Source organism: Microbacterium sp. ZW T5_56 (assembly GCF_044987425.1).
Classification (GTDB): Bacteria; Actinomycetota; Actinomycetes; order Actinomycetales; family Microbacteriaceae; genus Microbacterium.
Genome location: NZ_JBJDRI010000021.1, coordinates 1 through 56,592 on the forward strand (window position 1 = coordinate 1; position 56,592 = coordinate 56,592).

53 protein-coding genes and 1 pseudogene (1 of these 54 only partly in view) are annotated in these 56,592 nt (G+C 68.0%); 30 read left to right on the forward strand and 24 right to left on the reverse strand.

The window, feature by feature from the left end; all coding sequences use genetic code 11:
* The 5 genes and pseudogenes from ACI3KU_RS11270 to ACI3KU_RS11290 all read right to left on the reverse strand — a co-directional run.
* A pseudogene (locus ACI3KU_RS11270) lies at positions 1-2,540 on the reverse strand (hypothetical protein); the annotation flags it as partial.
* 135 nt (positions 2,541-2,675) lie between these two features.
* Positions 2,676-3,440 carry a heme ABC transporter ATP-binding protein gene (locus ACI3KU_RS11275; RefSeq protein ID WP_404922408.1) on the reverse strand — a complete coding sequence of 255 codons (765 nt, stop codon included), beginning with the start codon at positions 3,438-3,440 and terminating at the stop codon, positions 2,676-2,678.
* Positions 3,437-4,453 (reverse strand): FecCD family ABC transporter permease, encoded by a 1,017-nt coding sequence (locus ACI3KU_RS11280; protein WP_404922470.1) that lies wholly within the window; start codon positions 4,451-4,453, stop codon positions 3,437-3,439. The genes ACI3KU_RS11275 and ACI3KU_RS11280 overlap by 4 nt, the downstream gene beginning before the upstream one ends.
* A gap of 41 nt (positions 4,454-4,494) precedes the next feature.
* The gene (locus ACI3KU_RS11285) at positions 4,495-5,601 is read right to left on the reverse strand and encodes a hemin ABC transporter substrate-binding protein (protein ID WP_404922409.1); all 1,107 of its coding nucleotides are present in this window, start codon (positions 5,599-5,601) and stop codon (positions 4,495-4,497) included.
* Positions 5,601-6,521, reverse strand: coding sequence for an HtaA domain-containing protein (locus tag ACI3KU_RS11290; RefSeq protein ID WP_404922410.1), 921 nt, complete (start codon positions 6,519-6,521; stop codon positions 5,601-5,603). Before ACI3KU_RS11290 ends, ACI3KU_RS11285 begins: the two co-directional genes overlap by 1 nt.
* 97 nt (positions 6,522-6,618) lie before the next feature.
* Here ACI3KU_RS11290 and ACI3KU_RS11295 point away from each other — a divergent pair, with 97 nt between their 5' ends.
* Both ACI3KU_RS11295 and purD read left to right on the forward strand, forming a co-directional pair.
* On the forward strand, positions 6,619-6,975 hold the full coding sequence (locus ACI3KU_RS11295) for a sterol carrier family protein (protein ID WP_404922411.1): 357 nt from the start codon (positions 6,619-6,621) through the stop codon (positions 6,973-6,975).
* A gap of 66 nt (positions 6,976-7,041) precedes the next feature.
* Positions 7,042-8,313 carry a phosphoribosylamine--glycine ligase gene (purD, locus tag ACI3KU_RS11300; RefSeq protein WP_404922412.1) on the forward strand — a complete coding sequence of 424 codons (1,272 nt, stop codon included), beginning with the start codon at positions 7,042-7,044 and terminating at the stop codon, positions 8,311-8,313.
* 87 nt (positions 8,314-8,400) lie between these two features.
* Here purD and ACI3KU_RS11305 read toward each other — a convergent pair whose 3' ends face one another.
* On the reverse strand, positions 8,401-9,882 hold the full coding sequence (locus ACI3KU_RS11305) for a DHA2 family efflux MFS transporter permease subunit (protein ID WP_404922413.1): 1,482 nt from the start codon (positions 9,880-9,882) through the stop codon (positions 8,401-8,403).
* Positions 9,879-10,463: a PadR family transcriptional regulator gene (locus tag ACI3KU_RS11310; RefSeq protein WP_404922414.1), complete on the reverse strand. Its 585-nt coding sequence runs from the start codon at positions 10,461-10,463 to the stop codon at positions 9,879-9,881. The genes ACI3KU_RS11305 and ACI3KU_RS11310 overlap by 4 nt, the downstream gene beginning before the upstream one ends.
* Positions 10,464-10,592: 129 nt before the next feature.
* Here ACI3KU_RS11310 and ACI3KU_RS11315 point away from each other — a divergent pair, with 129 nt between their 5' ends.
* The 4 genes from ACI3KU_RS11315 to ACI3KU_RS11330 all read left to right on the forward strand — a co-directional run bounded on the left by ACI3KU_RS11315 (position 10,593) and on the right by ACI3KU_RS11330 (position 14,462).
* Complete coding sequence (locus tag ACI3KU_RS11315) at positions 10,593-11,390, forward strand: siderophore-interacting protein (RefSeq protein ID WP_404922415.1); 798 nt, start codon at positions 10,593-10,595, stop codon at positions 11,388-11,390.
* Positions 11,391-11,645: 255 nt separating this feature from the next.
* Positions 11,646-12,779 carry a LacI family DNA-binding transcriptional regulator gene (locus ACI3KU_RS11320; protein WP_404922416.1) on the forward strand — a complete coding sequence of 378 codons (1,134 nt, stop codon included), beginning with the start codon at positions 11,646-11,648 and terminating at the stop codon, positions 12,777-12,779.
* 145 nt (positions 12,780-12,924) lie between these two features.
* Entirely contained in the window at positions 12,925-14,082 is a 1,158-nt protein-coding gene (locus ACI3KU_RS11325) for a glycoside hydrolase family 1 protein (protein WP_404922417.1), read from the forward strand.
* A 50-nt stretch (positions 14,083-14,132) separates the two neighbouring features.
* The gene (locus ACI3KU_RS11330) at positions 14,133-14,462 is read left to right on the forward strand and encodes a TfoX/Sxy family protein (protein ID WP_404922418.1); all 330 of its coding nucleotides are present in this window, start codon (positions 14,133-14,135) and stop codon (positions 14,460-14,462) included.
* A gap of 34 nt (positions 14,463-14,496) precedes the next feature.
* Here ACI3KU_RS11330 and ACI3KU_RS11335 read toward each other — a convergent pair whose 3' ends face one another.
* Positions 14,497-14,937, reverse strand: coding sequence for a pyridoxamine 5'-phosphate oxidase family protein (locus tag ACI3KU_RS11335; protein ID WP_404922419.1), 441 nt, complete (start codon positions 14,935-14,937; stop codon positions 14,497-14,499).
* Between the two features lie 73 nt (positions 14,938-15,010).
* On the opposite strand from ACI3KU_RS11335, the gene ACI3KU_RS11340 reads away from it, so the two are divergent.
* On the forward strand, positions 15,011-15,892 hold the full coding sequence (locus ACI3KU_RS11340) for a phosphoribosylaminoimidazolesuccinocarboxamide synthase (protein WP_404922420.1): 882 nt from the start codon (positions 15,011-15,013) through the stop codon (positions 15,890-15,892).
* A 19-nt stretch (positions 15,893-15,911) separates the two neighbouring features.
* Here ACI3KU_RS11340 and ACI3KU_RS11345 read toward each other — a convergent pair whose 3' ends face one another.
* Positions 15,912-16,481, reverse strand: coding sequence for a TetR/AcrR family transcriptional regulator (locus tag ACI3KU_RS11345; RefSeq protein WP_404922421.1), 570 nt, complete (start codon positions 16,479-16,481; stop codon positions 15,912-15,914).
* Between the two features lie 78 nt (positions 16,482-16,559).
* On the opposite strand from ACI3KU_RS11345, the gene ACI3KU_RS11350 reads away from it, so the two are divergent.
* Both ACI3KU_RS11350 and ACI3KU_RS11355 read left to right on the forward strand, forming a co-directional pair.
* Positions 16,560-16,946, forward strand: a complete 387-nt coding sequence (locus ACI3KU_RS11350; RefSeq protein WP_404922422.1) for a DUF1304 domain-containing protein — start codon at positions 16,560-16,562, stop codon at positions 16,944-16,946.
* Positions 16,947-16,981: 35 nt separating this feature from the next.
* On the forward strand, positions 16,982-18,010 hold the full coding sequence (locus ACI3KU_RS11355) for an NADP-dependent oxidoreductase (RefSeq protein ID WP_404922423.1): 1,029 nt from the start codon (positions 16,982-16,984) through the stop codon (positions 18,008-18,010).
* Between the two features lie 53 nt (positions 18,011-18,063).
* Here ACI3KU_RS11355 and ACI3KU_RS11360 read toward each other — a convergent pair whose 3' ends face one another.
* Positions 18,064-18,783: a hypothetical protein gene (locus ACI3KU_RS11360; RefSeq protein ID WP_404922424.1), complete on the reverse strand. Its 720-nt coding sequence runs from the start codon at positions 18,781-18,783 to the stop codon at positions 18,064-18,066.
* A gap of 139 nt (positions 18,784-18,922) precedes the next feature.
* Between ACI3KU_RS11360 and ACI3KU_RS11365 the strand changes: the two genes are divergently transcribed.
* The 3 genes from ACI3KU_RS11365 to ACI3KU_RS11375 all read left to right on the forward strand — a co-directional run bounded on the left by ACI3KU_RS11365 (position 18,923) and on the right by ACI3KU_RS11375 (position 22,216).
* Positions 18,923-20,266, forward strand: coding sequence for a uracil-xanthine permease family protein (locus tag ACI3KU_RS11365; protein WP_404922425.1), 1,344 nt, complete (start codon positions 18,923-18,925; stop codon positions 20,264-20,266).
* Positions 20,267-20,395: 129 nt separating this feature from the next.
* The gene (locus ACI3KU_RS11370; RefSeq protein ID WP_404922426.1) at positions 20,396-21,172 is read left to right on the forward strand and encodes a GNAT family N-acetyltransferase; all 777 of its coding nucleotides are present in this window, start codon (positions 20,396-20,398) and stop codon (positions 21,170-21,172) included.
* 216 nt (positions 21,173-21,388) lie between these two features.
* Positions 21,389-22,216: an endonuclease domain-containing protein gene (locus ACI3KU_RS11375; RefSeq protein WP_404922427.1), complete on the forward strand. Its 828-nt coding sequence runs from the start codon at positions 21,389-21,391 to the stop codon at positions 22,214-22,216.
* A 141-nt stretch (positions 22,217-22,357) separates the two neighbouring features.
* On the opposite strand, the gene ACI3KU_RS11380 is transcribed toward ACI3KU_RS11375, so the two are convergent.
* Positions 22,358-23,362, reverse strand: coding sequence for a LacI family DNA-binding transcriptional regulator (locus tag ACI3KU_RS11380; RefSeq protein WP_404922428.1), 1,005 nt, complete (start codon positions 23,360-23,362; stop codon positions 22,358-22,360).
* A gap of 11 nt (positions 23,363-23,373) precedes the next feature.
* Positions 23,374-24,894: a GH1 family beta-glucosidase gene (locus ACI3KU_RS11385; RefSeq protein ID WP_404922429.1), complete on the reverse strand. Its 1,521-nt coding sequence runs from the start codon at positions 24,892-24,894 to the stop codon at positions 23,374-23,376.
* Between the two features lie 135 nt (positions 24,895-25,029).
* Here ACI3KU_RS11385 and ACI3KU_RS11390 point away from each other — a divergent pair, with 135 nt between their 5' ends.
* Both ACI3KU_RS11390 and purQ read left to right on the forward strand, forming a co-directional pair.
* Complete coding sequence (locus ACI3KU_RS11390) at positions 25,030-25,278, forward strand: phosphoribosylformylglycinamidine synthase subunit PurS (protein WP_404922430.1); 249 nt, start codon at positions 25,030-25,032, stop codon at positions 25,276-25,278.
* Complete coding sequence (gene purQ, locus ACI3KU_RS11395) at positions 25,275-25,982, forward strand: phosphoribosylformylglycinamidine synthase subunit PurQ (RefSeq protein ID WP_404922431.1); 708 nt, start codon at positions 25,275-25,277, stop codon at positions 25,980-25,982. The genes ACI3KU_RS11390 and purQ overlap by 4 nt, the downstream gene beginning before the upstream one ends.
* A gap of 96 nt (positions 25,983-26,078) precedes the next feature.
* Here the strand turns inward: purQ and ACI3KU_RS11400 are convergent, their stop codons facing one another.
* Complete coding sequence (locus ACI3KU_RS11400) at positions 26,079-26,510, reverse strand: DUF1761 domain-containing protein (protein ID WP_404922432.1); 432 nt, start codon at positions 26,508-26,510, stop codon at positions 26,079-26,081.
* Between the two features lie 82 nt (positions 26,511-26,592).
* Here ACI3KU_RS11400 and ACI3KU_RS11405 point away from each other — a divergent pair, with 82 nt between their 5' ends.
* Together ACI3KU_RS11405 and ACI3KU_RS11410 are read left to right on the forward strand one after the other, a co-directional pair.
* Positions 26,593-27,528: a 2-hydroxyacid dehydrogenase gene (locus ACI3KU_RS11405; RefSeq protein WP_404922433.1), complete on the forward strand. Its 936-nt coding sequence runs from the start codon at positions 26,593-26,595 to the stop codon at positions 27,526-27,528.
* A gap of 1 nt (position 27,529) precedes the next feature.
* Positions 27,530-27,724: a hypothetical protein gene (locus ACI3KU_RS11410; protein WP_404922434.1), complete on the forward strand. Its 195-nt coding sequence runs from the start codon at positions 27,530-27,532 to the stop codon at positions 27,722-27,724.
* Positions 27,725-27,831: 107 nt separating this feature from the next.
* Here the strand turns inward: ACI3KU_RS11410 and hemQ are convergent, their stop codons facing one another.
* On the reverse strand, positions 27,832-28,539 hold the full coding sequence (gene hemQ / locus ACI3KU_RS11415; RefSeq protein WP_404922435.1) for a hydrogen peroxide-dependent heme synthase: 708 nt from the start codon (positions 28,537-28,539) through the stop codon (positions 27,832-27,834).
* Positions 28,540-28,674: 135 nt separating this feature from the next.
* Between hemQ and ACI3KU_RS11420 the strand changes: the two genes are divergently transcribed.
* Positions 28,675-29,385 (forward strand): FadR/GntR family transcriptional regulator, encoded by a 711-nt coding sequence (locus tag ACI3KU_RS11420; RefSeq protein WP_404922436.1) that lies wholly within the window; start codon positions 28,675-28,677, stop codon positions 29,383-29,385.
* Between the two features lie 82 nt (positions 29,386-29,467).
* On the opposite strand, the gene ACI3KU_RS11425 is transcribed toward ACI3KU_RS11420, so the two are convergent.
* Positions 29,468-29,812 (reverse strand): TM2 domain-containing protein, encoded by a 345-nt coding sequence (locus tag ACI3KU_RS11425; protein ID WP_404922437.1) that lies wholly within the window; start codon positions 29,810-29,812, stop codon positions 29,468-29,470.
* A gap of 146 nt (positions 29,813-29,958) precedes the next feature.
* Entirely contained in the window at positions 29,959-30,480 is a 522-nt protein-coding gene (locus tag ACI3KU_RS11430) for an adenine phosphoribosyltransferase (RefSeq protein WP_404922438.1), read from the reverse strand.
* Between the two features lie 145 nt (positions 30,481-30,625).
* On the opposite strand from ACI3KU_RS11430, the gene ACI3KU_RS11435 reads away from it, so the two are divergent.
* The 3 genes from ACI3KU_RS11435 (at position 30,626) to ACI3KU_RS11445 (ending at position 33,667) form a co-directional block, all read left to right on the forward strand.
* Complete coding sequence (locus ACI3KU_RS11435; protein ID WP_404922439.1) at positions 30,626-32,299, forward strand: glycoside hydrolase family 13 protein; 1,674 nt, start codon at positions 30,626-30,628, stop codon at positions 32,297-32,299.
* Between the two features lie 366 nt (positions 32,300-32,665).
* Positions 32,666-33,241 (forward strand): TetR/AcrR family transcriptional regulator, encoded by a 576-nt coding sequence (locus tag ACI3KU_RS11440; RefSeq protein WP_404922440.1) that lies wholly within the window; start codon positions 32,666-32,668, stop codon positions 33,239-33,241.
* A gap of 69 nt (positions 33,242-33,310) precedes the next feature.
* Positions 33,311-33,667 carry a nuclear transport factor 2 family protein gene (locus tag ACI3KU_RS11445; protein ID WP_404922441.1) on the forward strand — a complete coding sequence of 119 codons (357 nt, stop codon included), beginning with the start codon at positions 33,311-33,313 and terminating at the stop codon, positions 33,665-33,667.
* Between the two features lie 55 nt (positions 33,668-33,722).
* Here ACI3KU_RS11445 and proS read toward each other — a convergent pair whose 3' ends face one another.
* On the reverse strand, positions 33,723-35,141 hold the full coding sequence (gene proS / locus ACI3KU_RS11450) for a proline--tRNA ligase (RefSeq protein ID WP_404922442.1): 1,419 nt from the start codon (positions 35,139-35,141) through the stop codon (positions 33,723-33,725).
* A 104-nt stretch (positions 35,142-35,245) separates the two neighbouring features.
* Complete coding sequence (locus ACI3KU_RS11455; RefSeq protein WP_404922443.1) at positions 35,246-36,010, reverse strand: aspartate dehydrogenase domain-containing protein; 765 nt, start codon at positions 36,008-36,010, stop codon at positions 35,246-35,248.
* A gap of 80 nt (positions 36,011-36,090) precedes the next feature.
* Here ACI3KU_RS11455 and ACI3KU_RS11460 point away from each other — a divergent pair, with 80 nt between their 5' ends.
* Entirely contained in the window at positions 36,091-36,579 is a 489-nt protein-coding gene (locus ACI3KU_RS11460) for a hypothetical protein (protein WP_404922444.1), read from the forward strand.
* Positions 36,580-36,581: 2 nt separating this feature from the next.
* Here ACI3KU_RS11460 and ACI3KU_RS11465 read toward each other — a convergent pair whose 3' ends face one another.
* From ACI3KU_RS11465 to ACI3KU_RS11480, 4 genes are read right to left on the reverse strand one after another with little or no spacing between them, the layout of a single operon-like run.
* Positions 36,582-37,103, reverse strand: coding sequence for a hypothetical protein (locus ACI3KU_RS11465; RefSeq protein WP_404922445.1), 522 nt, complete (start codon positions 37,101-37,103; stop codon positions 36,582-36,584).
* On the reverse strand, positions 37,093-37,680 hold the full coding sequence (locus tag ACI3KU_RS11470) for an RNA polymerase sigma factor (RefSeq protein WP_404922446.1): 588 nt from the start codon (positions 37,678-37,680) through the stop codon (positions 37,093-37,095). Before ACI3KU_RS11470 ends, ACI3KU_RS11465 begins: the two co-directional genes overlap by 11 nt.
* Positions 37,681-37,701: 21 nt before the next feature.
* On the reverse strand, positions 37,702-40,704 hold the full coding sequence (locus tag ACI3KU_RS11475; protein WP_404922447.1) for a hypothetical protein: 3,003 nt from the start codon (positions 40,702-40,704) through the stop codon (positions 37,702-37,704).
* A gap of 39 nt (positions 40,705-40,743) precedes the next feature.
* Complete coding sequence (locus ACI3KU_RS11480; RefSeq protein ID WP_404922448.1) at positions 40,744-43,743, reverse strand: alpha-mannosidase; 3,000 nt, start codon at positions 43,741-43,743, stop codon at positions 40,744-40,746.
* Positions 43,744-43,800: 57 nt separating this feature from the next.
* Between ACI3KU_RS11480 and ACI3KU_RS11485 the strand changes: the two genes are divergently transcribed.
* The gene (locus ACI3KU_RS11485) at positions 43,801-44,802 is read left to right on the forward strand and encodes a LacI family DNA-binding transcriptional regulator (protein WP_404922449.1); all 1,002 of its coding nucleotides are present in this window, start codon (positions 43,801-43,803) and stop codon (positions 44,800-44,802) included.
* A 307-nt stretch (positions 44,803-45,109) separates the two neighbouring features.
* On the opposite strand, the gene ACI3KU_RS11490 is transcribed toward ACI3KU_RS11485, so the two are convergent.
* The gene (locus tag ACI3KU_RS11490; protein ID WP_404922450.1) at positions 45,110-45,460 is read right to left on the reverse strand and encodes a VOC family protein; all 351 of its coding nucleotides are present in this window, start codon (positions 45,458-45,460) and stop codon (positions 45,110-45,112) included.
* A gap of 116 nt (positions 45,461-45,576) precedes the next feature.
* Between ACI3KU_RS11490 and ACI3KU_RS11495 the strand changes: the two genes are divergently transcribed.
* On the forward strand, positions 45,577-47,100 hold the full coding sequence (locus ACI3KU_RS11495) for a DUF222 domain-containing protein (protein ID WP_404922451.1): 1,524 nt from the start codon (positions 45,577-45,579) through the stop codon (positions 47,098-47,100).
* 95 nt (positions 47,101-47,195) lie between these two features.
* Here ACI3KU_RS11495 and ACI3KU_RS11500 read toward each other — a convergent pair whose 3' ends face one another.
* Positions 47,196-48,302, reverse strand: coding sequence for a VanZ family protein (locus ACI3KU_RS11500; RefSeq protein WP_404922452.1), 1,107 nt, complete (start codon positions 48,300-48,302; stop codon positions 47,196-47,198).
* Between the two features lie 189 nt (positions 48,303-48,491).
* Between ACI3KU_RS11500 and ACI3KU_RS11505 the strand changes: the two genes are divergently transcribed.
* From ACI3KU_RS11505 to kdpB, 7 genes are all read left to right on the forward strand, one after another.
* Complete coding sequence (locus tag ACI3KU_RS11505) at positions 48,492-50,576, forward strand: APC family permease (protein WP_404922453.1); 2,085 nt, start codon at positions 48,492-48,494, stop codon at positions 50,574-50,576.
* Positions 50,577-50,879: 303 nt separating this feature from the next.
* The gene (locus ACI3KU_RS11510) at positions 50,880-51,167 is read left to right on the forward strand and encodes a hypothetical protein (protein ID WP_404922454.1); all 288 of its coding nucleotides are present in this window, start codon (positions 50,880-50,882) and stop codon (positions 51,165-51,167) included.
* A gap of 31 nt (positions 51,168-51,198) precedes the next feature.
* Positions 51,199-52,215 (forward strand): hypothetical protein, encoded by a 1,017-nt coding sequence (locus ACI3KU_RS11515; protein WP_404922455.1) that lies wholly within the window; start codon positions 51,199-51,201, stop codon positions 52,213-52,215.
* Entirely contained in the window at positions 52,212-53,489 is a 1,278-nt protein-coding gene (locus tag ACI3KU_RS11520) for a hypothetical protein (protein WP_404922456.1), read from the forward strand. The genes ACI3KU_RS11515 and ACI3KU_RS11520 overlap by 4 nt, the downstream gene beginning before the upstream one ends.
* Positions 53,490-53,870: 381 nt before the next feature.
* Positions 53,871-53,960, forward strand: coding sequence for a potassium-transporting ATPase subunit F (locus ACI3KU_RS11525; protein WP_404922457.1), 90 nt, complete (start codon positions 53,871-53,873; stop codon positions 53,958-53,960).
* Positions 53,961-54,006: 46 nt separating this feature from the next.
* Entirely contained in the window at positions 54,007-55,683 is a 1,677-nt protein-coding gene (kdpA, locus tag ACI3KU_RS11530) for a potassium-transporting ATPase subunit KdpA (RefSeq protein WP_404922458.1), read from the forward strand.
* A gap of 77 nt (positions 55,684-55,760) precedes the next feature.
* A protein-coding gene (kdpB, locus tag ACI3KU_RS11535) for a potassium-transporting ATPase subunit KdpB (protein ID WP_404922459.1) crosses the window boundary here: on the forward strand, positions 55,761-56,592 show its beginning. The gene runs 1,289 nt beyond the window's last position; the window shows 832 of its 2,121 coding nt (coding positions 1-832); it begins with the start codon at positions 55,761-55,763; its stop codon lies beyond the right edge, outside the window.

Below are 56,592 nucleotides of genomic sequence, written 5' to 3' on the forward strand. Positions count from 1 at the left end.
GGGGTGGGCTGCGGGGTGGAACCGGACTTCACCGACACCTCGGTGCGGGTGTCGAGCGTGCGGTTCGTGACCGACAGCGCGTGCGCCGCAGAGGTGCCCACGATGTAGGACTTTCCGGACTCGAGAGCCCCGGCCGGAACCGTCAGCGTGGTGGTGAACGAACCGTCCTTCAGTTGGGACGGCATGACCCAGGCGAGGGCCAGCCAGCCGTCAGCCGGGAAGGCACCCGACGTCCAGTTGGATGCCTCGCCGAGACCGAGGTACACGCCGTTGGCCGCGCCCGCGCCGGTGAAGCCGGTTCCGGAGACGGTGACGACGTTCTCGACGGTGGGGTCGAGGTCGGTGGACGGCGACAGGGTGACCTGGGGGCCGTCGGTCGGCGTCGTCGGGGTTGGTGTGGGGGTGGGCGTCGGAGTGGTCGGGGTCGGCGTGGGCTCCGGGGTGGAGCCGGTCTTCACCGACACCGCGGTACGCGTGTCCAGGCTGCGGTCGGTGACGGACAGACCGTGCGCGGCGGACGTGCCGACGATGTACGACGTACCCGCTGTCAGCGCACCAGCCGGAACCGTGAGCGTCGTGGTGAACGCGCCGTTCTTCAGCTGCGCGGGCATCACCCAGCCGAGAGCCACCCAGCCATCTGCCGGGAAGGCACCCGACGTCCAGTTCGATGCCTCACCGAGCGCGAGGTACACGCCGTTCGCGGCGCCCGCACCGGTGAAGCCGGTACCCGAGACCGTGACGACGTTCTCGACCGCGGGGTCGAGGGGGGCCACTGGAGTGATGACCACGGAGGGCTTGGTACCCGGCAGGGTCGGCTTGGTGGGGGTCGGCGTCGGCGTCGTGGGTGTCGTGGGAGTCGGCGTGGGGTTCGGCTCCGGGGTGGAACCGGCCTTCACAGACACCGCAGTACGGGTATCGAGTGTGCGGTCAGTGACCGACAGGCCGTGCGCCGCGGACGTGCCCACGATGTAGGACGTCCCCGCCGTGAGAGCACCGGCCGGAACCTTCAGCGTCGTCGTGAACGCGCCGTTCTTCAGCTGCGTGGGCATCACCCAGCCCAGCGAGACCCAACCGTCGGCCGGGAAAGCACCCGACGTCCAGTTCGACGCCTCGCCCAGCGCCAGGTACACACCGTTCGCGGCGCCCGCACCGGTGAATCCGGTACCGGAGACCGTCACGACGTTCTCGACCGACGGGTCGAGGTTCGACGACGGCGAGACCGTCACGCGAGGCGTCGCGGTCGGCTGCGTCGGAGTCGGAGTCGGCGTCGCCGTCGGCGTCGGCGTTGCCGTCGGAGTCGGGGTAGCCGTGGGCTCCGGCGCCTTCGCACCGCGGTAGTCCACGGCGACGGACAGTTCCTGCGCCGCGTTCACCACACCACCGGCGGCGTACGCGTACACGCCCCAGTTACCGCCCGCGAGCGCGGTGTCGAACTTCTGCGCGGTCAGCGTCAGCGAGAACTCACCGGTGGCGGAGACGATCGCCGCCTGGGCCTCGACGGTGGACCGGTACTGGGCAGGGACCGTGTCCAGCACGGCCTGCGACATCGCCCAGCGCTGATCGGCGACCTTGCGGGTGCTCGACGGCGCGGATGCGGACGGCTTCCAGTCAGCGAGGAAGGAACCGAGCACCACATAGGTGCCCTGCGGACCGACGGGCAGCGGCGCGCCGCGTCCGCCGACGTTGCCGTTCGGGTCAAAGCCGCTGCCGCGGACGACAAGCGCGTCGCCGTCGTACAGGGGCTGGCCGGTGTACGGCGTGGTGCCGTCGGCGAGGAACACCGAGATCTTCGGTTCGTAGACCGGCGTGACCGGCGTGGCCGTGACCTCGACGGTAGCGACAGTGGAGTCGGACGGCAGGAATGCCGCGACATCCTCCGGAGCGAAGGACGCCGTGAACGAGTGGGTTCCGACAGCCGGCGAGACGGTGAAGACGGCGACGCCGTTGCTGACCGCGGTGCTCTGTCCGTCGCTGAGCGTCACGGTGCCGGCCGCAGCCGGAGTGACGGTGGCGCTCAGGGTGACGCTGGATCCCTCGACGATCGACGCGGCGCTCGCGACGAGCGTGGTCTGCGTGGCCTCGGCGGGCTTCGGGAACAGTGCGTCCCAGTTGATCGCCACGTCGGTGCGCGCGTACAGGGTCGCCGCGGTCGGCAGCGAACGCGACGGCCAGGTGATGACCTCGTACGCCTGCGCGCGATCCAGCGACGCCGCGTCCTGCGAGAGCGTGCCCGAGATGGACCCGTCGGGAGCGATGTCGGCGGAGATGTTCGGCACGGAGCCGCCCATGTCGATGCTCGCCAGATCGGAGCCCTTCACGATGAGCGCGGCATACAGGTGCGGCGAGGACTGACCCGGCAGAGCCTTGATGTCCTCGTAGCCCGTGCCGGACACCGTGACGTCGATGCGCGTGTCGGGAACCTCGGTCGCCACGGCGGTGAGCGTGCGGTTGTCCGCCGCGGCCGCCGCTGGGGTAGCGAGACCGATGATGGCGGCCGCAGCCACCATCGCGCCGGTCAGCGCTGTCGCGAGCGCCCGCATGATCGGCGCCCTTCTCCTGGTCTTCACGTCAGGACCTTCCTCTTCTGGTGCACCTGCGTGCTGCGCGCAGGGTCGGGGGTATTCATCAGACTTTTGTTAGCCTAACCTAACTAATTGCTCAGGCGAACCTCAGAATCAGGCGCGACGACGCGGCAGGATGATCGGTCGGCCCGTATCGGGATCCGCCATCACGCGCACCGGAGCGCCGTAGACCTCGGCCACGCGCTGCTCGGTGAAGACCTCGCCGGGACTGCCCTGAGCAACGATCGCGCCGCCCGCGAGCATCGCCACCTCGTCCGCGTAGGCGGCCGCCACCGAGAGGTCGTGGAGCACCACGACAACTGCCCGGCCGGTCGCGGCCAGGTCGCGCGCGATGCGGAGCACGTCCTCCTGGTGACGCAGATCCAGCGCCGCGGTGGGCTCATCGAGCAGGACGATCCCGGTGTTCTGCGCCAGCACCCGCGCCAGCGAGACCCGAGCCTTCTCACCGCCGGAGAGCGCGGGGAACGGTCGATCCACGAGATGCGAGGCATCGACCCGAGACACGGCGTCGTCGATGATCGCCGTGTCGTTGTCAGATGCGGGCCACGGCGCTCGACCCATCTCGACCACGTCGCGGGCGGTGAAGGAGAACGTCACCTGGTTGGACTGCATGAGGACGGCGCGCATGCGGGCCAGCTCCTTCGCCGTCCAGGTATCGAGCGGGCGGTCATCGAGGAGAACCTCTCCCGACTGCGGGCGAACATCCCCGGTGAGCACGCTCAGCAGGGTCGATTTGCCGGCTCCGTTCGGGCCCACGAGCGCGAGCACGCGGCCGTACGGCACGTCGAGGTCGACGCCGTCCAACACGGCCGAGCCGCCGAGCAGCACACGGATACCGCGCGCGGTGATCGCACTCATGCCCAGCCACCCGCCCGGCGCCGGTTGCGGCGGATCAGCCAGTAGAAGAAGGGGCCACCCACGAGAGAGGTGAGCACGCCGATCGGCAGATCTGTGGCCGGCACCAGCGTGCGCGCCAGCAGGTCGGCGAGCACCAGGAGCGCCGCGCCGAGCAGCGCGGAGGCGCCGATCAGCAGACGGTTGGACGGGCCGAGGATCATCCGCACGATGTGCGGGACGACGAGGCCGACGAAGGAGATGATGCCGACAAAAGCCACCGCGGCTCCGGTGAGGAGGGCCACCAGCACGATCGACAGAATGCGCAGCCGCTCGACGCGGACGCCGAGGTGCGCCGCGGTGCGATCGCCCAGTGCGAGCAGATCGTACTGGCGTGCCAGCAGGAGCGCCGCGATCACGGCGGCACCGCCGACCAGCGCGGAGACACCCACCTCGCCCCAGCGCGACCCGTTCATCGAGCCGAGCTGCCAGAACACGATCTGCTCGCGCGATCCGGAATCCCCCACCGTCATCAGCAGCGCGAGTCCGGCGCCGGCGAAGGCGTTGACGGCGATGCCGGTGAGCACCAGGGTCACCGACTCGGTGCGCCCCTGAGCGCGGGCGGTCGAATACACCACGAAGGTGGCGACGAGTCCTCCCGCGAACGCGAACACCGCGGTGGTCCACCCGCCGAGGAACGTGAGGCCGAAGGCGATCGAGGCCGCAGCTCCGAGCGCAGCTCCCGAGGAGACGCCGACGACGCCGGGTTCAGCCAGCGGATTCGCGAACACCGCCTGCATCACCGCACCGGCGACGGCGAGCAGCGCTCCCACGAGGAGCGACATCACCACGCGTGGCAGGCGGATCTGCCACAGCGTCTGCTCGATGAGGGCGTCATCCGGCGCCCATCCGTTCGGGATTCCGACGCTTCGCAGCAGGGAGCCGACCACTTCGGCGGGTCCGATCACGAGCTGTCCGAGACCGGCCGAGAGCACGATGCCGGCGAGGAGCAGTGCGGCGGACGCCGTGAACAGCATGACGATCCGCGACCGACGACGTGCGGCGAGACCGGTACTGGTCACGATGCGTCCGGAGCGTAGATCGCGCGCGCCAGGGCGTCCAGCACCTCGGCGGAGCGGGGTCCGAAGGAGAGGATCTCGCCGTCGGCCATGTCCACGATGCGCTTGTGCTGGCCGGCGGTCGTGAGGGCGATGGCCGGCTTGGCCTGCAGCAGTCCGTCGACCCCGCCTACCGAGTCCAGCCCGCTGGTCATCACGAGGATGAGGTCGGGATCGGCTGAGACCATCGCCTCATCGGTCAGCGGACGCATGCCGCCCCAGCCGAGTTCGCCCGCGACGTCGATACCGCCGAGCGCCTCGATGAGCTGGTCGGCACCGGACTCGGAGCCGAAGAGGTAATAGACGCCGGACGACCCCCGCAGGTAGAGGAACACCATGCGGAGTCGGTCGCTCTCGGCCTGCGGCGCCAGCGCCGCGATCTCCGCGCGGGCGACGGCGAGTGCGTCGGCGGTACGCTGCGCGAGCGCGTCCCCCGCCTCCGTCGCGCCGAAGACGGCAGCCACGGCACGCGCCATGTCGATCGCACCGTCATAGGAGGCGGTGTCTTCGATGAAGACCACGGGGATTCCGACGTCCCGCAGCTGCGTCACCACATCGTTCGGACCGATCGATCCGTCGGTGATCACCAGGGTGGGACGCAGGGCGATGACGGCTTCGGTGTTGATCGTGTGGCCGCTGCCGGTGATCACCGGCAGCTCCTCGACGCCCGGGAAGGTGGAGGAGATGTCGCGACCGACGAGCGTGTCTCCGAACCCCAGCCCCCACACGGTGGCGGCGATGGAGCCGGCGATGTCCATCGCGATCACGCGAGACGTGTCGGTGACCGTCACGCCGACGTCGCCGGATCGATCGTGCGACACCACCGTGGCAGGCAGGCTCTGCGCCGGATCGTTCGTCACCGGCTCGATCGCGGAGCCGAGCAAATGAGCCGTGCTGGGCCCCTCGAACGCCTTCGGATCGGCAAGTGGCGTCACCTCCGCGAGCGGCACGCGCTGCGTCGCCGACGCGGTGTCGGTCCCGCCAGCGTCTGCGCCCGCGGCCGGCGTGCACGCGGCGAGGGAGAGGAGCAGCGCGGCGGCGGCGAATGCGGTGGCCAGGCGACGCATCAGCGCTGGTCGTCTCCGTCGGTCGGGTTCGCGCTGCGTCGACGCACGAGCAGCGTGGTCCCTGCGGCCGCGAGCAACACGACGACGCCACCACCGATGGCCCACGGCACCCAGCTGCTGTCTGCCGACGCGTCGGTCACAGGGGTGGCGGTCGCGGGAGTCGGGGTCGGGGCCGGGGCGGTCGCTTCACTCGGCTCTGCGGTCGGTGTCGACTCCGCCTCCACCGCTACCTCCGTGGGAGCGCAGGTGGCGTGCACGGTCAGCGCGATCGGATCGAAAGCCGTGCCAGCGTCGTAGTTGCCGAATGCCGCGAAGCCCTCGGGCGTAATCGCGGTGGGGAGCTCCGCTCCCGCGATCGTGACGTCCGCATCGGTGCGCGTGACGGTGGCCGAGGTGAGATCGATCTCAACGAAGGGCACCTGGGTGGCCGTGTGCACGGTGTTGTCGCCCGCGAGCGCCTGGTCCATCGGCACGCTGGAGATGTCAAGCAGGAGGCGTGCGGAACCGGGGCCGGTGAGCTGCAGCGTCGGCGCGGACACGCTGGTCTGCAGCAGGCCCTCGTGACCGGTGAAGTGAATCGCGCCCAGGAAGGACACTGCGCCGGTCGCGGTGTCGGGCGCGTAATCACCCGTGCCCGCGGTGAACGAGAAGCTCGGTGTGGTGTAGCTCGCGCCGCCGTCGGTCTGCCACTCGCCGTTGGCGATCGTTCCGGAGATGTACGAGCGGAAGGACTCCTTGAAACCCCAGGTGAGGTCCGCCGCATCCACCGTGCATGCGCCCGGGGCGACCGCCGCTGCCGACGGCGTCGCCGTGATCACGGAGCCGCCGCCGATTCCCAGAGCGGCCGCCAACAGGAGGGCGGGAATCGCGCGCCTTCCCGTGGTGCGAGGGCGCGAGGAAACAGCGGCGAGCGAGCGCATGACGACTCCGAATCGAGAAGGGGGATCTTCATAAGACTAAGGCATGCCTTACCTTTGTTCGAATCGGCACGTCTGTGGCCGGGGTTAGCGTGGCAGTATGCCGACCCCGAAAATCGAGACGATCATCGGCCGCCGAGCGCTCGCCGCGGTGCTGGACGGCTCCACCGCGCGCGCGGATCGCGCCACCGCCGTGCGCTATCTGCTGCAGCTGCTCGCCGAGAAGGCCCCCGGCAATTCCGTCGAGGTGCGCGTTCCCCCGTTCGGCGCCGTTCAGGTGATCGAGGGTCCGCGCCACACGCGCGGAACGCCACCCAATGTCGTGGAGACGGACGCTGACACCTGGATCGCCCTGGCGACGGGCGCCCAGTCCTGGGCGGAGCTGTACGGGCAAGGGCTGATCAGCGCCTCCGGCGTGCGCGCCGATCTCTCGCCGCTGCTCCCGTTGCGCCCCTGACGTTGCGCTTCACACGAGAACGCACGTGCGGTAACGCGCGGCGCGCCCCCGGATAGGCTGGGACGCGTGAAGATCCTGGTGCTTGGTTCCGGTGCTCGTGAGCACGCCATCGTCCTCGCTCTGCGTGCAGAGAGCGCCGAGCACGAGCTGTTCGCCGCCCCCGGCAATGCGGGCATCGCTCGCGACGCCACCATCGTCCCCGTCGATGCGAATGACCCGGTCTCCGTCACCGACTTCGCGCAGACGCACAGCATCGATCTGGTGGTCGTCGGTCCCGAGGCTCCGCTCATCGCCGGCGTGGCCGATCGCCTCCGCGCCACGGGGATCCCCGTCTTCGGTCCGAGCAAGGCCGCCGCGGCGCTTGAGGGATCCAAGGCGTTCGCCAAGCGCATCATGGAGGCCGCGGGGGTTCCCACCGGTCGCGCCGTGCGTGCCGCATCCGCCACCGAGGTGACCGCGGCGCTGGATGAGTTCGGCGCCCCGTACGTGGTGAAGGCCGATGGTCTCGCTGCGGGCAAGGGCGTGATCGTCACGACCGATCGCGACGCTGCCGTCGCCCACGCGGAGTCCTATCTTCCGGGCGGACCCGTCCTGATCGAGGAGTTCCTGTCCGGACCCGAGGTCTCCCTGTTCTTCCTGTCCGATGGTGACACCGTGCGTCCGCTCAGCCCCGCGCAGGACTTCAAGCGCGCGGAGGACGGCGACGCCGGCCCCAACACCGGCGGCATGGGCGCGTACTCTCCGCTGCCGTGGCTCGCCGAGCAGTTCGGTTCGGAAGCGGCGTTCGTCGACGAGGTCGAGAAGACCGTCGCCCTCCCCGTCATCCGCGAGATGGACCGCAGCGGAACCCCGTTCATCGGGCTGCTGTACGCGGGCCTCATCCTCACCGATGCGGGCATCAAGGTGATCGAGTTCAACGCCCGCTTCGGCGACCCGGAGACCCAGGTGGTGCTCCCCCGCCTCACCACCCCCCTGTCACGGCTGCTGTTCGCGGCTGCCACCGGAACCCTCGAGGATGAGGGGCGTCCGGAGTTCTCCGATCGCAAGGCCGTCACCGTGGTCCTCGCGAGCGAGGGCTACCCGGTGAACCCCGTCACGGGTCGACCGATCACGGGCCTCGCCGATGCCGAGAGCGTCGCCGACGTCCACATCGCGCATGCCGCGACCAACGACTCCGGCGGAGCGCTGACTGCGACCGGTGGCCGCGTCCTCAACGTGGTGGCGACCGGCGACTCGTTCTCGGCGGCCCGCACGGCCGCCTACGCGGCGATCGAGCGCATCGGCCTGGAGGGCTCGCACTACCGCCACGACATCGCCGCGCGCGTCGCCGGCGACTGACACCCGAGAAACCCAAGCAAGTCCGAGAAACCCCGCGTTGCGGGGTTTCTCGGACTTGCTTGGGTGTTTCGCGGGCGTGGGGCGGCGTTACGAGCGCGCGGCGGGGATCGACGACGGACGCTGCATGAAGCACACCGCGACGACGCCGATCAGTAGCACGAACGCGGGCAGCAGGATCGTTTGCGACATCGCGGTGGCGAAGGGCTCGACCACCGACGGCGGGATCGGACCGGTGGAGGCACCGAAACCACCCTCCGAGGCGCCGGGCAGGTTCGCCTCCAGGCGGCTCTGCATCAGCGCGGCGACCGCAGCGGATCCGATGACGGAGCCGATCTGACGTGTGGTGTTGTAGATGCCCGATCCGGCACCGGCGAGCGCGCGCGGCAGGTTGCGGTTGGCGGTGGTGGCCAGCGGACCCCACATGCCGGCCTGGCCGACGCCCATCACACCGGCGATGATCAGGTACACCCACAGCGGGGTGTCGACGCTCATGGTCATCGAGTAGGCGAAGATCGCGATCGCGACGAGCAGCAGTCCCGGGATGAGCAGGACGCGGGGGTCGGTCCGATCCAGCAGCTTGCCCGCGAACGGTGCGAGCACACCAGAGATGACGGCCATCGGGATCATCAGCAGCGCGGCCTGCGTGGGGTCGAGACCCCGGGCAACCTGCACGAAGAACATCAACGGCACGACCATGCTGGTCACCGTGAAGCCGACCGTGGTGATCGCGAGATTCGCGACGGAGAAGTTGCGGTCACGGAACAGCCCCAGCGGCACGAGCGGCTCGTTCTTGGTGCGCGCCTGCATGATCACGAACACGACGAGCAACGCGATGCCGCCGATGATCATCGCCCAGACCCAGCCGTCCCACGACATCTTCTCGCCCTCCTGCAGCCCGAAGACCAACAGGAACAGGCCGAGGCCGGAGACGATGACGCCGGGGATGTCGAAGGAGTGCGCGTGGCGCTCCAGGTTGGGCACGAGGATCCACGCGGCGATGAAGGCGATGACGCCGACCGGAAGGTTCACGAAGAAGATCCACGACCAGCCCCAGCTGTCCACCAGCAGACCACCGGCGATCGGGCCGACGAGCGAGGCGACACCGGCGGTGGCGCCCCACAGTCCCATCGCCGCACCGCGCTGCTGCGGCGGGAAGAGGCGGGTGATGACGGTCATCGTCTGCGGCGTCATCAGCGCGGCGCCGAGACCCTGCACCGCGCGAGCGGCGATCAGCATGCCGAGGGAGTCGGACAGACCGCACCACAGCGACGCGAGGGTGAAGACCACCAGGCCCGACAGGTAGAGGTTCTTCGGCCCGAAGCGGTCGCCCATCCGGCCGGTGACAAGGAGCGGGACGGCGTACGCCAGCAGGTACGCACTGGTGACCCACACCACGTTGTCGAGGTTGTTGGTGTCGGGATCCAGGGCCGCCTTGATCGCGGGGTTGGCCACCGAGACGATGGTGGTGTCCACCAGGATCATGAAGAATCCGATGACCAGAGCCCAGAGGGCGGGCCACGGCTTGACCACCCGGTTGGAACCGGTGGTCACGGGTGCGGACGCGGTCATGCGTCGTCCTTTCCAGGAATGAAGTGCGAAGAAGCACGGTGCACCTCCGACGGCGCGCCCCAGTGCAGGGCGCCCGACGCGAGATCCGCGCAAAGGGATTCGGTGAATGCGATGTCGGCGTTCAGCAATGCGATCGCACGCTGAAGCTCGACGAGATATTGCCGGTCGACGGGTTTCGCCAGCGCGCCGGTGAAGCCGCCCTGGTACTCGTCACGCAGCGTGGTGAGCTGGTCGATGCGCTGCCCCAGCAGGACGACGACCTCCTCGCGCGGCAGGTTGTGAGCCTCCGCGAGTGCCACCGCGTATTCGTCGGGGCGATCGGTGGAGCCGAGGCGCTCGCGCACCCAGCTCGCGATCTCCGCGGCACCCGCCGGCAGCAGCGTATAGGTGGTTCGCTCGGGGCGATTGCCTTCGCGGTCGGTTCCCGCCTCGGCAATCCATCCGTCGCGCACCAATCCGGCGATCTGGTTGTAGAAGGTTCCGGTCTGGATGGACACCAGCCGGTTCTCCCGGCGATGGCGCAGCAGCCGCATCATCTCGTACGGGTGCATGTCTCGCTCGCCCAACAGCGCGAGGATCATGATCCCGAGCGGGCGCACGGGTCGTGTGCTCATCGTTTGATCGCCTCCAATTAGTACAGATGGAATAGTACACCTGTAATTCTCTTCGGAAACCATCCTTCCGAAGTTAGGTCACCCTAAGCTGGAGGCATGACCGATGTTCAGCCGCGTTTTCACCGCGAAGTCACCCGCTACGACCTCGTCAGCCGATCCCTGACCGTGTCGCGCGTCCAGCGTGTCGCGCCCGACATGATCCGCGTGACGCTCTCCGGAGCGGAGCTCGACGGATTCGCCAGCGTGGGGCCCGCGGACCACGTCAAGGTGTTCTTCCCCGACACCGACGGCGTCATCCACACCCGACGCCCGGATGCCGAACCCACGGGCACCGTGATCCTGCGCGACTTCACGCCGCTTCCTCGCGACGGTGAGCTCGCGCTCGACTTCTACACGCACGCCGATCCGGGTCCGGCAGCGGCGTGGGCCCAGTCCGTGAGCGTCGGCGACGCCGCGCGCATCGCCGGGCCGCGCGGCTCGCGGGGCGTTCCCGCGGATGCGTCTCGCGTCATCCTTTTCGCGGACGAGACCGCTCTGCCCGCGGTGACGCGATGGCTGGAACTGCTGCCGGCATCCGTCGCGGTTGAGGTCATCGCGATGATCGGGAACGGCGACTGGGTGGCCGACTATCTCGGCTCGACCACCGCGTCGGTGCATGTCGTGGGCCGTGACGCGGAAAGCGCGCTGGCGGCGCTGGCAACCCTCGCCCCGATCGACGAGTCCACGTTCGTCTGGGCCGCGGGCGAAGCCACACAGCTCATCCCGATCCGCCGACACCTCCGTCGCGAGCTCGGTCTGCCCAAGGAGCAGGTGATCGTCGACGGCTACTGGCGCCGCGGCGCCGCCGACTTCGACCACCACGCACCCCTGGACCCCACCGATCCCGAGGAGTGAGCACCCGCGAGACTTCCGTCTGTGGGCGAGAATCCGCGCGTTGCGCCGATTCTCGCCCACGTTCGGAAGTCTCGCGGGTGATGGGTGCACGCGTAGGATCGACGCGACCGGATCGGCATGCGCATCGCCCGCATGACTCGCACCGCGGGTGTAGCGGGCATCGCTCGCGACGCGAGTACGATGCCGGCGTCAGGACGTCGGTCTCGTCGACGACTCGCGGCGAAACAACGGACAACGACAACGAGGGGAGACGTGATGGCACGCCGACCCACGGTGTACGACGTCGCGAAGCTCGCGGGGGTGTCCACGGCGACGGTGTCGTTCGCGTTCCGACGTCCCGACGAGGTCCGCGACAGCACGCGGGAGGCGGTGCTGCAGGCGGCGCGTGAACTCGGGTACGTGCCGAGCGGTGCCGCGCGCGGTCTCGCTCGCGGCGGCACGGGCGTGCTCGGTCTGCAGTCGTTCGATCTCCTCACCGAGTCCGATCTCCTCTCCCCCCCAGCGGCGATCCCGGTCGATGATGGCCCGCCGGACCCCCGGGTCTTCCCCCTCTATGTCGACGAAGTCCAGCGCGGCTTCGAGCTGGAGTGCCGGCAGCGCGGGCGATCGGTGCACATCAGCAACGACCCGCGCACACCCCAGGACGTCACCGATCACGCCGGACGCGTGGACGGACTGGCCGTCTTCCCCAGTCGCGCCGGGCTCAGCGGCGTGGCCGACGTCCTCGAATCGGTCGTGCGCACGGTGCCGATCGTCCTGTTCAGCATGGGTGGGGTCAGCGCCGACGACGCGTTTCACCGCGTGCAGGCCGACAACGATGGCGGCGCGCGTGCAGTGATCGCACACCTTGTCGATCATCACCGCGCACGCCGCCTCACCTTCCTCGGCGATCTCGCCGCACCGGATTACCAGGAGCGATTCATCGCCATCACGGACGAGCTCGCGACCCGCGGACTCGCGCCACTCGCGGCGGCCAGCACCGCCGCAGTCAACGACGCCACCGCAGCGGACGACGCCACCGCGACACAGCACGCCCCCGATATCGCCGCGATCATCGCGGACATCTCCGTGACGAATCTCCCCGACGCCTTCGTGTGCGCGAGTGACCAGATCGCCATCGCGCTCATCGAGCAACTCACCCGGCGCGGTGTCTCGGTGCCGGCCGATGTGATCGTCACCGGCTTCGACGGCATCCTCGCCAGTCGAGTCCTCCGCCCCACCCTCACCACCGTGCGCCAGCCCATGGCCGACATGGGACGAACCGCGGCGCGGATCCTCGCCGAGGAAGCCGAGAACCGCAGCGAAACGGGTCGAACGGTGATCCTTCCCACGACCCTCGTGCTCGGCGAATCCTGCGGCTGCGGATCCGGCTCGACGGAATTGGGCTGACCCGCTTGCGTCCGCCTCCTGATCGGACGATACTCGAACTGATCTAAGCGCATAGATTGCGTGCGGATCGCAACTCGACAATCCGGCGCGAGCTTCGCACCGATGCCACTCGCGAGCGTCGAGACCCGCTCTTGAAAGGACTCCCGTGACCTCCTTCCCCGACTCCTTCCTCTGGGGTGCGGCAACCGCTGCCCACCAGACCGAGGGCAACAACATCGGCTCCGACTGGTGGGAGATGGAGAATTCCCCCCGGATGCACATCGCGGAGCGCAGCGGTGACGCCGCAGACAGCCTGCACCGCTACCGCGAGGACATGCAGCTGCTCGCCGATCGCGGTTTCGACATGTACCGCTTCAGCATCGAGTGGGCGCGCATCGAACCCGAGGACGGCCAGTTCTCCGAGGCGATGCTGCAGCACTACCGCCGCATGATCGAGACGGCGTTGGAGCTCGGCCTCACCCCCAACGTCACGCTGCACCACTTCACCAACCCGCGCTGGTTCGCCCACGGCGGCGGCTGGCACCGCGATGACGCCCCCGAGGTCTTCCTCCGCTACGCCACGCGTGCGGCGGAGATCCTCCAGGGGGTGGAGTGGGTCGTCACCATCAACGAGCCGAACATGGTCGCCGTGGTGCACGACTTCGCCGCCCCGAACACGTCCGACGAACCGCCGGCGCCGGACGCTGTGGTGACGCAGAACCTGATCCGCGCCCACCACCTCACGGGCGGCATGCTGCGCGAGCGCGGCCACAAGGTGGGGTGGACCATCGCGAACCAGGCGTACCACGCAGTTCCCGGCTACGAGGCCGAGACGCTCGCCTACCAGTACCCGCGCGAGGACATCTTCCTCGAAGCTGCGCGCGGCGACGACTGGCTGGGCGTGCAGGCGTACCTCCGCACCTTCATCGGCGAGGGCGGGCGACCACAGCCGACTGCGGAGGGCGTGGAGCGCACGCTCACCGGATGGGAGTACTTCCCCGAGGCGCTGGGGATCGCGATCCGCCACAGCGCGGAGGTGGTGGGAGACGTGCCCATCGTCGTCACCGAGAACGGCATGGCCACCTCCGACGACCAGCGCCGCATCGACTACACCACGGTGGCGCTGCGCGATGTGGCTGCAGCGATCGCCGACGGCATCGACGTGCGGGGATACCTGCACTGGTCCCTGCTCGACAACTACGAGTGGGGATCGTTCCGACCGACCTTCGGCCTCGTCGCCTTCGACCCGGTGACCTTCGAGCGACTCCCGAAGCCCAGCCTGGACTGGCTCGCGGGCGTGGCCCGCACGGGCCGGATCGACTGACCCCACGCCGGGGGTATCGTGCGCCGCCCGCGCGGCGTACGATCCCCGGCATGGTTCACGAGCGCGCGCACGAGATCTTCGACGGCCTGACTCCACAGTTCACGTCGCTGCCCGACGTGGCGCTCGGGCGGATGTTCGGCACCGTCGGGCTCGGCGTGCGCGGCAAGATCTTCGCCTTCGTCAGCAGCAGCGGGGAGCTGGTGGTGAAGGTGGGCGAAGTGCGCGCCGGAGAACTCGTCGCCGACGGCACCGCCGAGCGCATGGTGATGCGCGGGCGGGAGATGCGGGAGTGGCTGTCGCTGCGCATCGAGCAGGACGAACTGTGGGCACCGCTGATGAGCGAAGCGCACGACTTCGTCGACGCCATCACCCCCCACTGATCACCGGTCCAACGATGCCCCGTCGCGACGGGCGTCACCACGCCAGCAGCTTGGTGGGTCGCAACACGATGAGGGCTGAGAAGCTGTCGACGATGTCGTCGAGGGGCATTCCGTAGTCCGCGATCGCGTCCCGATACTTCGCCTCGTACACCTCTCGGCGCGGCGCCATCCACGCGGCCGTGGCGTCCTCGCGCAGTTCTGCCTCACCGCTGAGGATCACCACGTCGTCCCCGAACGGACCGCCCGCGTTGAGATGGAACTGCACGGCCGAACCCGCACGCAGATGTTTCGCCTTCGCCGTGTCGGGGCGGGTGATGATGCTCAGCTCGCCGTCCTCCCAGAAGAACCACACCGGCACTGAGCGCGGCGCCCCCGTACGGTCCACGGTCGAGATCCACCCGACCAGCTCCCGCTGCAGCGCCGCCAGCGCCTTCGCGTGCACCGGATCCGTTTCGTCCCACATCAGTTCACTCATGCCATCGCCTCCGCTGGTCACGATACGAGGGGGCACCGACAGTGAGAACGTCCGGAGGCGGGATAATGGTGGCGTGAGCACCGCGCGCGAGATCCCCGGCTGGAAGCACGTCTACTCCGGAAAGGTCCGGGACCTCTACGAGCCCGCCGACGGTCCCGCCGATCGGATGCTGGTGGTCGCGTCCGACCGCGTCAGCGCCTTCGACTTCGTGCTCTCCCCCGCCATCCCGGAGAAGGGCGCGCTGCTCACCGCTCTCAGCGACTGGTGGTTCGAGCAGCTGGCCGGTGCCGATGGCGGCGCTCCCATCGCCAACCACCTGACCGGTGAGAAGCCTCCGGCCGAGGTGGCTGGTCGCGCGATGGTGGCGAAGAAGCTCACCATGATCCCGATCGAGTGCGTCGTGCGCGGCTACCTCACGGGCTCCGGCTGGAAGGAGTACCAGCAGAGCGGATCGATCTGCGGCGTCACCCTCCCCGCCGGGCTGAACGACGGCGACCGCCTGCCCGAGCCGATCTTCACTCCCGCCTACAAAGCGCCCCTCGGCGAGCACGACGAGAACATCACCTTCGAGCAGGCAGAGGAGATCGTCGGCGAAGAGCTGGCGGCGGACCTCCGCGACCTGTCCCTGCAGATCTACCGCCGTGCCGCGGCCACCGCAGAGGCGCGCGGACTCATCCTGGCCGACACCAAGTTCGAGTTCGGCCACGATGCCGACGGCGTGCTGACGCTGGGTGACGAGGTGCTCACGAGCGATTCGTCCCGGTACTGGGATCGTGCCGCCTGGGAGAGCGGAACGACGCCGGCCGCGCGGATGGCAAGCTTCGACAAGCAGATCGTGCGCGACTGGCTGGCCGCGAACTGGGACAAGACCGGCACTCCCCCCGAGCTGCCCACCGACATCGTCGCCGAGACCGCGGCGCGCTACGGCGAGCTGCTCACGCGTCTGCGGGGCTGACGTCGGGAGGCGCTGATTCTCATTCGATGAGGCCGAGCGCCGTGTCGATGCTGCGCGCAGCCTCCACGGCATCCACCCGCGCCAGCGCGAAGCCCGCGATCATCAGGCCTGTGACCGCCTCCGCGAGCCGCGCCACCTCCGGCGCATCACCGCGGGCCGCGCGCAGGCCGCGAAGGACGGCCCGGTGCAGTTCGTCGCGGTAATCGGCGATCACTCGCGCGACTTCAGGGTCACCGGCGATCGGCGCCCCTGCCGTGTTGATGAGCAGGCAGCCGTTGGTGGCGGGCATCGACCCGAGGTTCTGAAACGCCGCGCGCAACCCGGTGAGGTATGCCGCAAGCGCCCGCGGATCGACGTGCTCCGCGGTCAGGGGGCTCAGTCGAGGCCGCACCACCTCGGCGAGGTAGCTGTCGACGGCGGCGTCGAACAGGCCCCGTTTCGACCCGAACGCGTTGTAGATGCTGGACCGGCTGAGTCCGGTCGCCGCTTCAAGTTCGGGAATCGAGGTGCTCTCGTACCCGCTCCGCCAGAACAGTGCGCGAGCCGCACGCACGACCGTGTCCCGATCGAAGCCCTGCGTTCGTGCCATGCGTCCCACCTTTTGTAACGACCTGTCCAGTATATACTGAACAGGTCGTTACAGAATCGACTCGACAAAGGAGACCCCATGGTGATCGCAGGACTGATCCTCACCGGCATCGCAGCGCTCGTCCACGTCTACATCTTCGTGATGGAGTCGCTGACGTGGACGACACCGCGCGTCCGCGCGACCTTCGGCTTGAGCGAAGAGGAAGCTCACGCCACGAAGGAGATGGCCTACAACCAGGGCTTCTACAACCTGTTCCTCGCGATCGTCGCGGCCGTCGGCATCATCGCCTTCGCCACCGGCGCATCGGCGCTGGGCGCGGGGCTGATGTTCGCAGGCGCCGGCTCGATGGCTGCCGCCGCGCTCGTGCTGTTCCTGTCGAGTCCCGACAAGCGCGGCGCTGCCCTCAAGCAGGGCGTGATCCCCGCTCTCGCCGTGGTGCTGCTGGCCCTCGGCCTCGCGTTCTGATCACTCGCGCTCCCCATTTCAGAAAAGAGAGTTCCATGTCCACTGCCCTCAGCACCCAGATCCGTCTCGCGAAGCGCCCCGTCGGGTGGCCCACGCTCGAGGATTTCGAGACCGCCGAGGTGACGTATGACAGCCCGGCGGCCGGGGAGGTGCGCGTACGCAACGAGTTCGTCTCCGTCGACCCCTACATGCGCGGTCGGATGAATGACGTGCGCAGCTACGTCGCCCCCTACGCCCTCGGCGAGACGATCCTCGGCGGTGCGATCGGTCGCGTGGTCGAGTCGAATGCGCCCGAGCTCGCGGTGGGCACGCTCGTGCTGCACCAGCACGGCTGGGCCGACGTCATCCAGGCTCCCGCGGCCACGTTCCGCGCTGTGCCGGACCTGCCCGGTGTCCCCTCGTCAGTGCGCCTGCACATCCTCGGCATGACGGGCCTGACCGCCTACGTCGGCCTCACGACGATCGCCGGGATGAAGCCGGGCGACACGGTGTTCGTCTCCGGCGCTGCCGGCGCCGTGGGTACCGCGGTCGGTCAGATCGCCAAGCTCCTCGGCGCCGGACGGGTGATCGGCTCGGCCGGAAGCGCGGAGAAGGTCGCACTGCTCACCGAGAAGTACGGCTACGACGCCGCGTTCAACTACAAGGACGGTGATGTGCGCGCCCAGCTCGCGGCAGCCGCATCCGATGGGATCGACGTGTTCTTCGACAATGTCGGCGGCGATCACCTCGAGGCGGCTCTGGACGCGTTCAACGACGATGGGCGCGCGGCGCTCTGCGGCGCGATTGCCGAGTACAACACGACCGGTCGCACGCCCGGACCCGACAACCTCGCCAACATCATCACCCGCGGCCTCACGCTCACCGGGTTCACCCTGGCGAAGCACCTCGGCGTCGCGCCGGAGTTCTTCGAGAAGATGACCGGCTGGTTCGGCGACGGACAGATCGCGTACGACGAGACGATCGTGGACGGCATCGAGCACACCGTCGATGCCTTCCTCGAGATGATGCGCGGCGCGAACACGGGCAAGATGCTGGTGCGCATCGCGCCGGCCGACAACGCCTGACGATTTCGGGCGACGCCTCACGAAGCGTCGCCCGAAGGTCGTTCCGGTCCGACTCAGTCGCAGTTCGCGCAGACGCCCGTCGCCGGAAGCACCATGAAGCAGGTGGGGCAGAACGAATCCTGACGCTCCACCTTCACCAGGCGGGGTGCGCGCGGCTCCGCGGCGGCCCGCGGGGCGCGCGCACCCGAGGCGGACGAGCCGCCTCGGATCGGCGACAGTGCCTCCACGATCGCGCTCACGCGCACGGGCAGCTCGATGCCCTGCGGCCGACCGTCCTCCTCGCGGTAGGCGATGTACCCGCGACCGATCAGGTGCGGCGGCTTCCCGGAGCGCGGCTTGGCACCGATGTACGCGCGGCTCGCGGGAATGAAGAACTCGCGATAGTTGCGGTTCACCAGGAAATCACGGATGGCCGGAAGATTCTCCACGGGGATCGGGAAGCGCGCGAGCGCAGCGTCGAACGTGGGAAACATGTCGGCGGACTTGGCGTCATCCGGAGTGGTCACCACGTAACCGAGCGCACCCAGCTGCCCGGCCGCGCCTTTCAGTCCTGCGGCCACCTGGCGGCTGGCGAGAGGCTCACCGTGCTGGTGCCCGTAGGCGGAGGCGAACAGCGCGCGCGTGTCGTAGCGACCGGCGCCCACAATCACGAATGACTCGTTGGCATCCGGAAACCCGTACTTCAGAAGAAACAACTCCCGACCCAGCGAACTGAACTCGGCGATCGCCGCTTCGACGGCATCGCGGTCGGTGAGAGAGGAATAGGAGGGCATAAGACGACGCTAACGCGTCCGGTGGCCCTCGGGCTCATGCAGCGGGGGCTCCGACCCGCGTCGTCGCCCCGTACAGCCAATGCTCAGTTTCGATAAAGTGATGCAGCGGTTCCGTCCTTCACCCCTGAGGAGTCCCTCCATGCCCCTGTGGTCCGTCTACGGCAACGGTCGCACCGTCGCACCCGGCGATGTCGTCAAGCCCGAACAGCGCCTGAGCTGGCCCGCCACCATCGCCATGGGAGGCCAGCACGTCCTCGCGATGTTCGGTGCCACCTTCACGGTCCCGATCCTCACCGGCTTCCCGGTTGCGACCACTCTGCTCTTCAGCGGTATCGGCACGATCCTCTTCCTACTGCTCACGCGCAACAAGCTGCCCAGCTACCTCGGTTCGTCCTTCGCCTTCCTCGCCCCGGTCATGGCCTTCAACGGCGGCGGACGCCTGGAGAGTCCGGAACAGATCGCGATGGCCCTCGTCGGCATCGTCGTGGCGGGTGTGGTGCTGGCCGGCATCGGCTTCCTGATCCAGGCGGTCGGCGTGAAGTGGATCGACCGCTTCATGCCCCCGATGGTCGCGGGCACGATCGTCGCCCTCATCGGCCTCAACCTCGCGGGCGCGGCCTGGAACAACTTCAAGGCGGCGCCGCTCACCGCTGTGATCACGCTGGCCGCGATCGTGCTGTTCAGCGTGGTGTTCCGCGGATTCCTGGGTCGCATCTCCATCTTCCTCGGAGTAATCGTCGGCTACATCGCCGCGGTGATCCAGGGTGAGGTGAAGTTTGAAACCGTCGCCGCCGCGGACTGGGTGGGCCTTCCGCAGTTCCACCTGCCGGCCTTCACGGAGCCCGCAGCCTGGTCGGGCGTGCTGATGTTCCTGCCCGTCGTGCTGGTGCTCATCGCCGAGAACGTCGGCCACGTGCGCGGTGTCGCCGCCATGACCGAGGACCCGTCGATCAACCAGTCCACCGGCAAGGCGCTCTCCGCCGACGGCATCTCCACCGCCATCGCCGGCATGTTCGGTGGCTCGGGAACCACCACCTACGGCGAGAACATCGGCGTCATGGCCGCCACGCGGGTCTACTCCACGGCGGTCTACTGGGTCGCGGGTGTCGTCGCCATCGTGCTGGCGCTGTCGCCCAAGATCGGCGCGCTGTTCAACACCATCCCGATGGGCGTGCTCGGTGGCGCCACCACCGCCCTCTACGGCCTCATCGGCGTGATCGGCATCAAGATCTGGGTGGACAACCGCGTCGACCTGTCACGTCCGGTCAACCAGCTCACCGCCGCCGTCGGTCTCATCGTGTCCATCGGCGGCTTCTCGGCGGTGTTCGGCGGCATCGAGTTCGGCTCGATCATCCTCGCGACCGTCGCGGTCCTCGCGATCTACCACCTCGGCAATCTCATCGCCCGCGCCCGCAAGACCGGCGCCGACGACGGCGGTCCCATCCCTGCCGTCGGTCCCCTCGGCGGCGACCCGGAGAACTGACGCTCCCCCCGCGTTGCTGAGCGCACGTCGTCTCGTCGCTCGCGCTCAGTAACCGTGCGGCGCGACGGAGGAGCGGCCCTGCGCGAGCACGCGCCAACCTCCCCCGTGCCGACGTTCTACGCTGGATCGGTGACCGATCTCCTCGCCGCGTATGACACACACCTCCGCACCGCCGCCGAAGTGCGGGGCGCCACCTCCGTGGAACGGCTCGGTCCGCTCTGGGTGGCGCGCTACGAGGGTGGTCGCCTCTTCGTGACGTACGCGGAACTGGATGATCCCGCGGCCCGCGTGGCGGAAGTCGCCGCCCTCATTGCGGCGGACGATTCGATCGTGCAGGCCGAGTGGAAGACGCGCTCCCACGATCATGCCCCGGGGCTGGAAGAAGCCCTGACCCGCGCCGGCTTCGTGGCTGAAGACAGCGAGTCGGTGATGCTCGGTGATGCGGACACTCTCGTGGACGTCCCCACCCCCGCGGGTGTGACGGTGCGCCAGATGATGACGCCCGCCGACCTCCGCGCGGCGCTGGACATGCAGGATGAAGTGTTCGGCGGCACACCCTACGCCGAGCGCCTGCTGCCGGAGATCCTGGAGCGTCAGGCTCGCGGCGACGGCGTGGAAGTGTGGGCTGCGGAGGTCGACGGTCGCCTCGTCAGTGTCGGGCGCATCGATCCGATCCCGGGCACGGCGTTCGCGGGGATCTGGGGCGGTGCCACGCGTGCGGAGTATCGCGGTCGCGGCATCTACCGCGCGCTCACAGCCGCCCGTGCCCGTTCCGCCATCAGCCACGGTGTGCGCTGGATCCACTCGGACTCCACGGAGTTCTCGCGTCCCATCCTGGAGCGCGCCGGGCTGGTCACGGTGACCACGACAGTGCCGTGGACCTGGGAGCGCAGCCCCGCCGCCTGACCCGCGCGTTCACCGCGAACGCATGAACCTGCGCCCAGTCCATGAGCAAATCCGCATTCGCCTCATGGATTCAGCCCATGTTCATCAGTTCGCCGCATCCGACCCACGATCGACCCGAGCCACCGGAGCGTGCATCTTCGCCTCCCCAGGCAACATTTCGGCGGTGCGGCCTGTGGATGGCGCTTTCGGCGAGACGGCAGACGCTCACCATGGCACATGAACCTACGCACCTGGCTAGAAGAGCACCACCCCATCGGCCACCGTCGCCGACTCCGAGAGGCAGGATTCGACGATCGAGCGATCCGACGTCAGCTCGTCGACGGCATCGACACGATCGGTCGCAACTGGGTGGCGCTCGCCGACGTGGATCCAGCTTTCCGCGCCGCAGCACAAGTCAATGGTCAGGTGGCATGCGTCTCGGCTGCGCGCCTGCGCGGATGGTGGGTGCCGCCGTCGCTGTCGGAGATTCATGTCCATGTGGCACCCAGCTCGGGGAATGCCGCCGACGGGTTACGGATCCACCGGTCTCGATCCCTCCTGCCCACGCGCGTGGGCGACGTCATCGAGTCGGTGGAGGACACACTCCAGCACGTCCCCCGCTGCCTCGATGAGCAGGCAGCATATGCCGTGTGGGAATCAGCGTCGCGGCGTGAGAACCTGTCCCCCGACGCGCTGCGGCGCATCCCGTGGAACTGGACGGTTGCCCATCAACTCGCGGCGACCGTCACCGGATTGCCTGACTCCGGCCTGGAGTCGCTCCTGCTTCACGGCCTGCGCCCGCTCGGACGGGAGCTTCGTCCGCAGGCATACGTCGCCGGGCATCGGGTGGATCTCCTCATCGACGAATGGCTGATCATCCAGGTCGACGGCTACGCGTTTCACTCATCATCCGCCGACCGTGGACGCGACGTGGCTCATGACGCCGAACTGCTGCTGCGCGGCTACGGTGTGCTGCGCTTCACGTATGCACAGGTGGTGCACGACTGGCCGAATGTCCAGCGAACGATCCGACGCGCACTCCTGACCGGCCCCTTGCGCCGCTGATATGTGCCGAGCCGCACGGATCTCCGGCCACGATTCGGTGTCGCGGATCAATGAGCCTGCACCGAAATCATGAGGCGATCGCGAAATCCCTCATGCGTCCGGCGCATGTTCATGCGCTCGCGACACGCGCATGCCGGGGGCTCAGACGGAATCGCGGACGATGAGCTTCAGCTCCACGAAGCTGGCGCGCGGCGGCCGCTCACCGGCGAGCAGCTCGATCAGCCTCTGTGCGACCAGTTCCCCGAACACGGGCTGTCGGATCGTTGTGAGCTGAGGCGTCATCTGCGTGGCGACGGGAGCATCGTCGAAGCCGATCACGGCCACGTCCTCCGGGATACGCAGCCCGGCCTCGCGCAGCACCGTCACGGCCCCCTTGGCCATGAGATCGCTCGCGGCGAAGACCGCGTCAGGGATTCCCGCGGCGAGAATCTTCCGCATTGCGGCCTCGCCGCCCAGCTCCGAGAAGTCCCCGAAGGCGACCGTGCCCTCGGCCAGTCCCGCGTCGGTGAGCGCCTGCCGATATCCGCTCAGGCGGTCAATGCCTGCGGGCATGTCGGCAGGGCCGGCAATCGTGGCGATGCGGCGACGACCACGCTCGATCAGGTGCGCCGTAGCGAGCCGACCGCCCTCGATGTTGTCAGCGTCCACGTAGTAGTCCGCCGCATCGGCACGCTTGTGCGTGGGCCGACCGCCGAACACCACCGGCACCACATCGGCGATGCGGTCGACGAAGGCGTCGCGCGAGTGGTGCGACACCACGATGACACCGTCCACGCTGCCGCCGCGGAGGTACGCGATGGTGCGCTCGGCGGTGTTCTCGCCTGCAAGCACCATCGTGAGCACATAGTCGGACTCCGTGAGTCGGCGATGCACGTCGGCGACCACGGCGGCGATGAACGGGTCGCCGAAGAAGCGCGACACGTCTTCCGGCACGACCAACGCAATCGCCTTGGTCTGCCGACTCGCCAGCGAACGTGCGAGCTGATTCGGCACGTACCTCAGCTGCGCGATCGCGGCGCGCACACGCTCCTCCGCGGCAGCGCTCACCGAGGGGGAACCGTTCACCACGCGGGACACCGTCGATCGCGAGACGCCGGCCACGGCCGCGACCTCCTCGATGGTCGCGGGAGTCGACGGTTCCGCCACGTGGGCCTCTTTCAGCTCAGAAGGTAGCGCGGAACAGCCGACGGCGTCGGCACGTCGATCGATCGTTCCGCAATGATGCGACGATACTCCAGCGCGCTGTCCTTCAGTGCGCGCTCCTGGGTGGCGTAGTCCACCCGGACGATGCCGAACCGCTTCTCATACCCCCACGCCCATTCGTAGTTATCGAGCAGCGACCAGTAGAAGTAGCCGCGCACGTCGACGCCCGCATCACGCGCATCGAGGATTGCAGCCACGTGGCGACGCAGGAAATCCACGCGATCAGCGTCGTGCACGCGCGTGACACCGTCCTCGACGACGGCCTCGTCGTCATATGCCGCCCCATTCTCGGTGACGAAGAGCGTGGTGCCGGTCGGCTGCGCGTACTCGTCCCATACCCGGTGCAGCAGGCGAGTGAGCCCCTCCGGCTGTACTTCCCAGCCCTGGCCGGTGCGCGCAAGAGCACGATCCACATGGAAGATGTTCTCGTCTGCCGGGAACGGCGACCGTGTCTCGCGCGAGGTGGGCGCTTCATTCTCCGGTGCCGGGTTGTCGGTCGGTGCGCCCGCGACGAACTCGCCGTGATAGTAGTTCACACCGAGAGTGGTGAGCGGGACGGCGATGACGTCGAGGTCACCCGGCCGCACCGCTGCTTCGAACCGCGCCACCGCCTCCGCATCCACCTTGCGGACGTCCTCGACGATGTCCGCCGGGTATGCGCCGCGGAACACAGGATCCAGGAACCAACGGTTGAACTGCCCGTCGACGCGACGCGCGGCATCGCGATCGGCGTCCTTGTGCGGGTCGACGGGATCGGCGACCGTGAGGTTCAGCGTGATGCCGAGGTTGAGCGACTCATCGCGGCGGCGAAGCTCAGCCACCACCTGCCCGTGCCCGAGCAGCAGGTGGTGAGAGGCCAGCATCCCCTCGGCCACGGACGTGTGCCCGGGAGCGTGCGCACCGGCGGTGTAGGAGAGGAAGGAGGAGCACCACGGCTCGTTCAGCGTCGTCCACACCTTCACTCGGTCGCCGAGTGCGTCGTGCATGGTGAGCGCATACTCGGTGAACAGGTCACTGGACTCGCGCACGGTCCAGCCGCCGCGCTCCTGGATGGCCTGCGGCATGTCCCAGTGGTACAGGGTCAGCCAGGGCAGAATGTCCGCGTCCAGCAGCTCGTCGACGAGGCGCTTGTAGAAGTCGACGCCCGCCTGGTTCACCGCACCGCCATCGGGACGCACGCGCGACCACGACGTGGAGAACCGATAGGTCTGCAGACCCAGTTGCTTCATCAGCGCGACATCCTGGGGGTAGCGATGGTAGTGATCACATGCCACCTCTCCGCTGTCGGCGTTGATTACGGCACCCGGCACCTGGGAGAACGCGTCCCAGATGGACGCGGTGCGGCCGTCTTCGAATGCGGCACCCTCGATCTGGTAGGCAGCCGTAGCGGCACCGAACAGGAAGTCGTCCGGAAAGGAGCGAACGGCAGTGGACATGAGACCCCCGGGGATCGAATCGGCTGACAGCTGTGGCATGCGCTGGGAGCGCTCCCATAATCCTCTCATGGCGGGCCGGAACCGCAAGGGCAGACCTGACGTGGGCGGTCGAACCGCCCCGAACCCGCGGGTAGACTGGTCACGACCGCCGTTCGCGTCCACCTCGGAGCCATAATGCCCACCATCGTCGTCGACGTCATGCCGAAGCCCGAACTCCTCGACCCGCAGGGCAAGGCGGTGAGCGGCGCCTTCGCCCGCCTCGACGTCGACGCCTTCACCGGTGTGCGCATCGGCAAGCGATTCGAGCTGACCGTCGCGGGCGAGGTGACCGAGGAGATCCTCGCCACCGCCCGCAAGGTCGCCGAAGACGTGCTCAGCAACGCCGTGATCGAGGACGTCGTGGGCATCGAGGTGGTCGAGTGACCGCTCGCATCGGGGTCGTCACCTTCCCCGGTTCGCTGGATGATCGCGATGCTCAGCGCGCGATTCGTCTCGTCGGTGCCGAGCCGGTTGCCCTGTGGCATGCCGACCACGACCTGCAGAACGTCGACGCCGTCGTCCTTCCGGGCGGATTCAGCTACGGCGACTACCTGCGCGCCGGAGCCATCGCCGCCCTCGCACCGATCATGACCGAGGTCAAGGACGCCGCAGGCAAGGGGATGCCCGTGCTCGGCATCTGCAACGGATTCCAGATGCTGGTGGAGGCACATCTGCTTCCCGGGGGCCTGATCCGCAACGCCCACCAGCAGTTCATCCGTCGCGACCAGCGGCTCCGCGTCGAGAACGCCGACACCGCATGGACCAACGCCTTCTCCGAGGGCGACGAGATCATCATCCCGCTGAAGAACGCCGACGGCGGCTACATCGCCGACGACGAGACGCTCAAGCGACTGGAGGGCGAGGGTCGGGTGGCGTTCCGCTACATCGGCATCAACCCGAACGGCTCCCTCAACGACATCGCCGGCCTCACCAACGAGGCGGGCAACGTGGTAGGCCTCATGCCGCACCCGGAGCACGCCGTGGAGCCGGGCTTCGGCCCGAACACCACCGTGGCCATGCGCTCGGGCGAGGACGGCATCAGGTTCTTCGAGTCCGCGATCGCAGCGATCGCCCGCGTCGCGGCCTGAGACCGCACGAACGGCCCTGCATCACGCAGGGCCGTTCGTCGTCTCACACAGGTTTCACACGGTGCCGGCGTTGGTTCACACGGTGCCGGCGTTGGTTCACACGGTGCCGGCCGGAGGCCAGACGCCGATGATCACGGCCATGACCACCACCGTGACCAGCTCGTGCGCCACGTTCATCAGGGTGAGCGCGGGCGGGCGACCCTCGAAGGCGTCGTGCGTGATGAAGCGCGCCGCCGTGAATCCCGCCCACAGCAGCACACCGGTCACGAGCGCCGACACCAGGTAGCTGCCCTCGTAGAAGTGCCAGGCGATGGTGGTGGATCCCGCCAGCACCCAGGACGTGATGAAGCTCACCACCACGGTCACCAGGATCGGCGTGACGGCGCTTGCTCCCTCGCGATGCGGGTCGACCTTAGCCAACGCCATCCACTTCGTGCCGAACACCTTCGGCGTGTACCAGACGCTGCCGACGATCATGGTCGACAGCGTCGCCAGGATGACTGTCCAGTAGTTGATTTCAGGGACCATGCTCGTTCTCCTCGGGTCGGGATGACGCGAGCATAGCGATCACACGGTGCTCACGGGGGTGGAATCGCAATAGGGTCGAATCATGTCGAAGCTGAGCGTGTCCGTGCCCACCGAACGACTCGAGCGGGATGTGCGCGCCCGCCTCACCCCGCAGCAGATCGAATCAATTGATCTGTTCGTCTGGGACATGACCGATCCCACTCCCCGTCAGCGCATCGACATCGTCGTTCCGCCCTACATGACGGCCCGCAACGCCCTCCCCCGCCTCGCCGACGTGACGACGCGACTGGTGCAGAGCCAGTCGATCGGCTGGGACGACGTGCCGAACCACCTGCCTGCGGGCCACGTGTTCGCCAACGCGGCCAGCGTGCACGAGACCGCGACCGCGGAACTCGCTCTCGCGCTCACGCTCGCGGTGCAGCGGCGCCTGCCCGAGTACGTGCGCCAGCAGGACGCGCGCGAGTGGCGCGGGCGGTTCGCGAACGGGCTCGCCGACTGCCGTGTGCTGCTGCTCGGCTACGGCGGCGTGGGCAAGGCGACCGCCGCGCGCCTCGATCCGTTCGAGGTGGAAGTCATTCCCGTCGCGTCATCGGCACGGACCGAGGACGGCCGGGAGGTGCACGCGATGAGCGAGCTGCCCGAGCTGCTGCCGACGGCCGACATCCTCATCACCACTCTGCCTGATACCCCCGACACCCGTGGGCTCATCGACGACGCGGCGCTGTCGGCGTTGCCTGACGGCGCGCTCGTGGTCAACGTCGGGCGCGGGCCGATCATCGACACCGATGCGCTCCTGGACCACCTGCAGCGCGAGCGGATCCTCGCGGCACTCGACGTCACCGATCCCGAGCCGCTGCCGGCCGAGCACCCCCTGTGGTCCGCGCCCGGCGTGCTGATCTCCCCGCACGTGGGCGGTGCGTCCGCGGCGATGCAGCCGCGCATCGCGAAGCTCGTGGCCGACCAGATCACCCGCATGCTGGACGGTGAAGACGCCCGCAACGTGGTGTATTCCAGCTGAGGTGAGCACCTCCGTCCCGTTCGAGTGGTCTGAAGCTGGCCGTTCGGCGCGGATCAGTCGCGGCGGGACGCTCGTGACGGTGGTGGGTGGGGAGACTGGCCGCCGGCTCCTGGCGCGCCCCGGCGTCTCGGACATGAGCGCCCAGGCCCTGCTCCAGCGCGCGACGGGCAACGACAAGCGAGGCAGCGAGCGCTGATCGACGGCTGCTATGCACTGGCGATGAGTCGCTGACGAGTCTCGGGTCTCCGAGCTGCTTCGAGAGATCCGCCCGTCACCATGGCGGAATGAGTGCCTCGCCGCCCCTTACAGGAAGCGGGCGAACAGCTCCGCAGGCTCCGCGCGCGGGCCGGTGAAGAAGGGAATCTCCTCCCGCACGTGACGGCGCGCTCCGGTGGCGCGCAGCTCGCGCATCAGATCGACGATGCGCACGAGCTCGTCCGCCTCGAACGAGAGCAGCCACTCGTAGTCCCCGAGCCCGAAGGCCGCCACCGTGTTGGCGAGGACGTCGCCATAGTCGCGGGCTGCAGCGCCGTGTTCGCGCAGCAGCCCTGCCCGCTCAGCGTCGGGGAGCAGGTACCACTCGTACGAGCGGACGAACGGATAGAGACAGATGTAACCGCGCGGGGCGTCGCCGGCGAGGAAGGCGGGCACGTGTCCGCGGTTGAATTCGGCGGTGCGGTGCACACCGACAACCGACCACACCGACTCGAGCCCGCCCTGGGCTGCGTCGATGACGGCGCGGTACGCGGCCTGCAGGTTCTCCACCGTCGGTCCGTGCCACCAGATGAGGACATCAGCGTCCGCACGGAAGCCTGACACGTCGTAGGTTCCACGCAGCGTGACATCGTCGGCCGACGACTCCAGAGCCCGCACCACCTCCGCGGGCGTGCCGTCTCCAGCACGGGTGGCGCGCAACACCGCGTACATCGTGAACACGGTGGATGCGTTGACCGCCTCGGCAACGGCCGAGTGGTCGACAACGGGGCGGGAAGGGGTGCTGTTGTCGCTCATGGAATCTCCTGCACGCTCAGTCTTCGTGACGGTTGAGCATCCACCAAACCTATCATCAGATGAAGTCTTTCATCTGATGATCTCCCGTCCTTCAGTCACCCTGTAGGTGTGGTTGAATCGCGGGAGGAGGTCCCCATGTCACAGCCGTCCGGCAGCATTCTGGCGCGTCAGACTCTCGCGCGCCTGAAAGCGCGGATCTCGTCCGGCGAGTGGCCCGTGGGATCCCGCATCCCCACCGAGCCGGAGCTCATCGAAGAACTGAACGTCGGCCGCTCCACGGTGCGCGAGGCCGTCCGATCCCTTGCCACGCTCGGAATGGTGGAAACGCTCACCGCGCGCGGAACGTTCGTCCGGTCCTTGACTCCCGCCCCGTCCCTCCTGTTGGACGCTCTGGCGGCGTACCACCCGGCCGAGCTGGTCGGAATCCGCCGCGCACTGGACGTCGAGGCGGCGCAGACGGCCGCCGCCAACTGGAGCGCACCCCTGCTGGAGACGATGGAGTCCACCATCGCGGCGGAGATGGAGACCGTGCGCGAGGGAACCGGATCGGTGCGCTGCTCGCTGTTTCACGGCGTGATCGCACAGGCCTCCGGCAACCGCCTGCTCTTCGACCTGGTCCAGAACCTCTCGATGGCACTCGACTCCTCCGGCCTCGGCGATCGGATCGCCGGCGACATGGATCCCGTGGTGATGCTGGCCGATCACGACCGTCTGCTGACCGCGATTCGCGCGCGCGACGTTGCCGCGGCGGCGCACCTCATGGCGCTGCACGTCGACACGCAGCTGCGCACCTTGCAGGCGTCGCCGGTGATGACCGAACTCGCCTCGCTCCGCTCGGAGTCCTGAGCTCTGCGGGAAACCCTCGCTTCATCGCGCGTAGCTGGCTCCCATCCGCGAGGGAGGGGAGCCAGATGCGCGCTATGAAAGGTCAGTTGCCGTAGTAGGCGCCGAAGCTCAGCAGGCCGAGAGCCCCGCTGATGCCACCGCTGATCGCGCCGAGAACGACGAAGATGCCCGTGATGATCCACGCGATCTTGCGGTTCTCGAGGTAGCCGTACAGGGGTGCGCCCTGCTTGTCGCGCTGCGATCCGACCAGCGTGATGATGAGGTCGATGAGCCACCACAGACCGAGGCCGCCGAAGGTGATCAGCTTCAGGATTCCCGTGCCGATCTTGCCGAGATAGAAGCGGTCGATGCCGAGACCACCGAGCAGCCACGACAGCAGCCAGGTGACGACGAAGGACTTCTGGCCGGAGTATTGAGGGGCAGACATGAGGTGTCCGATCGTGCGTGGGCCCCGAGACTGTGCGCGGGCCCGTGGCAGGTGCACAGCACCGCGAGTGTACAGCCCACACGGGATCGTTCATAGAACAACAGGCCCCTCTGCGCGCAGAGAGACCCGGAGTTCGTGAGGACGGATCAGGCGAAGACGGCGTGCACCGACTTCTCGCCGAGGGCTGCGCGGCCGCCGAGACCCTCGATCTCCAGCAGCACAGCGGTGCCGGCGACGATGCCGCCGAGCTGCTCGACCACGCCGTGCGCCGCGTGCAGGGTGCCACCTGTGGCGAGCACGTCATCCACCACGAGCACGCGTGCGCCCGCGGGAATGTCGGCACCGACCTCGATGGTCGCGGTGCCGTACTCCAGGTCGTAGGTCATCTGGGCGGCGGGCTGCGGCGTCTTGCCGGCCTTGCGGATCGGCAGCACACCGGTGCCCGCGATAGCGGCGGCGGCACCCGCAAGCACGAAGCCACGCGCCTCGACGCCGGCGACGAGGTCGAACTGTCCGGCGAACGGCTCGATGAGCGCGTCGATCGTCGCGCGGAACGCCTGCGCGTCCGCAAGCAGCGGAGCGATATCACGGAAGAGGATGCCCGGCTGGGGGAAGTCCTGCGTGAGGCGGATGAGGGAGAACGCGCGGTCCAGTTCGACGGAAGTCACGTGCAACCACGATACTCGCTGCACCTGAGAAGCGCGCCCGGATTCCTCAGCGTGACCAGCGCACGATCCCTACCGTGATCGAATCGATTCGAAACCTGGGAGCGGCGACCCTTCATTCCGGGATGCGTGCACTACGGTGGTGCGCATGAGCACCTCGCCCGAGCACGTCGCCACCGGTTCCGAGTGGTGGCGCACCGCCGTCATCTATCAGATCTATCCGCGCTCCTTCGCCGACGCATCCGGCGACGGCATCGGTGATCTGCCCGGCATCGAGAGCCGCATGGACGCCCTGGCCCAGCTCGGCGTCGATGCCCTGTGGCTGAGCCCCTTCATGGTGAGCCCGCAGCGCGACGCCGGCTACGACGTGGCCGACTACCGTGACGTCGACCCGCTGTTCGGCACGCTCGCCGACTTCGACGCGATGCTGGCTGCCGCTCACGAGCGCGGGATCAAGCTGATCGTCGACCTCGTCCCGAATCACTCCTCCTCTGATCACGCCTGGTTCCAGGCGGCGTTGGCCGCGGCACCCGGTTCGGTCGAGCGTGCCCGCTACATCTTCCGTGATGGCATGGGCGAGAACGGCGAACTCCCCCCGAACAACTGGGAGTCGGTGTTCGGCGGTCGCGCCTGGACCCGGGTCACCGAGGCCGACGGGACTCCCGGCCAGTGGTACCTGCACATCTTCGACAGCAGCCAGCCCGACTTCGACTGGAGCAACGAGGAGGTGCGCGAGGAGTTCCGTGGCGTGCTGCGCTTCTGGCTGGCCCGCGGTGCCGACGGTTTCCGCGTCGACGTCGCCCACGGACTCGTCAAGGCCGACGGACTCCCCGACTACACCCCGCCCGCCGACGGCGACTCGATGGGCGGCCACGAGCCGGTTCCGTACTGGGGTCAGGAAGGCGTCCACGACATCTACCGCGACTGGCACACCGTGCTCGCGGAGTACGAGGGTGACCGCGTGCTCTGCGCCGAGGCCTGGCTTCCCACGCTCGATGAGACCGCACTCTGGGTGCGCAGCGACGAGATGCACCAGGCGTTCAACTTCCTCTACATGTACGCGGGGTGGAATGCCGATGCCCAGCGCGAGGTGATCACGGAGTCGCTGCGTGCGTTCAACAGCGTTGGTGCCCCCTCCACCTGGGTGCTGTCCAACCACGATGTGGTGCGTCACGCCACCCGTTTCGCGGTCGAGTTCGAGAACGCGCAGGGCGCGGGAATCGGCCCGAACACCCCCGGTCCGCGTCCGGATGCCACTCTCGGCCTCCGCCGTGCGCGCGCCGCCACGACGCTGATGCTCGCCCTGCCCGGCTCCGCCTACCTCTACCAGGGCGAGGAACTCGGTCTTCCCGAAGCGATCGATCTGCCCGACGAAGCGCGACAGGATCCGTCGTTCTTCCGCACCAACGGCGAGCGCTACGGTCGCGACGGCTGCCGCGTGCCGATCCCGTGGGAGCCGGAGGCACCCGCGTTCGGCTTCAACACCACGGGCGAGAGCTGGCTGCCGCAGCCGGCGGAGTACGCCGAGTTCTCCCGCTCTTTCGAGGAGAAGGACGACGCCTCCACGCTGGAGCTCTACAAGAACCTGCTTACCGAGCGCCGCGCGCACGGCCTCGGCTCCGGCACGCTCGCATGGAAGGACACCGGCAGCGCCACGCTGCTGGCACTGACCAATGCGGACGTCGAGGTGGTCGTGAACTTCGGCGCAGACGAGCTCCTCGTCGACGCCGATCGCGTGATCCTCTCGTCGGAGCCACTGCTGGTGAGCACGGAGAACCAGGCGATGGTCCCCACCGACGTCACGGTCTGGCTCCGCGCCTGACATGACGCGAAGCGCCCGCCGCTCCTGCCCCGGAGCGACAGGCGCTTCGTCGTTGCGCCGCCCCGTGTCGTGAACGCATGAACATGCGCCGAGACAATGACTGAATCCGGCGATCGCTCATGGTTTCGGCTCATTGTCATGCGTTCACGCCACGAAGGAGGCACGCGCGGGCGAACACGACGGGCCGGTCGCGACACCAGGCACGTGCCGCGAATCAATGAACATGCGCCGAGACCATGAGCCATCACGCCAATCGCTCATGGCTTCGGTGCATCCTCATGCATTCACGACAGGAGGTCTCGTTGTCCCGCACACACCACGGCACGGTTATTGACCCATAGTTCAAAAACCCGTACGCTCGACCACATGGGAAGACCGCGCGCGTTCGACGACACGACGGTGATCATGCGCGCCATGGAGGCGTTCTGGACCCACGGCTACGCCGAGACCTCGCCCGCGATCCTCGCCGAGGCGACGGGCGTGGCGAAGGGAAGCCTCTACAACGCGTTCGGCAGCAAGCGAGAGCTGTTCGATCGAGCACTCGATCACTACCAGTCCATGATCACCGCGCAGGCCGAACAGCTCCTCGCAGAGCCCGGAACCACGCGCGAGACGATCCGTGCAGCCTTGCGGGCCGTGGTCGACGGTGATCTCGCCTCCGTGCCACGACGCGGCTGTCTCGTCGGCAACACCACGGTCGAGCTCGCCGGGTCCGACCCGGAGCTCGCGCGTCGCCTGCGCCGAATGCAGGACGAGTCGACCTCGTGGTTCACCTCCCGCATCGAGCGGGGGCAGGTGGAGGGCGACGTCTCCCGAGAGGTGAATGCCGCCGCGCTCGCCGCATTCTTCGCCACCACACTCGCCGGACTCCGAGTCATGGCGATGACGCACGATGCCGACACCCTGTATCGGGTCATCGACACCGCCGTCGCCAGTCTCTGAGCGCACCCGTGTCGTCCTCCTCTTTGCCCAAGTTTTTGACCTGCAGTTCCAATTTTCAAGGAGACACTGATGACCTTCCAGAACGACTACCTCGCGGCGTGGATCGAGCCGAATGATAGGGCCCGCCGCGACGCCATCGAACGGGTGTGGGACACGGACGCCGAGCTGAGCGTGTCATCCACGGGCGAGACGCTGCGCGGCATCCACGCGATCGAGGCGCATATCGGCGCTGTCCACGGCGATCTGATCGCGACGAAGGGGCTCACGTTCCAGTACGACCAGGAGCTGACCTCCGGCGACGCCCTCCTGCTGCGGTGGTCGATGACAGCTCCCACCGGTGCGGTCGTCGGACGCGGCGTGGACACCGTGTTCCGCAACGCCGATGGCCGCGTGAGCCGCGCCTACATGTTCATGGGCGTGAGCTGATCCGTACGCGACGATGCCCGCCCCGGTTCCGGGGCGGGCATCGTGCTGCAGTGGATCAGTACGCGCGGGCGACGATCGCGACCAGATCGGTCTCGGGGTTGTGCGGGTCAGGCATGTTCCCGTCGCGGGTCCGCAGGCAGCGCACGGTGATCGCGTCCTTGTTCAGCTCCTTCTCGCCGTCCTCGCCGAGCACGGCCCAGTCGATGACGGCGAAGCCGGTCTGCGCGGCCTCGCGAGCCTCCTCGATCGTCGACACGTGTGTCGTGCGCTCGTCCAGACGCTTCTGCGCCGCGGCGAACATGTCGGCCTGGATCTCGTCGAGCAGCGCGGGCAGGCGTGTGGCCACCTCGGCGAGGGGAAGCTGCTGCTTGCCACCCTGGTCGCGGCGCGCGAACGTGATCTGCTCGGCATCGAGGTCGCGAGGACCCACCTCCACGCGGACCGGGACGCCCTTGAGCTCCCACTCCGTGGCGCGACGACCGAAGCCGGTCTGCGTGCGGTCGTCGAGCTTCGCGCGAACGCCCGCGGCGGCGAGGTCGGCCACGATCTTCCGTGCTGCCTCGATGGTGCGCTCGTCGTCCTTCACGACGATGACGACCACCTGATGCGGCGCGATGCGCGGCGGGAGGATCAAGCCGGCGTCGTCGCCGTGCGACATGATGAGGCCACCCATCATGCGCGTGGACGAGCCCCACGACGTGGTCCAGGCGGTCTGCGCAGCGCCGTCGGTGTCGGAGAAGGTGATGCCGAACGCGTTGGCGAAGTTCTGACCCAGCTCGTGCGACGTCGCCATCTGCAGCGCCTTGCCGTCGCCCATCATGGCCTCGCAGGTCATGGTGTTGATGGCGCCAGCGAAGCGCTCGGACGCGGTCTTGAAGCCGGGGAGCACCGGGATCGCGAGCACGTTCTCCAGGAAGTCCTTGTAGACGTCCAGGTGAATGCGGCGCGCGTAGTTCGCGGCGTCCTCACGCGTGGCGTGTGCGGTGTGGCCCTCCTGCCAGAGGAACTCCGTCGTACGCAGGAACACACGCGGACGCATCTCCCAGCGGACGACATTGGCCCACTGGTTCAGCAGCATGGGCAGGTCGCGGTGCGACTGAATCCACTTCGCCATGACCTCGCCGAACAGCGTCTCGCTGGTCGGGCGGACCACGACGGGCTCGGTCAGCTCCTTGCCGCCCGCATGGGTGACGACGGCGAGCTCGGGGCTGAAGCCCTCAACGTGCTCGGCCTCGCGCTCGAGGTACGACTGCGGGATGAACAGTGGCAGATAGACGTTCTCCGCACCGGTCGCCTTGATCCGAGCGTCCATGCCGGCCTGCATGCCCTCCCACATCGCGTAGGAGTACGGTCGCATGACCATGGTGCCGCGAACAGGACCGTTGTCCGCGAGCTGCGCCTTCTCGAGGATGTCCTGGTACCACTGGGGAAAGTCGTTCTCGATCGATGCGAGGATCTTCTGTCGTTCAGCCACCTACCCAGGGTACCGGTGTGCCGTCCGCGCCCCGCATTCGGTTCCCGGCCCGGCTTCGGTCACGTCACGCGCTTTCGGCGGCAAGGTCCTCGTTCCGAGACACGTCAGAGGACGACTGGTCCGACAGGAGCATCGAAACCCCGCAGCCGCGCATAATCATCGACCGCGCGCACCACGGCGCGGGCGACCACCGCGCTCGATCTCGGCCGCTCGGGCGAGGGCTCATTGGTCACCGTCACGGTCACCTCTCCCAGCTCGCCCGCCGCGTGAATCGTGTGCCGTGTGCGCACCGCTGCGGGGTCCGCCACGACCCGTGCCGTCGCGGTGTCCCACGCATCGGCCGCGAGCGCGACCGCGGCAGCGACGTTGGCGGATGCCGGAAAGCGCCGCGTCACAGCGGTGGCGAGATCGTCGTCCAGCACGATCTCCTCCTGCCCCGCCGCCAGCCGCTGGCGCAACGCATCATCCATCCACGGCTGGATGAGCGTGGCCGGCAGCTTCCGGCTCTCGATACTCACCCGATCCAGCACACCCCCGACCCGCAGGGCGCGCACCTGATCGAGCCCGCCGACCGCACCGGTGCACACGATGAGCCGGCCGTGGCCACTGGCAAGTCGCTGTCGGAGGCCCGGATCGGCCAGCGCACCCACGGACAACAGCAGCACATCCGTACCGCGCTCGAGGACGCCGGGTACACGTTCCGCGGCAGCGCTCTGTGTGGCTGCTTCGACGAGCAGGTCAAGGCCGTCAGGGATCGCATCCGCGCGGCCGAACGCGCCGACCACCTCGTACGGTCGCGAAGCCAGCTCGCCTCGCACCGTGCGAGTGATGTTCCCGTCGCCGATGAACCCGATCCGCATGCGCGTCATGTCCCCATCTTCACCCACTGAAACGAACCTGCGCAGCGCGAGCGGACATCACCTGACACCACCCGAACACAGGAGTTCTCATGCTTCACGCCCTCGCCGCCGTCGCGATCGCTGCCACAGCGCTCACCCCCACAGCGCTCACCGAGCCGCCCGTCACGGAACACTGCGCGGTGGAGGTCGTCGCCGCAGCGGACGAATCGGTGCATGCCGAGGAGATCGTCTGCTTTGCCACCGAAGCCGAGCGGGACGACTACATCTCGGCCCAGACGACGTCACCGCTGAGCCGCGCAGGTTCAGTGAAACTCGGAACCGCCTACAAGGGCACCAACCTCACCGGGTCGAGCCTCGCGTTCTGGGGGACGGGAACCTGCGCAAGCGCCACCTACGGGTTCGCGACGCTCGCGTCGGACTGGGTCACCGGGATGCGGTCGATCACGGGTTCCGGATGCGGCGTGCGGGTGTACAGCGCGACGAACTACGCCGGCACCTACATCACGTGCGCACCGACGTGCAATTCACTGACCACGGTGGCCGGGACGGCTAGGTCGTTGGTGTTCCGCCCGCTGTGAGCTCAACGCGGGCCTGATGTGGTGGCGACCGGCGCCAGCTGCAACGCCGTACAGATCTCCGGCGCGTCTGATGGCACGACGACGGCCGTGCCGTCAGACGCGACGCACACGGTGAGTGGCGGGACAGGGAACGGATCCTCGGGACGCAACGAGAGCGGATCGTACCCGGGGAGGAATGTCCCCTCCTCCCATTCCAGCGTGCAGACCTCCAGCGCGTCGGTACGCACGCCCGGGTTGAACGGCCCCGACATGACCGCATAGCCGCCGTCGAACCCGCCATCAGCGTTCCGCTTCGCCTCGCTCGCGCACATGGCGATCGACGTGTCGACGACCTCTGCCGGTGCCAGCACCCGCAGTCCGGCGATGGCGACGCCGCCGACGGCGACCAGCGAGAGCACCGAACCGATGAGGACACGACGGCGGCGCGTGCGGTGCGCACGGACGGGCTCGGAGGCGACGTGCTCGGCGAGCGCGTCGCGCATCGCGGTCAGTCGGGCGGGAGAGATGTCCCTCTCATCGTTCATCCGCATCCTCCTCTCTCCAAGGTATGTCCGCAGGAGCCAGAATGGTTCGCAGTCGACCCCGCGCACGATACAGACGGGACTTAACGGTACCGACGGGCAGCCCCAGAGCCGTCGCGGCATCGGTGACGGAATACGCCTCCAGCATCACCAGCTGAACCACCACCTGATCGCGGGCGTCCAGCGATGCGAGGGCCTGCCGCACGCGTCGCCGCGTCTCCTCGCGGGTGATGTCCTCGTCCACGCCGTCCGCCACATCGGGCTCTTCGATGCTCGGTGGCAGCTTCGCCAGCATCACGCCATAGCGACGCTTGGCGCGCGTGAGGTTACGACACACGTTCGTGGTGACGACGAACAGCCAGGGCAGCAGAGAATCGTCGACGATCCGCACCTTCTTGCGCAACCGCCACAGCTCAAGGAAGACGACAGCCGTGGCTTCCTCCGCCAGGTCGAAGGAGTCAGTCTGGCGGAATGCGGCCGCCAGCACGCGCCTGCGGTAGCGGTCGAAGATCTCGACGAAGGCTCGCTGAGATCCCGATGTCGCTGCAAGCCACAGCGCCGCGTCCGAATCCCCCTGCACCGATCCAGCGTACGAACGGGCCTACGGGGAAGCAAATGACGCCGCGCTGCGCTGGCGATGGCCCGGCAGCGCGAGAACGAGTCCGAGCACCAGCACCACCGCACCGAAGACCGCAGCGACCGCCGCCGATTCGGGCGGGATGTCGAGGTACACGGTGATGCCCAGGATCCGTGCGAGACCCCACGGCAGGAGCCCGAGCTGATCGTTCCAAACCGTGAGCGACTGTTCCAGGCCGACCATCGCGATGATGGCGGCGGGAATCGCGAGCGCCGCACCGATTCCGGAGAGCACGACACCGGTGGATCGCCGCGATCCGAGGGAGTGCGCCAGGGCCACGGCCGCGGCGACGAACACCCAGACGAAGAGGGCGAAGGCCACGGTGATGTAGGCGGTGCGTCGGATCGGATCCGTCCAGAACGCGAACCAGTACCCACCGGGACCGGTGACCGACAGCGCCGCGAGCGCGAGCACGCACCGCAGGATGATCACACCACCGACCGCCGCGATCATCGGCCAGGCGCTGCGACGGGCGAGAAGCAGCAGCACGCCGCAGAACAGCGCCCACGCACCGAGAATGAGGAGCAGATGAACGCCGGCGAGCAGCGACGTCTGCACCGCCCGCGTGGCGACGAGCAGCACGGCCGGCACGATCGCGAGCCACCAGCGGGCACCGCCCGACAGTGCAGCAACAAGGTCCGCTGCCCGCCAGGGAGTGATCGCCGCTCGCAACTGTGCGGCTGGAGCGGAACGACGACGCACCAGCGCCACGAGCAGCCACGCCGCGGCCCCCAAGAGCAGCACGCGCGCGGCCCACGCCATCGCGAGATCGCGATCCGCGCGCTCCACACCCAGGGCCGCCGCTTCGAGGTTGTACGCCGGGTAGTCGACGGACGCACCGTACTGCGCGAGGTGCGCGGCGGCGATGCCCTCATATTCGTCGCGAGCCTGTTCCCACGCGGCGTACTCGTCCGGCGAGAGGGTGTCGTGCCAGGCGGCCTGGTGCAGGAACATGCTGCGATAGGCGCCGAGGAGTTCCAGCGTGCTGCGCTCGTAGGCCAGGGTGTCGACGAAGCGCTGACGCATGTCGGGATCGCGCCAGGTGCCGGCGTCTGTGCCGGTGACCAGATCCTGCATCTGCGTCACGGTGTCGAGCGCCTCGGCACCGCCGTCGATCGCCGTCGTGAGGTCGTCCCGCGCGATCGCGTAGATCACGTCCAGAGCCGCGGAATCTCCGGTGAGGATGTCCCACTCGAAGATCCACATCATGGGCGGCGGTTCCAACCCGATCGCAAAGACGCGTTTCTCCGCGAACGGCTCGATGTACATCCCCGTCTTGATGGCGTCGCGCGACAGAGTCATGGCCTGCACGATCGCGGCGACCGTGTCGGGATCATCCGAGAACCACTGCCGAGCCCAGCCGGCGGTGATCGCGGAAGGATCGGTGTCTGGGTCCCGCGCCAGCCGCACGGCCAGCCGGGAGTTGAGATCGGCGAGCTGCCAGAAGCCGGCCTTCTGCACCAGGATCATCGGCCCGGCGCGCCAGGGTCCGCCGTCCTGCTCCCACACCCACACGCCCTCGATCCGCGGGTTGCCGGCCAGCAGCCGCTGCAGCGCCCACTGGTATTCGGCCCCCAGATCATTCGGGAACGCGCCGTTGTTCTCAAACTCGCGACGGCTCTGGAACTCCACGATCCTGCGCTGCTCGCCGCCGAGCAGCGTGTCGTTGAGCGGAAGCCAGCTGTAGAAGTCGCCGAGGGTGTACTTGGTGGAGACGATGAGCGCGCGCGAGTCGATGCCAGACAGCACCTCGTCGTAGGAGTTCACGTTGGTGTGCATGTCGCCGACGGCCCCGACGCCCACGCTCCAGGTGCGGAAGATCACCTCCCGCCCGGACTCCTCGGCCTGACCGGTGAGGGCGGTCAGCATGGCACGGACCCCGTCGACGGTGGTCACCGCGAGCGCGGAGTAATAGTCCCAGCCCGGCAGGTCGTAAATGCGCCCCGCCTCGCCGATGCGGATCAGCACGCCGTCGAGTGCGGGCGCGGCCTCGTACAGCTCGTCCAAGGCGGCGGTGTACACCTCCCAGAGCTCGGGATTGGCCACGTCCAGCGATCCGAACCGCTCCCGCAGGTACTGCTCCAGCGGCTCGGTGAGGGTGAGCATGTCGGTGCGGAGGAACACCTTCACGCCGAGTTCGGCGGCACGATCCCACAGCGGGATGAATGCGTTGCGAATCGCGATGGCCCGGTCGATATGCGGGTCATCCGCGGGGTAGACGGGATCGCCCTCCAGCCCCGCGAAGGTGACGAACTCGATCAATCCCGGGAACGCGATGGCGTTGTACCCCTCCGCCACGATGCGGGTCAGGTACTCGTCGAAATCGGTCGTGGCCCGTGCGAGCGCCTCGGTGTCGACATAGGGAGCATCGGCGCGGAACACGTCGGCGAACGCCTTCGACGCGTGCGAGTAGTCGGTGCCGCCCTCCCACTGCGCGGGGTCGGCGACCACGCCCACGGCGCCCAGATCGGCCATGCGTAGGGGCAATCGGGACGTCACCTCCTGTCCCGTCATCGAGGTGATGTCCCGCCCCTCGCGGACGGCCGCAGCGAGGTCGTAGATGCCGCGGGCAGCACCCGCCTCGCCAGCCGCGGTGAGGCTGAGCGCCGTGGGATCGCCGTCGATGCGGTAGGACTCGTCATCGGGATCGGAGCCGACGCTCAGCTGGAGGGTCGCCTCTCCTGCGGTCGCGCGATCCTGGTACGCGTCGTCCAGCGCAGCCGCCGCGGCGGTAAGTCGCGGGCCGGCGACGGCGGTCGTCATGCGGATGAGTGGCGGCACGGTGGCGGTGACGACCGGTTCCGTGCGTCCCGCCTCCTGCATGGGCTCGGAGGGCTCCGTGCGGATGCCGAGCGCATCGCCGACGCCCAGGGCGACGGCCCCGCCGATCAGCAGCGCGACGAGAAACGCCCCGATCGCTCCGAGCGCGCGGAATCGGCCCCTCGACTGTCGCGTCTTCGCTCGCACACCAGCACCCTATCGGCGGCGGTGCGAATCGGAACAGACTCAGGCGCGCGGAATCCGCAGCGTGCGCACCTCGAAGGGTGTGAGTGACAGCGACGATCCCGTGCGGGCGTCGGGAAGCTCGTCCTCAATGAGACTCACCTCGCGCACGCCCGCATGAGCGAACGAGACGCGAATCTCACCGGTGGTGCGTTCGCCCAGCGCCTCGTACACACGCACGATCACGTCTCCGGAGCGATCGGCGGCCAGCTTCACGGAGGACACCACGATGCCGCGACCCGTGACGGTGACGAGCGGTTCGACGGGCCCGGAACCCGAAACAGCAGTGGCCGGAGAGTTCAGCTCGATCCCCGCAGCGGTCGCCGACTCCGTATCGGCGCCGATGACGAGCCCCGTGGTGATCACGTGCAGGCCGTGATCGGTATCGGGGTCGGGAAATCGCGGGGCGCGCAGCAGGGAGAGGCGCACGGTAGTGGTGACGCCGGACTCGTCGGAATCGCGCGTGGTGTCGTAACCGTACAGCGAATCGTTCACCACGGCCGCGCCGAAACCGCGCTCCTGCACCAAGACGAATCGGTGCATCGACGTCTCGAACTTCGCCGCTTCCCACGACGTGTTCACGTGTGTGGCGCGCGACTGATAGCCATACTGCGTCTCGGCGTCCGTCGTCTGGGCCTGGATTGCGAGCGGGAAGGACTGCTTGAGCAGCTTCTCGGTCTCTCGCCAGTCGATCTCGTTGCGAATGAGGAGCGTGCGCGAGCCGGGCGCCAGAGTGATGACCTGCGTGATCGAGGATTCCGAGAAGCGCCGGTGCAGGCGCACAGTCGGGTGTCCGTGATCGCCGAGTCCCCACGTGAACGTGTAGACATCCCGCAGCTCCGTGGCGGTGTTGCGGTAGTACCGGTCGATGTCCCAGGCGTCCCACTTGTTCGGGAAGTCCTGATGCAGCTGCAGCAGGTTGGCGGGCTGACCGAGCGGAATCGTCTCGCGCCCGGTGGCCAGATCCACGGCAGAGACGATGAGCCCCTCGCGGGAGATGAGCACGCGCACAAGGTGGTTGGTGAGTTCCACCACCTCGTCCTCTTCCCCGTACCCGATCGAAACTCGCCCGCCGGGTCCCGTCGCCGGCGCGGCCGCGAGCGCCTCGTCACCCACGCGATAGGGCGTGAACACGAGCGGCACGTCACCAGTTCCAGCGAGAGCCGCGCGAGCGGTGTCGGCGAGCGCCGTCGCCTCCGCGACGACGTCGGTGAGAACGGCGACCGCCTCGCGGTGCACCCACGCGATCGAGGTGCCCGGCAGGATATCGTGGAACTCGTTCAGCAGCACGGTCTCCCAGAGCCGATCGAGGGCGTCATAGGGGTAGTCAGCAAGACCGCGAACCGCGGCGGTGGCCGCCCAGAGCTCGGCCTCGAGCAGCGTGTGTTCGGCGCGGCGGTGCAGGGCTTTGGTCTGGTGCTGACTGGTGAGCGTTCCGCGGTGGAGCTCGAGATACAGCTCACCGACCCACACAGCAGGCTTCGCGAGTTCGGCCCGCGCCTGCTCGAAGAACGTGTCCGGTGACTCCCATTGCACCGTCGCGGACCCCTCGAGGTTCGCCAGTCGCTGCTGTTTGCCGACCATCTCGCGCGTGGTGCCGCCACCGCCGTCACCCCAGCCGACGGGTGCCAGCGAGCGGGTGGCCACCCGGTTCTCCTGGAACTGGCGTGAGGCCTTCGCCACCTCCTCGCCGCTGAGTTCGGAGTTGTAGGTGACCATCGGCGGGAAGTGCGTGAACATGCGCGATCCGTCGATGCCCTCCCACAGGAAGGTGTGATGCGGGAAAACGTTGCGTTGATTCCAGGAGATCTTCTGCGTGAAGAACCACTCGAATCCGGCACGGCGCATCAGCTGCGGTAGCGCCGGCGAGTAGCCGAACGAGTCGGGCAGCCAGACACCGCGTGAGCGTACACCGAACTCGCTCTCGAAGAAGCGCTGGCCGTAGAGGAACTGGCGAGCCAGCGACTCACCGGTCGGCATCACGGTGTCGGATTCCACCCACATGCCGCCGAGCGGCAGAAACCGCCCCGCGGCGACCGCCGCTCGGACGCGCTCGTACACCTCGGGACGGTGCTCCTTGATCCACTTGTACTGCTGGGCGGAGCTCATGCCGTAGACGAACTCGTCGGTCTCATCGATGAGGCGCGCCATCGTGGAGGTGGTGCGGGCCACCTTGCGAATGGTCTCGCGCACCGGCCACAGCCAGGCGGAGTCGATGTGGGCATGACCGACCGCCGAGATGTGATGCGCGCTCGCATCCGCGGGACGCGCGAGCACGTCCGCGAGCCGGGCTCGTGCTTGCGTTGCTGTTTCGACGATGTGCTGCAGATCCAGCACATCGAGCGCATCATCGAGCGCCTGCAGGATGCGCATCCGACGCGGTTCGGTGGCCGCCAGCTCCGCCTGCAGGTCGACGAGGACTTCCAGGTCGAGGGCTAGCTCGAACACCTCGGGTTCGAAGACGGCGAGGTCCATGGTGCGCAGGCGATACAGCGGACGTGTCGACGTGGTCAGCACGTCGCCGTCCCGGGTGGGGAGGAAGGGGTGGTAATCCAGCAGCACGGGGTTGGATGCAGCTTCGAGGAAGAGGGTGATCTGCTCGCCGCCGTTGGCGTCTGGGGTGATGGGAACCCACTGATTACGAGGGTTGAGCGACTTCACGGGGGTCAGATCCGGAAGGTAGACGAGCGCTTCCTGCTGGAATCCCGTCATGTTGACGTCGAATCCGAGATCGAGGTGGGCTTCCACGCGTTTGCCGGCCCAGTCTGCGGGGACCGTGCCGGTGACCTTGAACCAGGTCGTCCCCCAGGCCGGCCCCCATGCGCTGCCGACCTGGTGTGGTACGAACACCAGCGCGAGGCCCTCAGCCGGGGCGATCGGCTCACCCGGCAGCTGGTGCGCCTCCACCGTGAGCGGTACGCGAGCTGAGTAGATCGCCGGGCGAACCCGCTCGTCGAGCACACGGGTCACCCGCCCCACCGTGAGCGAGGTCTCGTCGTGCATTTTCTTCCTCTCGACAGCGTCGTCAGGCCCACTAAACCGATCAAGTACAGTGATCCTATGGCAGCCGCGAAGCGCGTGACCATCACGGATATCGCCCGCATCGCGAGGGTTTCGCCGGGGGCGGTCTCGTTCGCGCTCAATGGCAAACCGGGCGTCAGCGAGGAGACCCGGGAGCGGATCCTTCAGGTCGCGCGAGAGCAGCAGTGGCAGCCTTCTCACGTGGCGCGATCCCTGGTGGGCGCGCGGGCGAACGCGGTGGGCCTCGCACTCAACCGGCCGGCGCGATCACTCGGCACGGAGGCGTTCTTCACGGACCTCATCGCCGGCATCCAGTCGGGGCTGAGCGACGCGCGGATCGGTCTGCACCTGCAACTGGTGTCGAGCCTGGAGGAGGAGCTCGAGATCCATCGACAGTGGCATGCCTCGCGTCAGGTGGACGGGGTTCTCGTCATCGATCCGCTGGGCGACGATCCCCGTATCGACGCGCTCCGCGAGCTCCAGATGCCCACGATCCTGGTGGGTTCGCACGTCGCCGTGCCATCGGCGCTGTGGGTGGATGACACGGAGACGGCGAGCACCCTGTTCGGTCACCTCCGTGGTCTCGGGCACTCGCACATCGCGTATGTTGCCGGGCCCGCGGTGCTCCAGCACACGCGGCTACGCGCACGGGTTCTCGGGGGTCAGGTGATCCACACGGACTTCTCTCCGGGGATGGCCGCAGAGCAGACTCGTCGCCTGCTGAACGGGGATGACCGTCCGACCGCCATCGTCTACGACAACGATGTGATGGCCGTCGCGGGCCTGCGGGCGGTGCAGGAGATGGGGGTGGGCGTTCCCGCCGACGTGTCGCTGGCGAGTTTCGATGACTCGGTCATCGCGGGACTAGTGCGTCCGTCGATCACCGCGATGACGCGCGACACCTTTGAGCTCGGCGACCGGTCTGCGCGGCTGCTGGTGCGCCAGATCGCGAGTGACGTGGTACTGCCGGGTGAGGCCGGGCCCGCGCCCGTGCTCACGGTGCGCGAGAGCACAGGACGACCCGGAACTGTCAGCGGTTGAACGGCCCCCAGTGGTCGCGCAGAGTCTGGGGGTCATGTTCCCAGACAGTTCGCGTGGCTTCCAACCAGGTGGCGTTCGTCCCGTTCGCGGTAAGCGGGGGAACGACGTGGGCATCCGAGAGATGATGGCGGATGACGGCGACCGGAACATCGAGTTCTGCCGCCGTTTCCTCCCGGGGTCAGCTCGTCCTCGTCAGCTTCAAGGACGGCGAGATGGAGAACCCGCTCCTCCAACGCGGCGGCGAACTCAGCGCGCTCGCGAGCGACGCGATGCGCGACCACCACGCTGGCGAACGCCGAATCCTCAGTCACTCCGGGAGTTCCCACAGCTCGATGGGCAGCCCCTCAGGGTCGTGCAGGCGGGCGAATCGTCCGAATTCCGTCGCCCACTCCTCCCGCGTCTCCACCTCGATCCCCGCCGCTTCCAGGCGAGCCACCAGCGTGGACAGATCCGTCACGCGGAGGTTGAGCATGAACGGCTGGGCTGAGTCGAAGTAGCCGCTGTCCTGCGGGAACGGCGCGAAGACGGTCATGCCGGCCGACTGGGTCCAGACGGCATCCTCTCCCGCATCGATCCCGAGGTGCTCGCGATACCAGGCGGCGCGTGCCCGGGGGTCACGACTTCGGAAGAACAGACCACCGATTCCCGTCACAGTCATGGCGTCATGGTAGCGGCGTGAGGCTTGTCTCGCGGCGTACACAAGTGCGTATTGCAAGTTATCCACATCTTGTGTGCTTCGTACTTTTGTTCTAGTGACTGCGAGATCATTGAAGCATGACATTAGAACTCTTGGAAGACGTCGCGACGGACGTGCACCGGCCCGACCACGACGGCTCGTCCGGTACGCGCACCGACCCGAAGCATGCGCGCAGCTCACGAAAACGCGTCCCGCCTGACGAAGCCGACGTACAAGTGAAGCGCGCCTACGTTGAAGCGGTGGTGGCCGTGACGCGTTCACGGGCGGCCACCGATGCGCTGGAGGCCGCGCTGCTCGCCGATCTCGTAACACTGTCCGGGGCATCCGGAGCATCGTCCCATTCCGACCTGGAGTTGCGGTCGCTTGCCGCCGAGGTCGGCGCCGCGATCCACGTGAGTGATCGCACGATTCAGCGCCGCATGTCGGACGCGTATGGGCTGGTGAACGACTTTCCCGACGTCCATCGGGCGCTCGCAGAGGGGGAGATCACCGCGGCCCAAGCGCGGGTAGTCGTCGACGTCGGAGCCCCCATCGAGGTGGGCGACGCACGCGACCGCTACGTCGCGCGAGCTCTTCCCCTAGCCCGGGTGCAGTCCCCCAACCGGCTGCGCGGCATGCTGGCGCGCATAGCGGAGGAGGTGCGGGAGGTGGGCATCACGGAACGCCACCAGTCCGCGTGCGAGGCGCGCGTGGTGTGGGTCACCGACGACCCGGACGGTATGTCGACACTGCATGCGTACCTCCCGTCGGTCCTTGCGCACGGCGTGAAGAGTCGCCTGGATCAGATGGCCCACGAACTCCGGGACACTCGCGGCAAGCAGGCCCGCGGTGATGGCACGCCTGCCACTGCGGCTGGCGCCGGTGGCGGTGCTGGTGCCGACGCGATCGACACCGCCGACACCACCGACGCGGTCGATGAGCGCACGGTGGATCAGATTCGCGCGGACCTGCTTGCGGACCTCTTGCTCACCGCCACGCCGGCGAGCGAGAACACCGCCCTCGGGTCGATTCGTGCGACGATCGCCGTCACGATTCCGGTGCTCACCCTCGCCGGCCGAAGCGATGACGGGGCAGAGCTCGACGGCGCCATACCGATCGACGCCGACACCGCTCGAATCCTCGCCGGGGGCGAGCCGGGATTCGACCGGGTGCTCACTCACCCCATCACCGGGGCCGTGCTGGCGACCGATCGCTACCGCCCGACGGCTGAGATGAAACGCTTCCTCACCCATCGCGACCAACACTGCCGACACCCCGGATGCCGGGTTCCGATTCGAAACACCGACATCGACCACAACGAAGAGTGGGCCGATGGCGGCAAGACCGACATCGCCAATCTCGCCCCGTTGTGTCGCCGGCATCACACGCTGAAGACGAGCGCCGGATGGAAGATCACCCCGTACCCGGACGGTGTTCTGGAGTTCATCACCGCGCTGAAGTACCACCACACCGAGATACCCGAGCCTCGTTCGGTGGCGTTCGTGGCCTCGACCTTGCCGGAATCTGATGACGCAGCCGACACCAGCGACCGCACTAACAACGATCGCACTGACAATGACAGACAGAGGAACGCCACGGACGACGGCGTGCCGCCATGGTGACCTCGCGGGCTGTCGGCGGTGCAGTAAAGCTGAACGCGTGCTGCTCTGACAGGAATTCGTGCCGCTCTGCAGCGCGATCCCCTCGTGTGCGAGGTCTACTGGGGGATCCGCGAGGGCCGTGTCTCGCTGCGGCGCCGATTCTCCGCACGGAGCGGTCCCGATTCCCGCGCATCCACAAGCGGCCGACCCATGAGGAGGCCCGGAAGACCGCGGCCGTCCGTGGTGAACGTGAGAATCAGGGTCACGAGCCAGAACGCGCCGGAGAGCAGCTCCCCCGCGCCAGGGATCATCGCCAGCAGCGCGGCACCGGAGATGCCAGACAGCAGGCGCAGCACGCGCGATGGAAACTCCTTCCCCGGGCCTCGGTATGCCAGCTGCACGCTGTGATCTCCGACGGATCGGCCGGTTGCCAGGATCAAGACAGTCCAGAGCGCGAGGGGCAGCAGATTGGCGACAGTGGACGAGATCAGCGTCTGCTCTGTCGTGGGACGTCCGCCCGTGAGCAGGGAGAACGCGAGCTGCATGACGACGGCGACGCCCGCGCCGATCACCCAGAACGACAGAGCGTCGCAGACCATCGCCAGCAGGCGACGCCCGCGAGTCACGGGCCGCGGCTGATCGGCGCCCGGCAGCTCCGTGCCGCCACGCAGGCGCGCCGGGATCACCAGACCGATTACCGCGCCGACGAACGCGCCGGACGTGTTGGTGATCAGGTCCGAGACGTCGAAGAACCGGTAGGCACAGGAGTAGATCCTCCAGACGCCCGTCAATTGGGTCAACTCGATGAACAGCGAAACGACAAACCCCACGGTGGTGGCCAGCACGATTCCCCGACCGGCCAGCACACGGGTGAAGAAGCCGAGCGGGACGAACAACAGCACGTTCAGCGCCAGCTGCAGCACGGCTGCGCTGAGCAGGACGTTTCCGCCCTCACCGATCGCCTTCTGCACGTCGTGCACCGCGTCCATCGGATTCAGGATCGCCTCGGCACAGTACTCGATCGGACCATCGGGCAACGGCAGCAGCGTGTACGTCCAGATCGCCCAGAAATACACCAGCGCTGCCGACCACAGCAGGAACATCCCCGCCGTCAGCCGACCCCGACGGCGATACACCCGCGCGACAAACGGGACGAAGAGAAGGATGCCGAGCAGTCCGCCCGCCCCCAATGCGATGAATCCGGAAAGAAGGTGATTGCTCATGACGTATCCATCCTCCCCGGCCCGCCTCCCTTCCGCGTCGTCCCCGCGAGGGAGCCTCCTCCTCCCCGCGGCGTATCCGCGCATCGACATCCGCGCCGCACGTCCCCGCCGCCCTCCGGCGTCAGGATCTCGTGAGGATTCCCGGAAATACGCATCACGAGCCGTCAGGAACGCGTAGGTTCTACGTCCGTGGTGAATGACACGCGCGATCCCGCCAGTCCCCGTCCCAGTGCCAAGCGCTGGATCCTCGGGGAGCCCTTGACGTCGAAGCAGGCGGACGATCAGCTGCTGCCGAAGAAGCTCGCGCTGCCCATCTTCGCCTCCGACGCGCTGAGCTCGGTCGCCTATGCCCCGCAGGAGATCATGATGATCCTGCTGCTGGGTGGCGCCGCCTTCCTCTCCTTCGCCCCGTGGGTCGCGGCGGCGGTCGTGCTGCTGCTCGTCGTGGTCGTCCTCAGCTACCGTCAGCTGATCCGGGCGTACCCGTCGGGTGGAGGCGACTACGAGGTGGCCTCCAAGAACATCGGTGAGCGAGCCGGCGTCGTGGTGGCTGCAGCGCTGCTCGTTGACTATGTCCTCACGGTGGCGGTTTCGGTCGCGTCCGGTGTCGACAACATCATCTCCGCCCTCCCCGCGCTGAACTCCTGGCGGGTCGGGCTCGCGATCGGGTTCGTGGTGTTGATCATCCTGATGAACCTCCGCGGTGTGCGCGAAGCCTCGTCGGTCTTCGCGGTGCCGACATACGTGTTCATCGGCTCGGTCGCGGTGATGGTCGTCGTCGGTCTCGCTCGCACGGTCGCCGGTGATGCCCCCGTTGCCTCCAGCGCCGACTACACCTCTCAGGTGCACTCACTGACCAACGCCGCCGTGGTGCTGCTGGTGCTGCGCGCATTCTCGTCGGGCTGTTCGGCCCTCACCGGTGTGGAGGCGGTCTCCAACGGAGTCCAGGCATTCCGGCGCCCCAAGATCCGCAACGCCCAGACCACCCTCGCCATCATGGGAACGATCGCGGCATGCCTGTTCGCAGGCCTCGTCGCGCTCGCCCTGATCAGCGGCATCCACTATGCCGAGAATCCCTGCGATCTGCAGGGATTCGACTGCACGCAGCCGCAGCCGAGCCTCATCGCGCAGCTTGCGGCCGCGGTCTTCGGCGGCGGGTCCATCCCGTTCTTCATCATTCAGGCGGCCACCGCCTGCGTGCTGCTCCTCGCCGCCAACACGGCGTTCAACGGCTTCCCGCTGCTCGGTGCCGTGCTCGCCCGTGACGGCTACGCACCGAAGGCTCTGAACACCCGCGGCGACCGCCTCGTCTTCAGCAACGGCATGATCCTCCTCGGCATCGGGGCGATCGCCATCCTCCTCGTGTTCCAGGCCAACCTGACCACACTGATCCAGCTCTACATCATCGGGGTGTTCGTATCGTTCACCCTCGGCCAGATCGGCATGGTGCGACACTGGCGCCGCGTGCTGCGCGAGATGCGGGAAGATCTGCCGGAAGGCAGCGAACATCAGCGCAGCACCGACTTCACTCGCCACGAGGCCGTCAAGGGTCTCATCATCAACTCCGCCGGTGCCACGATGACCACGCTCGTGCTGCTCATCGTGACCGTCACGAAGTTCACGCACGGTGCCTGGCTGGTGTTCCTCGCGATTCCGGTGCTGACGATCCTGATGATCGGCGTGAATCGCTACTACCGCGACGTGGAGGCGGAGATCACCGTGACCGACGTGCCGCACTTCGGAGCGCAGGGCGACGTGGCGATCGTGCTGGTGAATCGCGTACAGAAGCCGGTGCTCAAAGCTCTCGACTATGCGCTTGCCGCCAACCACCGCACGCTGCTCGCCGTACACGTCTCCGCAGATGCCGCGGAAACCGACGCGCTGCTTGCCGAATGGGAGCGCATGCGGATGCCCGTCCCGCTCACGGTCATCGAATCGCCCTACCGCTTCTATGCCGCCCCGGTGGCGATCTTCATCAAGCAGTTCCGCGAGAAGCACGGCCCCTCGGTGGTGACGGTGTACCTGCCGCAGTACATCGTCGGGCACTGGTGGGAGAGCGTGCTCCACAACCGCAGGGCGAAGCGCATGGCACAGCAGCTGATGCTGGTCCATGGCGTCACGATCACGCTCGTGCCGTGGCTGCTGGACTCGTCGGAGATCATCTACGGCCGCCGCTCCCGCGTGATGCCCGGCCAGGAGCGCTCCGGTCACCTCTCCCCCGCCGGCGCGGCGCGTCGTGCCACGCGCGCTGGCGGTCCGCCGGATCACAGTTGAAAGACTCGTCACGCTCGAGACTCGAGCACTCGAAACTCATCACGCTCGAAACTCATCACGCTCGAGACTCATCACCGCATTCGTGAACAGCACCGTCCGGCTGACACTCGCGCTCGCTCGAAACTCGAGCACTCGAGCACTCGAGACTCATCACGCTCGAAACTCATCACCGCATTCGTGAACAGCACCGTCCGGCTGACACTCGCGCTCGCTCGAGACTCATCCCCGCATTCGTGAACCTTTTGCGTGGGAGCGGACATCTCATCCACAGGGGGTCGATTTTTCTGAGGATGAGGACTGGACATGGCACATACCCTTCGCCACCCCGCCACGATCATGCTGCTCTCCGGCCTTGCTGTTCTCGGCCTCGCGCTGTGTTGTCTGGGCGGGAGCGTCGCCTTCACCGCCATCGCGTCGGATGCGGCCGCCGCTGAGCCACCCGCGGCAGCGATCATCTGCGTGATCGTCGGCGCGGTCGCCTTTGCTATCGGCGTGATCGGTGCGTGCATCGCCACCGTGACGTCCCGCCGCGTAACCCGGCCGAGGCGTGAGATCGCGCCCGATCGCGGAATGTCGGACCCCTCTGCGTAGGATGTGAGCGTCAGAGGCGAAGGGGATCGCGATGATGCCGAATCAGGGAGCACCGGCACCGGGGTTCTTCCCCGGCGCGCCTGTCGATCCACGCGGCAGCCATCAGCGCCCGCTGCGCTTCGGGGGGCTCGGCCTGCTGTCGGGGCCGGTGAAGCGACGCGGACCCCGTGGATCCACTGTCGCGACCGCCATCGCCACCGTCCTTGTCGTGCTGGCAGGGTGCGGCGGGATGTGGGCGGCGTCGGCCACCGCCCGCGCCAACATGCTGCCCGGCGCCCCGGTCGAAGATGTCGCGACCACGCTCGGTGAGCATCTCGACGCCGATGGCGACGCATGGACAGGCGACCTCGTGCCGACGCTGGCCGCGCAGTTCACTGATGCGGGTTCGCGGCCCGGCGTCGGGGATGCAGCAGCGTTAGACGCTCTTGGCGTCACACGCAGCACAGAGATCACGGTGGCTCCCTGGCGCGCGGACGGCGACCTAATCGACAAGGACCGTTCCGCCGACGTGTCTGACGCGTACCTCGCCACCACACTCGCGTTCGCCGACGGATCCAGTACCGTCCTCAACGCCCAGGGCGTGTTCGTTCGGGCGTTCTTCTACGACGGCTCCTCGAAGCCGGAGCAGTCCCGCGTCGGCGAAGACCCCACAGCTGTTGCCCCCTGGGCGCTGGGGTCGCTGGTCGCCTCGGGGCCGCAGTCTTCTGTCGTCGCCGAGAACGAGAGCTGCGCCGATCCGATGAAGGCCATGGTCGCGCTCTCGACCGTGGCGCGCACGACGGGCACGCTCGCGTCGACGTGCGCCCTCGGCGGATCCGATGTCGCCGTCGCGGCCGGGGTAGACGCCGCCGCCGTCGCGGCCTCCTTCCCCGTCCTCGGCGACTATTCCGAACTCGCCCAGATCCCGGCACTGCCCGGGGAGGAGGCGGAAGACGTCGGTCTCGTGCAGTACCGATTCACGGCCGGCGAGCAGAACCTCGTCGCGGTGCTCGTCAGCACCCAGGACTTCGGGTGGGCGTTCGTGGGTATCGCCGGGGCACAGTCATGAAGGGCGGCGCGAAGGTTGTGTGGGCCGGCGCAGGCGTCGTGGCGTTGGCCATCGCCGGCGCGTTCACCGCCATCACCTGGCCGCATGAGGTGAAGGTCGGCACGGTTGCCGAGGTGCCGGGCACCGTCGCCACCCAGCCGCCGCTGCTCCCCGAGCGCGACTCGTCGAACGAAGGACAGCACCAGACCATCTGGGACGGGATGAACCAGGCGATGCTGGCGAAAGATCGCGCGGCGTTCCTCTCCCACACCACGGGGGAGGCCACCACACAGCTGTCCACCTGGTGGGACGGCACCAGCACCATCGGCTGGGACGTGGCTGCGATCTCGCCCTGGGACGACTACACCGTGATCCTCGGCGCCCAGCTCGCCTTCGCCGCCCACCCGGAACGCGGCAGCGGCACCGACGACGCCGGCCTCCAGCTGATTCAGGGGTTCTACTACGACGTCGAGTGGGACGGCGACCTGATCTCGTCGATCACGCCGTATATGGAGCCCATGCCGTGGGACGAAGGGCCGCTGTACGCAGCCCGCTCGGAACACGTGGTGCTGTTCGGCGCCGCCGATGAGCAGGGCCTGGTCGACGCCAACCTCGCGCAGGCCGAAGCGTCCGCGCAGCTGGCACTCAACGAAGTCCGCAAGCTCGGCGGGGACGTTCCCATGGACGGATTCGTGGCCGCGATCACCGACGACTCCTCCCGACTGTCGCGCTGGCAGTTCGGTGCGGGCCAGCAGTGGGACATGGACGTGGCCGGGTTCGCCATGCCCACCTACCGCCCACCGTCCGCAGCGCCCTGGCTGGATCCGCGCATCGCCACCGGCGACGCCAGCAGCGGCACCATCGTGGCAGTCGGCCCGCTGAGCGTCGACCAGCGGCCCGAGACCTTCACCCATGAGTTCCTGCACGCCCTGCACCTGACCGCGGCGCCCACCAGCGCAAGCCAGCCGTCGGTCGCGGTCATGGAGGGCTTCGCGGAGTGGGCCACCGCCGACTCCGGCGCCGATGAGTTCACCTACCGCCGTCCCGACGTCAAAGACGCCGTGGCCAGCGCGGGAACCGGCGCCTTCTCCGATGACGCCCTTCGTGCCTCAGACGCCTGGCTGGGTTACGGCGCCGCCGGCTCCGTCTACGGCTTCGTGCAGGCGAACGGCGGCGACGCCTGGCGGCTCGCGGTCGATGCGCAGCGCTCGGGCGAGGATCTCTTCACCGTCGCACAGCGACAGAACCCTGCCCTGACCCCGGAGGCCTGGCAGGCCTGGGTCGCCGCACAGTAGAACCACCGAAGCAGGCAGGAGAACCACCGCGGCAGGCAGGAGAGCCAACGCGGCAGGCAGGAGAACCACCGCGGCAGGCAGGAGAGCCAACGCGGCAGGCAGGAGAGCCAACGCGGCAGGCAGGAGAGCCAACGCGGCAGGCAGGAGAACCACCGCGGCGGAAAGCCCGACGGAAACTCCGCGTTCCGTGAGGGCGGCGTCAGGGAACCGCACGCCGCTGTGTGGATTCCGTGAGGGCCCAGTGCACCGTGCATGAGCGGGCGGAAGCATCGAAGCATCCGTTCCGATTCGAAGGAAGATCATGCTCGATGTCTTCTCCGTCCTGCTGACGATCGCGTGCTTCGTGCTCGTCGCCCTGATCGCGCGACTGGTGGAGAAACGATGATCGCCCTCACGGTGATCGCCGCCGTCCTCGCCGCCGCCGCGCTCGTCTACCTCGTCATCGCGCTGTGGAAGCCGGAGCGCTTCTGATGGAACCGTCCGCCCCGATTCCCCTCTCTCCTACGGAGCTCGCCTGATGCCCGCCACCGTCGCCGCACTCTTGCAGGCGCTCGCCCTCGTTCTTCTTCTCGTCGTCACCCACCGCCCCATGGGAGACCTGCTCGCACGGGTCTACCTGGGCCGCCGCCACCTGCGCATCGAACGCGGCACCTACAAGCTGCTCGGCGTGGACGGCGATGCCCAGCAGTCCTGGCCGATGTACCTCCGCGGGGTGCTCGCATTCTCCGTCGTCGGCATGCTGCTGGTCTACCTCCTGCAGCGCACCCAGCAGTGGCTGCCCGCCTCGCTGGGCCTACCCGCCGTGCCCGAACCCGTTGCCTTCAACACCGCCGCGTCGTTCGTCGCCAACACGAACTGGCAGTCCTACTCCCCGGAAGTGACCGTCGGCTTCGTGGTCCAGGCGTGCGGCCTCGCCGTGCAGAACTTCGTGTCCGCTGCCGTCGGCATCGCCGTGGCGGTCGCCCTCGTGCGCGGATTCGCCGCTCGCGGCACCGGAGTGATCGGCAACTTCTGGGTCGATCTGATCCGCGGGGCCTACCGGGTGCTGCTGCCGATCTCCGTGATCGGGGCAACGATTCTCATCGCAGGTGGGGTGATCGAGAACCTCACTGAAGTCACGACGGCGCAGACGCTCGCTGGCGCAACGCAGTCCATCCCGGGCGGACCGGTCGCCTCGCAAGAGGTCATCAAACTCCTCGGCACCAACGGCGGCGGCTACTTCAACGCCAACTCCGCGCACCCATTCGAGAACCCGGCGCCGTGGACCAACCTCTTCCAGTGCTTCCTGATTCTCCTCATCCCCTTCGCGCTCCCCCGCACCTTCGGTGTGATGGTCGGCGACCGTCGCCAGGGCTACGCCATCACCGCGGCGATGGCCACCATCTTCGTGGGCTCGCTTGTCGCCCTCTCGCTGCTGGAGTCGGGTGCAGCAGGCACCGCACCGCAACTCGCCGGAGCAGCGATGGAAGGCAAGGAGACCCGGTTCGGTATCTTCGGCTCTGCTCTCTTCTCCTCTGCGTCCACGCTGACATCCACCGGTGCGGTCAACGCGATGCATGACTCGTACACGGCGCTCGGCGGCATGATGCCGATGCTGAACATGATGCTCGGGGAGATCGCACCGGGCGGTGTCGGATCCGGCCTATACGGGATGCTCGTGATCGCCGTGATCGCGGTGTTCGTCGGCGGACTTCTCATCGGCCGTACGCCGGAGTATCTCGGCAAGCGCCTCGGGCCCCAGGAAGTCACCCTCGCGAGCCTCTACATCCTTGTCGTCCCGACACTCGTGCTGGCCGGCACCGCGCTCAGCTACGCGATCCCCGGCGCGCGTGAGGAGATCACCGGCTCGGCAGTCCTGAACCCCGGACCGCACGGTCTCAGTGAGGTGCTGTACGCGTTTACCTCCGCCGCGAACAACAACGGCTCCGCGTTCGCCGGTCTGACCGCATCGGGGCCGTGGCTCGCCAACGCGCTGGGTGTCGCGATGCTGCTCGGCCGCTTCATCCCGATCGTGTTCGTCCTCGCTCTCGCCGGAGCACTCGCGACGCAGTCCCCCGCGCCCGCGACCGTCGGAACGCTGCCGACTCACCGGCCGCTCTTCATCGGGCTGCTGATCGGTGTGGCCGTGATCGTCACCGCACTCACCTACTTCCCCGTGCTCGCGCTGGGACCACTCGCAGAAGGACTGGCGTGACATGACGCGTCGTCCCCCCGAGTTCTGTTCCCCCTCCCTCGCAGCACGCACTCCCCTCATAGAAGGACTCTCCTGACATGGCTGTGATCACCGATCACCCCACCGCAACGCCGCGCACAGCGCCGGCACGAACATTCAGCGTGCAGCAGTTGCGCGCCGCGCTTCCGGGCACCTTCCGACGACTCGACCCGCGTACGCAGTGGCGCAACCCCGTGCTGATGCTGGTCTGGGTGGGCGCCGCCTTCACCACCGTGCTGGCGATCGCCGAACCGTTCCTCGGCGGCGACGGGCCCGCGGGTTTCACCGCGGGCATCGCCGTCTGGCTCTGGCTCACCGTGCTGTTCGCGAACCTCGCCGAATCCGTCGCCGAGGGTCGCGGCAAGGCGCAGGCCGACAGCCTGCGACGCACCCGCGCCACCACCACCGCTCGACGCGTGGTGTCTCCGGATGCCGCTGATCCCGGTGCCTTCGCCACCACGATCACGGAGGTGGCTTCCACCGATCTTCGCGTGGGTGACCGCGTGGTCGTCGAGGCGGGCGAGCTGATCCCGGGCGACGGCGACGTGGAGTGGGGCATCGCCACCGTCGACGAATCCGCGATCACCGGTGAATCCGCTCCCGTCGTGCGCGAATCGGGCGGCGACCGCTCTGCCGTCACCGGCGGCACCCGCGTGCTGAGCGACCGCATCGTGGTGCGCATCACCGCGCAGCCCGGCGAGACCTTCGTCGATCGGATGATCGCTCTGGTCGAAGGCGCCGCACGCCAGCGCACACCCAACGAGATCGCGCTGAACATCCTGCTGGCCAGCCTCTCGTTCGTGTTCGTGGTGGTGGTCATGACGCTGAACCCGATCGCCTCTGCCGTCACCTCTCCGGTGTCGCTCGCGGTGCTGATCGCGCTGCTCGTGT

Coding starts and splice junctions, on each gene's coding strand:
- ACI3KU_RS11305 (WP_404922413.1), bottom strand. CDS start 9,882: ATGACCGCGTCCGCACCCGTGACCACCGGTTCCAACCGGGTGGTCAAG.
- ACI3KU_RS11425 (WP_404922437.1), bottom strand. CDS start 29,812: ATGTCTGCCCCTCAATACTCCGGCCAGAAGTCCTTCGTCGTCACCTGG.
- ACI3KU_RS11435 (WP_404922439.1), top strand. CDS start 30,626: ATGAGCACCTCGCCCGAGCACGTCGCCACCGGTTCCGAGTGGTGGCGC.
- ACI3KU_RS11275 (WP_404922408.1), bottom strand. CDS start 3,440: ATGAGTGCGATCACCGCGCGCGGTATCCGTGTGCTGCTCGGCGGCTCG.
- ACI3KU_RS11490 (WP_404922450.1), bottom strand. CDS start 45,460: ATGACTGTGACGGGAATCGGTGGTCTGTTCTTCCGAAGTCGTGACCCC.
- ACI3KU_RS11455 (WP_404922443.1), bottom strand. CDS start 36,010: ATGACGCGCATGCGGATCGGGTTCATCGGCGACGGGAACATCACTCGC.
- ACI3KU_RS11365 (WP_404922425.1), top strand. CDS start 18,923: ATGCCCCTGTGGTCCGTCTACGGCAACGGTCGCACCGTCGCACCCGGC.
- ACI3KU_RS11525 (WP_404922457.1), top strand. CDS start 53,871: ATGATCGCCCTCACGGTGATCGCCGCCGTCCTCGCCGCCGCCGCGCTC.
- ACI3KU_RS11400 (WP_404922432.1), bottom strand. CDS start 26,510: ATGGTCCCTGAAATCAACTACTGGACAGTCATCCTGGCGACGCTGTCG.
- ACI3KU_RS11480 (WP_404922448.1), bottom strand. CDS start 43,743: ATGCACGACGAGACCTCGCTCACGGTGGGGCGGGTGACCCGTGTGCTC.
- ACI3KU_RS11465 (WP_404922445.1), bottom strand. CDS start 37,103: ATGAACGATGAGAGGGACATCTCTCCCGCCCGACTGACCGCGATGCGC.
- ACI3KU_RS11320 (WP_404922416.1), top strand. CDS start 11,646: ATGGCACGCCGACCCACGGTGTACGACGTCGCGAAGCTCGCGGGGGTG.
- ACI3KU_RS11315 (WP_404922415.1), top strand. CDS start 10,593: ATGACCGATGTTCAGCCGCGTTTTCACCGCGAAGTCACCCGCTACGAC.
- ACI3KU_RS11335 (WP_404922419.1), bottom strand. CDS start 14,937: ATGAGTGAACTGATGTGGGACGAAACGGATCCGGTGCACGCGAAGGCG.
- ACI3KU_RS11280 (WP_404922470.1), bottom strand. CDS start 4,453: ATGCTGTTCACGGCGTCCGCCGCACTGCTCCTCGCCGGCATCGTGCTC.
- ACI3KU_RS11460 (WP_404922444.1), top strand. CDS start 36,091: ATGCTTCACGCCCTCGCCGCCGTCGCGATCGCTGCCACAGCGCTCACC.
- ACI3KU_RS11375 (WP_404922427.1), top strand. CDS start 21,389: ATGAACCTACGCACCTGGCTAGAAGAGCACCACCCCATCGGCCACCGT.
- ACI3KU_RS11420 (WP_404922436.1), top strand. CDS start 28,675: ATGTCACAGCCGTCCGGCAGCATTCTGGCGCGTCAGACTCTCGCGCGC.
- ACI3KU_RS11360 (WP_404922424.1), bottom strand. CDS start 18,783: ATGCCCTCCTATTCCTCTCTCACCGACCGCGATGCCGTCGAAGCGGCG.
- ACI3KU_RS11290 (WP_404922410.1), bottom strand. CDS start 6,521: ATGCGCTCGCTCGCCGCTGTTTCCTCGCGCCCTCGCACCACGGGAAGG.
- hemQ (WP_404922435.1), bottom strand. CDS start 28,539: ATGAGCGACAACAGCACCCCTTCCCGCCCCGTTGTCGACCACTCGGCC.
- ACI3KU_RS11350 (WP_404922422.1), top strand. CDS start 16,560: ATGGTGATCGCAGGACTGATCCTCACCGGCATCGCAGCGCTCGTCCAC.
- ACI3KU_RS11345 (WP_404922421.1), bottom strand. CDS start 16,481: ATGGCACGAACGCAGGGCTTCGATCGGGACACGGTCGTGCGTGCGGCT.
- ACI3KU_RS11385 (WP_404922429.1), bottom strand. CDS start 24,894: ATGCCACAGCTGTCAGCCGATTCGATCCCCGGGGGTCTCATGTCCACT.
- ACI3KU_RS11520 (WP_404922456.1), top strand. CDS start 52,212: ATGAAGGGCGGCGCGAAGGTTGTGTGGGCCGGCGCAGGCGTCGTGGCG.
- ACI3KU_RS11355 (WP_404922423.1), top strand. CDS start 16,982: ATGTCCACTGCCCTCAGCACCCAGATCCGTCTCGCGAAGCGCCCCGTC.
- ACI3KU_RS11440 (WP_404922440.1), top strand. CDS start 32,666: ATGGGAAGACCGCGCGCGTTCGACGACACGACGGTGATCATGCGCGCC.
- ACI3KU_RS11515 (WP_404922455.1), top strand. CDS start 51,199: ATGATGCCGAATCAGGGAGCACCGGCACCGGGGTTCTTCCCCGGCGCG.
- ACI3KU_RS11295 (WP_404922411.1), top strand. CDS start 6,619: ATGCCGACCCCGAAAATCGAGACGATCATCGGCCGCCGAGCGCTCGCC.
- ACI3KU_RS11510 (WP_404922454.1), top strand. CDS start 50,880: ATGGCACATACCCTTCGCCACCCCGCCACGATCATGCTGCTCTCCGGC.
- ACI3KU_RS11485 (WP_404922449.1), top strand. CDS start 43,801: ATGGCAGCCGCGAAGCGCGTGACCATCACGGATATCGCCCGCATCGCG.
- kdpA (WP_404922458.1), top strand. CDS start 54,007: ATGCCCGCCACCGTCGCCGCACTCTTGCAGGCGCTCGCCCTCGTTCTT.
- ACI3KU_RS11495 (WP_404922451.1), top strand. CDS start 45,577: ATGACATTAGAACTCTTGGAAGACGTCGCGACGGACGTGCACCGGCCC.
- ACI3KU_RS11390 (WP_404922430.1), top strand. CDS start 25,030: ATGCCCACCATCGTCGTCGACGTCATGCCGAAGCCCGAACTCCTCGAC.
- ACI3KU_RS11500 (WP_404922452.1), bottom strand. CDS start 48,302: ATGAGCAATCACCTTCTTTCCGGATTCATCGCATTGGGGGCGGGCGGA.
- ACI3KU_RS11405 (WP_404922433.1), top strand. CDS start 26,593: ATGTCGAAGCTGAGCGTGTCCGTGCCCACCGAACGACTCGAGCGGGAT.
- ACI3KU_RS11285 (WP_404922409.1), bottom strand. CDS start 5,601: ATGCGTCGCCTGGCCACCGCATTCGCCGCCGCCGCGCTGCTCCTCTCC.
- ACI3KU_RS11330 (WP_404922418.1), top strand. CDS start 14,133: ATGGTTCACGAGCGCGCGCACGAGATCTTCGACGGCCTGACTCCACAG.
- ACI3KU_RS11310 (WP_404922414.1), bottom strand. CDS start 10,463: ATGATCCTCGCGCTGTTGGGCGAGCGAGACATGCACCCGTACGAGATG.
- ACI3KU_RS11445 (WP_404922441.1), top strand. CDS start 33,311: ATGACCTTCCAGAACGACTACCTCGCGGCGTGGATCGAGCCGAATGAT.